The following is a 55,289-nucleotide window of genomic DNA, read 5'->3' on the forward strand; positions in this document are numbered from 1 at the left end:
ACCGGGTGGAAGGCCTCCGGGAAGACCTGGACGGTGGACGGCTGGACCACGGCTCTCGACTCCAGCCCCACGTACACCAAGGGAGCGCCCGACAACACCCAGCCGGAGTGGCGCTTCGTCGATCCGGCTCATCCGATGGCCGCGCACCCGGACCAGGTCTGGGTCGCGGGGGTGCAACTGCGCGAGGTGGGGTCCGCTGCCCAGGTCGTCGCCGGTACCTTCTACGTGGACGACCGCGCCAAGCGGCTCGTGATCGGTACGGATCCGACCGGCAAGACCGTGGAGGCCAGCGTCCTCACGCAGGCCCTCTCGATCCGTTCCGCCGGATCCGAGGTGCGCGGAATCGGCGTCCGCCGGTACGCCACCAGCGTGCCGCAGATGGGCACGGTCGTCGCAGCAGCCAACGACATCACCCTCACGGACGTCACCATCCGCGACAACTCCACGACCGGCTTCTACTCGTGGGCGCCGCGCACGACGCTCACGCGGGTCTCCTTGGTCGGCAACGGCCTCCTCGGCGGTGGCGCCTCCCAGGCCGACGGGCTCACGGTGAAGCAGATGCTGTCCGTCGGCAACAACGCCGAGCACTTCAACCACTCGCCGGTGTCCGGTGCGTTCAAGGTCACCCGGACGCGCGGTGTCACCGTCGCCGACAGCGCCTTCACCGGCAACGCCGGGCGTGGGCCCTGGTTCGACGAGTCGGTCGTCGACATCGCGTTCACCGGCAATGACGTCATCGGGAACGCCGGGCACGGCGTCCTCGTCGAGCTCTCGGAGCGTGCCGTCGTCGCCGACAACATCATCGCCCGCAACGGTGACTTCGGGTTGTTCGTCCTGAACTCCGGCAACGTGAAGATCTGGAACAACACCTTCGTCGGCAACGCGAACCGCAACGTCAGCATCGGTCAGGACGCCCGCCGTGCCTCCGATCCGAACGCGGCAGGCCACGACCCGCGCACCCGCAATGCGCCGCTGGCGCCCTGGATCGTGCGCAACACCGTGATGTCCAACAACGTGATGGCGGAGAGCGCGGGCAACTGCCTCGTCTGCGTGCAGGACTTCTCGACCACGTTCACCGGCGCGCAGATGGTGTCGAGCGTGAACGGCAACCTGTATCACCGCACGGCCCCCGGCACGCCCCGGTGGTTCTCGGCGTGGTCGAAGGGCTCCGTCTCGCGGGACCCGGCCGTTGCCGACACCCTCGCGGCGTTCACCGCCGCGACCGGGCAGGACCGTCGGTCGCAGTTCGTGCAGGGAGCCTCGGTCGTGACCGGCGCGTACGTGCTGTTGCCCGCGCAGGTGCAGCGCCAGGCAGCCATCGCGGTCCCGGTCCCGACGGATGTCGCTTCGGTATCGCGACTCCCCGGTGGCAGCGCGACCCTGGGGGCCCTCCCGCGGTGACGATCTAGGTATGGGTTCTCTTCTCGCTGTCGGCGCCCGCGCGCTGACGATGGTCATCGCGCTGGTGTGCGGCGTTCTCACCACCCGGATGATCATCGGAGACGCGGGCGTCGGCAGCTTCGCCCTCTACACCCTGCTCACCACCATCCCGTCGCTGCTGACGTTCACCGACCTCGGCAGCGGCGCCGTCCTCGTGAACGCGGTGGCCACGAGCGACGATGTCCGGACGGACGAGAAGCTGCGGTACCAGCTCACATCGGTCGGCCGTGTGCTGCTGATCTTCGCGACCTCCGCGATGGCGGTCAACACCGTGCTGCTCGCCACCGGCGCGTGGGAGTTCGTCTTCGGCGACGCCGGGGGAGAGCCGGGGGCGTCGTTGGCGGCGTTCTTCTGTGTCACGATCTTCTGCCTCGGGATTCCGCTGGGCATCTGGGCCCGGATCATGCTCGGCCAGCGCAAGAACCACATCGTCATCCTGTTGCAGGGGCTCATCTCCCCCCTGACCCTGGCCGGTGTCTGGCTGCTGCTCACGTACGGAGGTGACAACCTCCACTCCTATGTCGCGATCGCCTCATTCGCCGCCTCGTTCATCGTGTCGGTGCTCGGCGTGCTCATCACGGCGCGCACCACGTCGCCGCTGATCCCCGCGGCGGCACGCATGGTCCTCCGGCCACGGCGGTTCCCCGGCGTCCGGGTGATGGACGTCGGCTGGCCGATGCTGGCGCAGATGGTGACGTATCCGATCGCCGTCGGGTCGCAGCGTTACGTGATCGCTCAGCTCGGCGGTCCGACGGACGTCGCCGAATACGGTGTGGCCGGGCAGGTCTTCTTCGCGCTCAACGGACTCGTGATGGCCGGCGGGCTCGCCCTCTGGCCCCACTTCGCCCGGTTGCGGCATCAGGGCGATCTGCGTCGGGGACCATTCCTCCTCTCCGCGCTGTTCGCCGTGGCGGTGGCCCTGGCGACGGTCGTCGTGTGGCTCGTCGGCCCCTGGCTGTTCGGCTTCATCACCCAGGGGGAGCTGGAGGTGCGCCCGACGACGATCTTCGCGTTCGGCCTCATGATCATGCTCACCGCCGCCGTCTACCCCCTCGGAATGTTCATCATGGACAAGCCGGGAATCCGCTTCCAGGTGATTCCGACCCTCAGCATGGCGGCCGTGGGGATCACTCTCGCTTTCGTGCTCACGCCGGTCCTCGGCATCGCGGGGCCGCTCCTCGGCGTCGCCTTCGCGCTTCTGGTCTGTCAGTTGATCCCGTTCTCGATCTACATCGTCCGTCACCGAGCTCGGCTCACGGGCGATCGCTCCACCGCAGCCGTCTGACGTCGGCTCGCCGAAGGGGCGCCGGACCGCGGAGGTCCCGAAGCAGAGGGCCGGGTCGGTCAGTCCAGGACGCCGGCGGTGATGTCCGCGCGGTAGACCGCGGGGGCGTGACGGCGCTGGGCCTCCGCCCGGCTCTCGGCGACGTTTCCCACGAGCTCGCCCCACTGATCGCGGACGTTGTCGAGCGCGGCCGCGATGGCAGCGGGATCGTCGGGCGTGACGAGCTGCGCGGTGGCATACCCGCCCGCTGCCTCCCGCAGACCGCTGCTGTCGCTGGCGATGACGGGGCGCAATGCGAGAACGCCCTCGACGGCGGTGTTCCCGAACGGCTCGTCCACCCGCGACGGCACGATCAGCACATCCGCGTCGGCGAGGAACGGCCAGACGTCGGCGTGGAAACCGGCGAAGTGGACGGGTACTCCGGTCTGAGCGGCGCGAGCGCGGAGCTCCTCTTCGAACCACTCGTACCCTTCGAAGACTGCGCCGAGCAGAGTGACCTCGACGGGACGGCCGGCTGCCTGAAGAGCAGCGGCGGCGTCGATGACCAGGTCGGGGCCCTTCCGCGGCGAGAGGCGCCCGACGTAGAGCACGCGCAGGGCACCGTCGATGCGGGTGCGGGGAGGCGCCGGGTGCTCCGGGGACGCGACGCCGTTGAAGACGACGCGCGTGCGAGCGGCCAGGGGCGGCAGAGCGCGCCGGATCGTCTCGAGGCTGAATCGGCTGTTCACCAACGCGCGGGTGGACGCGAGGTGGGGGGCGTAGAGGAGGCGGTTCACCAGCGTGCTCCCGGAGGCCTCCGCTTCGTGCACGTGGCTGATCGCGCGAGTTCCGCGAAGCCGGGCGATGAGCGGCCACTGCGGGATGATGATGGTCGATACGTACACGGCGTCCGGGCGGACGCGCCCGATCAGCCGCCACGCGGCGCCCAGGCCGCGGAACATGTCGCGGAACAGACGCGGCAGTCCGCGTGGCGTGAGCAGGACCTTGCGCAGGACGAGCATCGGCACGATGACGACCTCGGCTCCGGCGGCGCGGAGCGGCGGCACGAGCAGGCCCGTGCTGGGGAGCGCGACGATGACGCGGGCTCCGGCCTCGACGAGCCCGATCGCGCTCTCCAGCAGCATGCGGTCGGAGCCGAACATCTCCGCACCCGGATGCACGAGCAGAACCGTCTTCCGGTGCCCCGTGGCGGTCATCGTGCGGCGTCCGCGGGGGCTGGGGCCCAGTCCGTGCTCCGGCGACGCGCGCGGCGAGCGGAGGCATGGATGCTGGAACCCTCGGCGAGACGGCGGGCGAGGTCTTCGTACTCATCGGCCACGTCGTCCCAGCGGAAGCGGGTGCGTGCGATCTCCTTGACCGCAGTGGCGTGCAGGCCGCGGAGCGCGGGGTCCGCTTCCGCCGCCGTCACGTGCCTGGCGACGTCGTCCGCGCCGGCGAAGAACCAGCCGTTCCCGTCCAGCACCTCGCGGTTGAACGGCACGTCGAAGCCGATGACCGCCGTGCCGGCTCCCATGGCGCGCAGGAGCGACGGGTTGGTGCCGCCGACGGAGTGGCCGTGCAGGTAGGTGGCGGCATGGGCGTAGAGCGCGTCGAGGAGGTCTTGATCGTAGACGCCCCCTACCAAGCGGATACGCGGGTCGGCCTCGGCGGCCTGCTGGATCTCCTGCGTGTATCCGGCGGAGTACGGTGCGGAGCCTACGACGACCAGGGGCAGCCGAGCGGCGCTCGCGCGGTACCCGCGGACGATCTCGAGAACGTGGTTCTCCGGCTCGAAGCGCGCCACCACGAGGTGGTAGCCGCCGGGAGTGAGGTCCATCTCGTTCAGACGGTCCGCCGCCGGGTCATCGAGGATCGGCGCGCCGTAGCGGATGAGCTCCGTCGGCACGTCGAACTGGTGGCGATAGTAGTCGGAGATGCCCGGAGCATCGGCGATGAGCGCATCCGCGGTGCGGACGCCGAACTGCTCGGCCCACCGGTAATAGGCCTTGCCACGGGGGCCCCACTTCGAGCGACGCCACTCCAGACCGTCCATGTGCAGGGCGACGGGCGCTCGCCGTACCCGCAGCAGAGGCAGGAACGGGGAGTTCGCCGCGTTGAAGACGAAGGTCGCGTCGGGCCGACGGTGGAAGAGCAGGTGCAGCGCCGACAGGCCGGTGTGGCTGAGCGTCTCGACCTGCTTCACCGGGACCGCCGGCAGGTGTACCACGCGCATGCCGAGGTACTCCTTGTCCCGGTGTTCGGAGCCGCGCGTGTACACGACGACGTCGTGACCGCGTTCCGCGAGGCGGCGACCCACCTCCTCGATGGCCGTCTCGAACCCGCCGTAGGCGGCGGGCACTCCGCGGGTCCCCACCATCGCGATCGTGAGGGGTGTCGAATTGCTCATCCGCTCAGTATGCCCCGCTGGGCTGCGCCATGACCTTCGCGGTGCGCCACATGATCTGCAGATCGTTCATGACCGACCAGTTCTCCACGTAACGCAGGTCGAGCCGCACGCTCTCGTCCCACGACAGGTCGCTGCGCCCCGAGACCTGCCACAGGCCCGTGATACCGGGCTTGATGTAGAGACGGCGGAACACGGTGCCGTCGTAGGCCGTGACCTCGCTGGGCAGCGGTGGACGCGGACCGACGACGCTCATGTCGCCGATCAGCACGTTCCAGAACTGCGGGAGCTCGTCCAGCGACAGCTTGCGCAGCACCTTCCCGACCCGCGTCACTCGCGGGTCGTCCTTCATCTTGAAGAGGAGGCCGGCGCCCTCGTTGTGCTCCTTGAGCGCCGCGAGCTGCTTCTCCGCGTCGGTCCGCATGGAACGGAACTTGACCATCTTGAAGGTTCGGCCGTCCCGCCCGACGCGCTCCTGGAAGAAGAACACCGGTCCGGGGGAGTCGAGCTTGATGAGCGCGCTGAGCACGGGGGTGAGCACCGCGATCGGGATCAACGCGACGGTGGCGACCACGACATCCAGGGCGCGCTTCAGCAGATGCACGCCGCCCTCATAGGTCGGGATCTTCACCTGGATCAGCGGGAGGCCGTCGACCTGCCGCAGAGAGATGCGCGGACCCGCCACATCGGTCAGGCGGCTGGAGAGCACGAGCTCGGCGGCGGTGCCCTCGAGCTGCCAGCTGAGCTGCTTGACGAAGTCGGGGGACCCCTCGGGGCGGCTCGCCACGATGATGGTGTCCGCCCCGAGCTGTGCCGCCGCCGCGGCGACGGTGTCCACATCGCCCACGACCGGATAGATGCTCTCCCCGATCCTGAGCGCGCCGGACGTGCGATCCAGCAACGTCGTCCCCACGACGTGATAGCCGTTCTCCCCGCCCTTCTGCAGGGAGTCGATCACATATTCGACGTCCTCGGTGGCGCCGACCACCAGTGTCCTCGACGCGAATCGTCCGGAGAGGCGCTGCCGCTGCAGCCAGCGGCGCCAGGTCCAGCGAGCGAAGAGGAGACCGAGCATGCCCACCGGGAGTGCGATGAAGAACAGCGGCTGCAGCCCTTCCCACTCCAGGAGCACGCCCGCGATGGCGGTGAGGCCGAAGGCGAGTCCCGCGGCGTGCGCGACGCGGCGGTACTCGGTGGCCCCGGACCCGAAGATGGCGGCGGCTCGGCTGTTGAGCGCCGACAGCATCAGGTACCAGGCGAGGCTCAGCAATACGGCGTTGCGCACGGCCTCGATCACCGTGACGCCGGTGATCAGTTGGACCGCCGCCGTCAGCGCGACCGCGATCAGGATGACAGCCGCATCCGTGATCCGCAGCCGCATCCGATAGCGACGCTCCCACTGACGGCGTCGTTCGAGCGTCGCCGACACGCGCGGCGTGCTCGCCGCAGGCGTCACCGACGCGGTTGCTCGCGGAGCCGTGATCGGCGTGAAACCCGTACGAGCGATGCTCAGAGCATCCTCGACGGAAGTCATGCCGAGGCCCCTTGAGCCGTGAATGTACGCAGATAACCCCAGTGCGCCATCGTTTCCCCAGTTTTCCCCAGACCGTGAACCCCACGTTCACGGACACGTCTGCGTCCCGACCCCTCGGGTCCTGCTGGTGCTCCGCGATCCCACATCGCGAAGGTCCTCCTCGTCGTCCCAACCGACGAGGGGTGCAGCAGGCACTGCAGACGTCCAACACTGTAGCGGATCCCGGCAGCGGACGGAAGCTCCACCCCGAGATGCGCGAGATCCGAGTTCCGGCATACCGCGCCTCCGCTGCCGCCGGCGCTAGTCTGTCGCGGTGACCGTGCCTCCCGCCTCGAGCCCTCGCCTCCACCTGCGTGCCATGGGCCCGCGTGATCCGGGACAGCCGCATCGTGCGGCGAGTCCGCTGGAGCTCTTCTTCGACCTCGTCTTCGTCGTGGCGGTGAGCATCGCCTCTGCCCAACTGCATCACGCCCTCAGCGAGGGAGACTTCCTCCACGGGATCACGTCCTACGCGATGCTCTTCTTCGCGATCTGGTGGGCGTGGATGAACTTCACCTGGTTCGCGACGTCGTTCGACACCGATGACTGGCCGTACCGCATCGCCACGTTCGTCCAGATGGCGGGTGTCCTCATCCTCGCCGCCGGAATCCCCCGGGCATTCGAACACGGAGACTTCACGCTGCCCGTGATCGGTTACGTCGTGATGCGCGTCGCGATGGTGGCGCAGTGGCTGCGCGCCTCCCGCTCCGGCGGCCCGCTCCGTTCCGTCGCGCGGCGCTACGCCCTCGGCATCGCCGCCGTGCAGGTGCTGTGGATCCTCTTCCTGCTGATCCCGTCCGGCTCCGTGCAACTCGTCGCGTTCGTCGTCTTCGCGCTGATCGAGGTCGGGGTCCCGGTGTTCGCCGAGCGCAAGCACCAGACCCCGTGGCATCCGCGCCACATCACCGAGCGTTACGGGCTGTTCACGCTCATCGTGCTCGGCGAGAGCCTTCTCGCCTCCGCCAACGCCATCATCGACGCCCTCGACGAAGTGGAGGTGCTGGGGCCCCTCCTCGCGATCTCCGCCCTGGCGTTCATCGTCACGGCGGCGTTGTGGTGGATCTACTTCTGGCCGCCCCACCACCGCGCCATCACGACCCTCGGCCATTCCCTGCGCTACGGCTATATCCACTATTTCGTGTTCGCGGCTGCCGCTGCCTTCTCCGCCGGTATCGAGGTCGAGCTGGACGTGATGACGGGGGAGAGCCACCTCGCCCCCGTGGCCGCCACCTTCACCGTGTCCGTACCGATCGCGGTGTTCCTCATCGGCGTCTGGTGGATCGCGATCCGGGACAACGCCGACCGCGTCGTCAACACGGTGATACCGGCAGGCGCACTCCTCGTCCTGCTCGACCCCTTCGTGCCCGTGCCGGTGGCGCTGACGGCGACGGTCATGGTCGCGATCGTGGTGGTGCTGGTGGCCCGTCCCCCGGTTCCCCATGGCGCGACCGTGACGGACGCCTGACCACCGTGGTCAGACGCTGGCGGCGAACAGGTCCAGACATTCGCGGCGCAGGCGGGCGATGGCGTCGTGATCCCCACGCAGATGCCGGATCAGCGTGTGATGGATCATGCCGTCGGTGAGCGCGTACGCGAACAGCGGGGTGAAGCGGCAGGGGCGTCCGCACAGCTCCGCGTAACGCTCGACGACCTGCCAGATCGCGTCCTGCACCTGGGTCTCGACCTCCGCGATCGTGTCGCCGAATCCCGGCTCGAACAGGGATTGGTTGCGAAGGTCGTACCAGAGCCGGTGCAGGCGGGCGTCGTCGCGGACGCTGCGGGCGAGCTCATCAGCGACGCCGGCCGCGAGATCGTCCGCCGTCTCCGCCTCGTCCAGAACCGCCAGGTAGCGGTCGCCGAGTCCGCCCTTCGAGATCCGGACCGCTTCCGCGATGAGGTCGTTCTTGTCGGTGAAGTAGTAGTGCAGGGAACCGTGCGACAGTTCCGAGTGCTGCGCGATCTCGCGGAGCCCGGTCCGCGCGAATCCGCGCTCTGCGATCGCTTCCAGTGCCGCTTCGGCCAGTGCGCGCCGGCGGAGCGCGAACTTGTCCACGCCTGCTCGCTCCGCCCGCTTGATCGCCGTCGTCATGGTGTGCCCCCGGTCTCGTCCCCTTCGGGATCGGTGCGGGCTATGCTATGGCATTCCGACGGATCTGGACAGCCGTCCGAGAAAAACTTGACAGGTGACAAGCTCCGTGTTCCACTGGATGCGCTACGGCCGTCCATGTCCCCTGCATGCCGGCCGTCTTCATGGCTGCGCGAGCGATCCCCCCAATCGCCCCGGCCCAGCGTTGCCCGCCGATCTCTTCGAGCGCCAGCGCCGCAGAGCGGAGTGATGTCCCCCCATCCTGCGCTCTGCTCTCGCTTCCGCGGTGTGTGTCTGCTAGGCTGATCGTGCAACGTGTGCGTATCGCCCCCTCTCGGCCGCCTCGTCGCCACTGATCAGGGCCATCAACGGACCACGCACATCGACGCGCGCGGGATCCGCCCTCGGTCTCTCCATGTGCGGAGCGCGACAGCGCGCCCGCCCCACAGCAATGAGCATCAGCATGAGTACTACCACCACCGTCCCTCCGTCCACCCCTCTCACCTGGAAGCAGGCCGACGTCGACGTGCACGTCGCGACGCGTGACGGCGAGTTCGCCGGGTTCGTCGAGTTCGACGGGTCCGCCCATCGACTGCGCGATGAGCGCGGCACCGACCTCGGGTCCTTCCCTGCGCTCGACGACGCCTTCCGTGCGCTCGCCGACGCCCACGAGCCGAAACGAGCGCCGGCGTCGGCGGCTCTCCCGCGCGCGCCGCGCCGCCGGATGCGGCGGGCGCGAGCCTGAATCGTATGCCGCCTCGCGTATGCGGGCGGGGTTAGTGTGGCCACAGCGATCGGCAACCGCCCTTGGCTTCTTCAGCTCGAGGGCTCCCGATCGACAGGAGAGCATCATCTCTTCCACATCCTCCCCGTCCGCCACCGCCACTCTCGGACCGGTTCGCCAGACCTACGCGGGAAACGCCGACTTCCCCCCGCTCGCCCGGGCCTACCGGGACGTCCAGCAGGTCGTGAAGGAGACCGGGCTCCTGCAGCGCACGCCTGTTTTCTACACGGCCATCGGCGCGGCTCTGGTCGTCGCGTTCGCCGGCTGTGTGGCCGGTTTCCTGCTGCTCGGAGACAGCTGGTTCCAGCTCCTCATCGCCGCCGCGTTGGGCATCATCTTCACGCAGGTCGCCTTCCTCGCCCATGAGGCGGCACACCGCCAGATCCTCTCCACGGGTCCGGCGAACTTCCGGCTGGCTCGCGTGCTCGCCGGCATCATCGGCATGAGCTACCACTGGTGGGACTCGAAGCACACCCGCCACCACGGCAACCCGAACCAGGTCGGCAAGGATCCCGACATCCAGGTCGACACCGTCTCCTTCCTGGAAGCGGATGCCGCACAGTCTCGCGGCATCGTTCGGCTCATCACGCGGAAGCAGGGCTGGCTCTTCTTCCCCCTCCTGACGCTCGAGGGGCTCAACCTGCACTACCTGGGCCTGAAGCACCTCCTCACGCGGAGGAACGTGAAGGGCCGCTGGACAGAGCTCGGGCTCATCGCCCTCCGGTTCGCCGTCCTCCTCGTGCCGCTGTTCCTGCTGCTCCCGGTCGGGATGGCCTTCGCATTCCTGGGCGTACAGCTCGCCGTGTTCGGCGTCTACATGGGCGCGTCCTTCGCGCCCAATCACAAGGGCATGCCGGTCATCGCCCCGGACGCCAAGCTCGACTTCTTCTCGAAGCAGGTGCGGACGTCGCGCAACATCCGCGGCGGATGGTGGGTCACGGGGCTGATGGGCGGCCTCAACCACCAGGTCGAGCACCACCTGTTCCCGAACATGTCGCGGCTGCACCTGTCGAAGGCGCGCGGGATCGTGCGCGACTACTGCGCTGCGAACGGCGTCCCGTACACCGAGACGAGCCTCGGGCGGTCATACGCGATCGTCATCGCCTACCTGAACCGGGTGGGCCTGGCGGCACGCGACCCGTTCGACTGCCCGGCGGCCGCTCAGCTCCGCCGCGCCTGAACCTCCGGATACGACGAAGGGGCGAGTAGATCTCCTGCTCGCCCCTTCGTCGTATCCGCGCGGGATCAGCGCTTCGAAGAGTCGTCCGTCTCGACGACGTCGATCGTGATCTTCTCCAGCGGGCGGTCATCGTCGAGCTCGTCATCGAGGACCTCGTCGCCGCGGAAGGTCTCGACCGGCGCCACGACGACATCGTCCTCGGCCTCGTCGTCATCCTCGATCGTGGCCTCGGTGACGGCGATCTCCGTGGGAAGGCCGTCGTCGCTGAAGATGCCGTCGGGACGGATGAGCTCGCGCACCTCGGCCATGAAGCTGGTGAGCTGCTGCTGCTGCCAGCGCAGCTGACGGGCGCGATCCTCGGCGTCGCGGAGGACGGTGGATGTGTGGCCGGTGACCGCATCGACGATCTTCTGCGACTTCACCCGGGCACGCTCGAGGATCTCCCTGGCACGTACCTGGGCGTCGGCCTCGATCGCCTGCGCCTGCGAGCGCATGAGCTTCTCGTAGCCGTCTGCCTTCGCGGAGATGCGCTGCGCGTGCTCGAGCGAGGCCGTGACCTGCTCGTTCGCGTCGGTCGTGATGCGCTCGGCGTGTGCGACGGCCTGGTTGTGGAGGACGAGGAACTCCTGCTGCGCGTCGTCCTGACGACGGGTGAGGGTCTCCTCGAACTCCAGCACGCGGGCGTTCATCTCACGGACCTCGCGCTCGGCGTCCGCACGCAGCTGGGTGGTCTCGCGCGTGACCAGCGAGCGGAGCGCGGCGGCACCCTTCTCGGCCTCGGTGCGGATGGCGGTGGCCTCCTGGGAGGCCTGACTGACCTTCTCCGCGGCGTGCGCCGCCTCGCGCTCGATGCGCGCCTCGTGGGCCGTGTACTCGGTCTCCATCTTCAGTCGCACCTGGTCGGCGTCGCGCTGAGCCTGGGAGATGATGCGCTCGGCGTCCGCCTCCGCCTCAGCGCGCTGCGCGGCCACCTCCTCGCGGGCAGAGGTCATCAGTCGATCGGCCTGCACCGCCGCGTTCTGGATGAGCACGTTCGCCTGCTCCTCGGCCACGCGCAGGATCGCCTCGAACTGCTGACGCGAGGGAGCCTCCTCGCCATCGGCCTGCGGCATGTCGACGAGCTCGGACGTCAGCGTCGCCACCTGCTGCTCCGCGTCGGACGCCTTGGCGTTCGCGGCGGCGAGCTCGGCTTCGAGGGCCTCGCGCGCCTCGCGCTCCTCGGCCTTGACCGCCTCGATGGACTCGGCCTCCCGGGCCTTCGCCTCGGCCACTTCATCGGCAGCCTGCTGGAGCTGGGCGCGCATCGACGCCAGCGCGGCGTCGACTTCGCCCTTGTCGTAGCCGCGGAAGCCGATGGTGAACGCAGACGTGGACGAGGACGATGCCTCCCGCGGAGTCGTCTCGATCAGCTGATCGAAGAAATCCGGCGACCGGTCGTCGTCGCGGGGAGTGCCCGAGGAATCGCTCATGGGTTCAAGCCTTTCTGGCGTGTCCGCGACACGAAGCGGTGTTCGTTTCCGTGGACGGGTTCGCTCGCGCGGGGGAGGAGGCCCCCGGCGTGCGCCGCGACCGGGTCCTCCTCCGAGTCCCTGCGGGGGCGCGGCGCGCGTCTAGCCTAATTGCGTCGGCTGGGAATCGTGACCCCCATCCGTGGGGCGGCCGGGCGGCGATCAGGGTCGGCGAAACCACCGGGCGTTGCGGTCATCGAGCAGGGAGCCGCGCTCGAAGACCGAGACCGGCCCGTCGCTCACGGTGACCCCGCGGGCAGCGGCGTTCGCCGTCACCAGCCCACGCAGCTCCCGCCACAGCGGTGCGGTCTGCGGGAAGCCGAGGTAGTCGCGGAAGGTCTCGATACGGAGCAGGGTCCCCCCGGGGCCGGGAACGAGCCCTGCGATCGTGTCGTCCGGCTCGACGAAGCGGATGCCCAGGGTGCCGTCCGCCAGTGGAGTGAAGCTCTTCGCCCGGCCGGCGACGGCATCGTGCACGATCTCCGCCGCGGCGATCGGGGATCCATGGATCACGAGTGTGGAGCCGAGGTCGGCGAGGATCTCGTCCATCCGGGCGGCTGTGTATCGTCCGGCGGCGCGTTCGCCGGCGGACGATGCGCTCCGGCGCACCCAACCGCGCAACAGGGCCGCCCCGACGATGAGGCCGATGATGATCGCGACGAGGACCAGGGTGAGGGCTGTGTCCACGGGCAGCGGCCTTCCGAGGCGAACGGGATCAGACACTGCCGACGGTACACCGGTGCGGCGCCGTCGGATCCCCGGCGGGCGGGGATCCGACGGACAGGAGTGGCGTTCGCGGCGCGAAGGGCGCGCGCTTGGTACGGTGACCGCGGAGGACATCACGTCCCTGGGGCCACCGACCAAGAGAGAACTTCGAGATGAAGCGCACGTCCCGCTTGCGTCTTGGCCGCATCGGGATCGTCGCCGTGCTCGCGATCGTGCTGGGCGCGCTGGCTCCTGCCGTCACCACGGCCGGCCCCGCCGTCGCCGCGTCGGACGGGTACATGGTCTATCCCGCGTCGGGCAACATCCAGTCGAAGGTCGGCGATGGCTGCCTCGGCAACTACCGCGCGCACGACGGCATCGATATCTCCCGCAACGGCGGGACGCCGATCCTCGCGGCGTACGACGGGGTCGTCAAGAGCCGCACGGCGAATGGCGGCTACGGCAACTACGTCGACGTCCAGCACCCCGGCGGCTATGTCACGCGCTACGCCCACATGGCGGCGCCCGGGTGGTACGCCCCCGGCACCAAGGTGCTCCGCGGCCAGCAGATCGGTGTCGTCGGCAACACCGGCAATTCCGCGGCCTACCATCTGCACTTCGAGGTGTGGCTGAACGGCAAGGTCTACTCGCAGATCAACCAGGGGTTCACGTGCCTGTCGAACGTCACGCGCGGAGGGACCATCCCGCTGTTCTTCCCGGGACTCGGTAACGGCGACCCTGCTGGCGTGAGCGCGGCCGACTTCACCGGAGACGACAACGCCGACCTTCTCGTCGTCGCAGGGAACGGTGACCTGCGGCTGCGGTCGGGCAACGGCCGCGGGGGTTTCGCCGACCCCACGACCCTCTTCGGAGCCGACTGGGGGAACGCACGGCGGCACATCACGCACAGCGACTTCAACGGCGACGGCAACGCCGACATCCTCGTGGCCCGGTCGGACGGCGTCCTGGAGTTCTACGCCGGGAACGGTGTCGGCGGATTCCGGCCGGCGACCACCCCAGGCGCGGGCTGGTACACCATGCGGCACGTCGCCTCCGGAGCCGACTTCACCGGCGACGGTCGGCAGGATCTCATCGGCGTGTCCGAGACAGGTGTGCTCACGGTCTACCGCGGCAACGGAGCGGGCGGCTTCAGCACACCCCACGTGACCTACGGCGGTGGCTGGGAGGGATTCCACTACCTCGTGGCGGGGGACTTCGACGGGGACGGCCGGGGCGACATCCTGGCGATCACCGGCACGGGCGCGCTGATGCTCTACACCGGAGCGTCCGGATTGCGTACGTCCCGGCAGGTGGGTACCGGATGGCAGGAGTTCACGGAGGTGACCGGCGGCGTGGACTACAACGGTGACGGCCGCGCCGACATCCTCGGGCGGACCGCGGCAGGGCAGCTCTATCTCTACCCCGGCACGGGCAGCGGCGGGTTCGGAGCGAAGGTCCTCGTGGCCTCGGACGCCGCGGACTACCTCGCCATCGAGTAGAGGGCTCGCGTCGGGGCGTCGCGGCGCCGCGTATCGTGGGCGCATGGCCGCTCCGACACTCGACGACATCGCGGTGGCGCTCTATGCCGGGCAGCCCGAGGAGTTCACCGCCACGCGGAACGCGCGCGCCAAGGAGATCGAGGATCGTGCGCTCGCCGCGGAGGTGAAGGCGCTGCGCAAGCCGTCGGTCGCCGCATGGGTCGTCAACGTCTTCGCCCAGGAGCGCGCGGCCCAGCTCGGGGAGGCACTGACCCTCGCCGCAGAGCTGCGCGAGGCTCAGGAAGACCTGGATGCCGCGGCGCTGGCGAAGCTCAGCAGGGAACGACGCGCCCTGACCCGACGTCTCGCCGAGACCGCTGCCGATCTCGCCGGATCCCGGGGCGAACGCGTGACGGCGGCGACGCGGGACGCGGTGGAGCAGACGATCTCCGCGGCGTTCTTCGATCCGGACGCCGCGGCTGCGGTCGCCTCCGGTCGGCTGGTGCGTGCGCTGGAGCCGTCCGGGTCGACGGAGGACATCCGCGACGCCGTCGCCGGGACACTCCCTACGCTGCGGCCCCAGCCCGCGCCGCCGGCGGACGAGCTCCAGGCGAGGCGGAAGCGCCGGGATGCGGAACGTCGAGTCGCCGCCGCGGAGAAGGACGTCGCCGCGGCGGAACGCGCCCTGGCCAAGGAGGACGAGGCCGTGCAGGCGCTGAGCGATCGCGCGGAGGAGCTGGCCGAGGGCATCGCCGCGCTGGAAGCCCAGCTCGAGAAGCTCCGCGAAGAGGCCGCGCGCGTGGAGCGCGACCTCCCCGCGGCGGAGCAGCGGCGTGCGGCGGCGACGGACGAGAAGAACACCGCCGCCGAGGCCCTGGAGGCCGCCAGGGAAGCCCTCGACGACCTCTAGACGGCGTGTTGCACAGGTCCGCCGCCGCGGAGCGCGTTCAGTCGAGGGTCGCGGCTCGTTCCTCGTCGGAGTTGGGCGTCCACCCGAACCAACCGTCCTCGGCCGGAATGACGCTCCAGTTCCCGCAGGCGAAGACGGTGCTCGCCTCGTACGCGGAGGGGGCGTCGTCCAGAGCCCACGACGGGGCGGACGTCCGCTCCGTCTCCACGCAGGCGCCGGGGAGCATCGTCGAGGCGCTCTTCAGCAGCAGCACCGCGTCGTCGGCGTCCTTGGCCGTCGACGTCCGGAGGGTGAGGGCGGTGGCATCCGCCGGGACCCACTCCGCCTCGACGGCGGCGTCCGTTCGGAAGGCGTCGGCGTCATCGAACGTTCGGGTCGACTGTCCGTGGACCAAGTCGTCGACAGCGGCGCACCCGCCGAGCAGCAGGGTGCCGCCGAGGAGAAGGCCGGCAACGGGAAGAAGCATGCGTCGTCGTGTCATGGGTCCACTCTCCCCACCGTCGGGTCCGACGGCGTCCGCACAGGGAGGTATCACTCGTCACTCGCAGGAGTGACTTCGCGGCGCGGGGGAGCGGACCGGATGTGCGATCCTCCTAGAGTGACCGCCATGAGCGAGGACCTCGGCCGAGCGGTGATCGCGGATCTCTGCCGGATCCCCAACCCCGACGCGATCGACCGGACGGCGTTCGTCGAGCTCGGCGGCGTCGCCCAGTTCGTCTCGATCCGTGGTCGCAGCACCGCGAACCCCGTGCTGGTCGTCTGCCACGGCAGCCCGGCCGTGCCGTCGTTGCCCTCGTCGTGGGTCTGGCAACGCGGAGTCGAGGACTACTTCACGGTCGTCAACTACGACCAGCGCGCGAGTGGCAAGTCGGCGGGCACCGTTTCCGCGGACACGGACCTCAGCGTCGACCGCTATGTCGACGACCTCGTGGAGCTGATCGCCTGGCTCCAGGCGGAGCTCGGCGTGCGGAAGGTCGGGGTGCTCGGGCACAGCTGGGGGACGGTCCTCGGCGTGACCCTGGCCCAACGACGCCCCGACCTGTTGTGGGCGTACGTCGGCGTCGGCCAGGTCGTCTCCGGGCCTGAGAACGAGGAGGAGAGCTTCCGCCACGCGCTGCGGAGTGCCGTGGCCGATCAGAACGACCTGGCGATCTCCCAGCTCCGGGCCCTCGGGGAGTACCCGGGTGAGGAGCCGTTGACCGTCGAACGCATCGTGACCTGTCGCCGGTGGGCGCAGTACTACGGAGGCCTCTCGGCGTATCGCTCCGACTTCGCGTACTTCACCGAGTCGCAGGAGCTGTCTCCGTACTACACGGACACGGACCTGAGCCTCATCGGCGTCGGGCAACAGGCGACCATGCCCGAGGTGCTGCCCGCTCTGCTCGGGTTCGACGCCCGCGATCGGACGGCGTTCGACGTGCCGATGCTCCAGTTCCTCGGACGTCACGACTGGACCACGCCCACGGGCCCTGTCACGCGCTGGCTCGAGAACGTGACGGCCCCGGCGAAGCACGTCGTCTGGTTCGAGAACTCCGCCCACCTGTGCATGTTCGAGGAGCCGGGGAAGTTCCTCGTGAGCCTCGTGACTCACGCGCTACCCCATGCGGTCGACGCAGGGGACTGCGGGCAAAGCAAAACCCCCGCGATGTAGAAGCTACGCGAGGGTTTCTGGGCTGATTGTAATGATCAGCCTTGTGGCTCCGACCGGCATCGATCCGGTGACCTTTCGATTTTCAGTTGGGTTGCGCGGGTCAGCCGGTGCTCGTTGGTCGCCGTTCGCCGCGTGATTCCGCGGAAGTCGTCATGGTTGGTCGCGGCTGGTTGAGGATGGTTTCAGCGGAGCTACCGGCACAGAGCCGGCACGCGGTGGCTAGTCGGAAAGGTCCTTCAAGAATGTTCGGAAAGAGTCGAAAGCCGTTGCGTGTGGGTTGATCACTTCGGTCTTCCTGACGGCTACGGGAATCGACTTGACGTGGTCGACCTGGCCAGCGAAGTACGCCTGTACGACTGCTTTGCGAGGTTTCTTAGGCGGAGCAAGGGCTTGGGATACGTTCTCGATGTACGACTCGGCAAGAGCACGTCGAGCGGAGTCGACTCCGTCGAGGAGCAGTTCTTCTAGAGCCCCGTTGTCCTTGCCATTGGGCATGAGAAAGAACCCGGTACGGATGTCACCCTTCGCCACTTGAGCGTGGTTCGCAGGCACCGATAGCCCGACATTTCGCAAGTACCCTCTCGCCTTGTCTGCCGCAGCCGCCGGATTCAGGTCGCTATCGAGAACAATCCCGATCGCGAACCCGGAGTCTTGGAACGGGTCGCTGTTTAGTATGACGCCCAGCATCCCCGTCCAGTCAGTAGTGTTGCCCTCCATGTGGTGCACGTGCCACCGGTCTCCGGAATCGAACGCCTCGATCTGCCGAGCGGCGAACGCGCGATCGTCTGGGCCCTCGACGAGTAGGACGCAAGGCCGGTCGAAAACGATCGGCTTTCCGCTGGCTTGCGGCGTCTCCTTTACCGTCAACGAAGCTCCGCGTTAGCTTCGATAGCACTCGCGAGCGTCGCTCCGGCGTACCGGGTGACCCGGGTCGATGCCTCGGGAGACGTGCTTCTGCGCATGCGGTAGACCGAGAGCCCGTCCTGACGGTCATTGATGACCTGATGGGCGGCGACAAGCGCCTCCTGACTGTGGCTGGTTGCAAAAACCTGCACATTTAGCCGTTTGGCCGCTCGGTATATCGAGCGCCACATCGTCTCAAGCACGGAATAGTGGACGCCGCTTCCTACCTCGTCAATCAGGAGGACGCCGTCGCGCGCCGCCCACATTGACACGAGGTACTGTGCCACCGCATTCGGCCCATCGCCGAGGAGCTCGAAGGGGATAAGCTGACCATTAACTTCGGCGTGGAGCTGCGAGCGGCCGTTCTCGGAGAGAACTTCGATACCAGAGATGCGATCGTCGATCTTTTGGATGGCCTCGAGCAAAGTCGCGCCCGCACTGCGCTTGCGCATCTCGGAGTAAACCGCTGCTAGGTCCGCGCCCAGAACGCCGGGTTTGACGATTGCTGCTTTCCACAGCGCCTCGCCGCGCGGCGGATCCAGTCGGAACTCGAGGGAGACATTAGTGGTGGCTCCCGACGATGACGTATGGAAGATCATGGACTGGCGGAAGTGTTCTGGGAGGAGCGTCTTCTCCGTCTGGACGCTGACGGTGATCGACGTTCGGGGTTGTTGGTTGTCCGTGATGGGCTTGCTGCCGACTGCAACCTGCCCGTCAGTGCCCTTGTCCTGCGTGAGAGTGACTGTCTGAGGGCCTCGGCTTGTGGTGGCGTCGAGCTTGATCTCTCCATCAACGTTGAAGTTATGGAACAGTGGCGCCCAGGGGTCGTCGATTCCGGTCGGCGTAACTGCGATCTCATCCTGTCGTCTGCCAGGTCGAAGTGCTTGGACTGCAAAAGCGCCAGCGAGCGGTCCGCTCGAATGCAGGAAGAGCGCTTCGAGGATGCTCGTCTTCCCGGCGTCATTGAGGCCGGTGAGGATGTTCACGACACCGAAGTCTGCGAACTCGGCCGAATGGTGGCCGCGGAAGCCATCAACGCGGAAAGAGCGGTACACAGCATCAGCTTACGCAAACACGTGAGGCGAGCGCGAGGTGGGGAAGCAGGCGACGCGGATCCTGCGGTGGGGTGCGCAGCTCGACGTGCAACCGCGGATGAATGGGTATCGATCAATCAGGCTGTCGATGGCCCCGGGAGCATCAAAGTTTGCGATCAGTGATCAGTCTTGTCGGTGAGCCGGACACCTATGAAGACGAGTGGGTGCTGCAGTTTCCCATCCTGGACGAGTTCGATGCACTGCCGCTCGGCGCGGCCGAAGCCTACCGCTTCGGTCATCGACTACCCGCACCATGGAGTTGTCGGGACTGAGAGTCCGGGCCAGATGGAGGTTGCTCGGGACTTGTACGCAGTTCTGTTGGGATCGACGGTCGGGGAACGCGCGAACGCGGGGCGTAGAGGACGTGAGAGCTTCGCCTCGGGGCTGGAAGGAATGAAGATGGCTGGAGGGGATGTGACGGCTGTGGGAGACGGCCTGAGCTCGATGTTCGACTTCGACGTCGTCGATTTCATGACCAGCGATCATCACTTCAGCCACGCACGTATCAGCGAACTCGCCGGCCGCCCGTTCACCACGGTAGAAGAGATGAACACCGTCCTGATTGAGCGGTGGAACGCCCTCGCGCGGCCGGAGCATGTCGTGCTGCATCTCGGGGATCTCGCGCTCGGGCCGATCGAGGAGAGCGCCGGCCTCACAACACGACTGAATGGCCAGCGCCTGCTGGCTCCTGGGAACCACGATCGCGTGTCGCCGGCGACGCAGTCGAACCACGCCGTGGAACGGTTTCGGTCGCTGTACGAGGATGCGGGGTGGATGGTCCTCCCTGAGGTGATTGATGGACGCCGTCATGGGGCTCGGCTGAGGGCCTCGCACTATCCTTACTCCGGCGGCACAACCGGGGTTGAACGGCACCGCGCACATCGACCAGCGGAGGATGGGACGCCGCTGCTTCACGGGCACACGCACGTCCGGGATTATGGGCCGCATAGCTCCCACGGGGTTTCATGTTGGCATTGATGCCTTCGACTTCGCGCCGGTTCAGTTTGAGCTGATCGACGCGTGGCTCGAGGACCTGTGTCGAGAGGACGAGCAGATCGTCAAAGTCCCTCGCCAACATACAGTGGCGGCGGAAAGCACGTCACTTGACCCGGGGGCTCGTGCCTTTGGCGCTCAGTGGCGACGACATCGATGGAGCGGGCGGCCAGGAACGCCGCAGTTGATGGTTGGGGCGATCGGGAGTGATCGCCAACTCACCGGCACAAAACCGGCACAAGCTCCACGTATGCGTAGGCGGCCGCGACCCCTCGACAGGCTCAGGGGACCGGGGGAGCGAGGGCAACGGGTTAGCGGCGCTAGCGTAGAGGGCAACCGGGTAGCCGTAGAAACCGCCCCTCACCAGGGCAAAGCAAAACCCCCGCGATGTAGAAGCTACGCGAGGGTTTCTGGGCTGATTGTAATGATCAGCCTTGTGGCTCCGACCGGCATCGATCCGGTGACCTTTCGATTTTCAGTCGAACGCTCTACCAACTGAGCTACAGAGCCGCGCGGCGATGGTGCTGCCGCGTCCTAGACGAAGAGCCCTCTCCGAAGAAAGAGCTCATCGCACGGAGCGACCCTGACGGGACTTGAACCCGCGACCTCCGCCGTGACAGGGCGGCACGCTAACCAACTGCGCTACAGGGCCATACTGGTGTTTTCAATTGTATCGGATGGAGTGACCCCAACGGGATTCGAACCCGTGCTACCGCCGTGAAAGGGCGGCGTCCTAGGCCGCTAAACGATGGGGCCGAGTCAGTCCCGGAGGACTTCCTTGCCGACGCTCAAGCATAAGGGATCATCCGGGCAAATCGCGAATCGAGGCCGATACCCGCTTCCCCCGGGCGTGTTCGCGCGCGACCATGGACGTGCCGGAACCCTTTCCGATGCTGGACGGGGGCGCTGGTGCTGGTGTGAAAGTTGTTGTTACTGTGGCAACTGTGAAACCGGCGGAAGGGGCCGTGTGAACGACAGGACCACGCAGGATGCGGCGCTCGCGGCATCCGCGGATTGCGGGTGTGCGCCCAGCCCGGCGGAGCGCCGTGCCCTCTTCCGGGACGGCATCAGCCGTCGCGGAGCTCTCGGACTCGGCGCGCTGAGCGTCGTGGCGCTCAGCGCCTTCGGCATCTCCTCTGGGGTGTCTGCCGCCTACGCCGCGTCGTACCCGAGCTGGGACGACGTGCAGAAGGCCAAGCAGAACGAAGCGACGAAGGCCGCGGAGGTGCGACGCATCGAGGGGCTGATCCAGTCGCTCACGCAGAAGGTCTCCGAGACGCAGGCCGCGGCCGAGGTGGCCTCCACCGAGTTCTACAACGCCCAGCAGGCGTACTTCGCCGCGATCGCCGAGGCCGATGCGCTGCAGGAGAAGGCAGACGCCCAGGCAGCCGTCGCCGACGAATCCGCGCGCAAGGCCGGACAGGTCGCCGCGCAGCTCTACCGGAACGGCGGCGACGACACCTCGCTCGAACTGTTCTTCGCGGGCTCGGCGAGCAACGCCGACGAGCTCCTCGCCCGCCTCGGCTCGATGGACAAGCTCCTCGAGTACAACCAGACGGTCTACGACGACGCCGTCGCCGCGCGCAACTCCGCGCAGTCCCTCAGCGACCAGGCCGTCGTCGCCCGGGACGAGCGCGACCGCTTGCAGCAGATCGCCGAGGAGAAGATGGTCGCGGCCCAGCAGGCCGCCGATGCCGCGCAGGCGGCCCTCGACGAGCAGTCAGCGAACCTCGCCACGATGCAGGCACAGCTCGCCGCGCTCAAGGACACCACCGCGACCACTGTCGCGGGGTATCAGAAGGGTGTCGAGGAGCGCGAGAAGGAGCGCAAGCGCCGCGAAGCGGCCGAGGCCGCCGCCAACGCCGGCGGCAACAGCGGCGGCGGTGGAACGCCGGGCAACGGCGGCTGGGTGCGCCCACACGGCGGTTACCGCAGCTCCGGCTACGGCCCACGCTCCCAGCAGTGCAACGCCAACGGGTGCTCGTCGAGCTGGCACTACGGAGTGGACCTCGCCAACGGCTGCGGCGCGGCGATCTACGCGGCGCACTCCGGCACCGTGGACGCGGCGTTCTACAACGGCGGGTACGGCAACTACGTCCGGATCCAGCACGGCGGTGGTATCGCCACCGGCTACGCGCACATCAAGCCCGGCGGGTTCGCCGTCCGGAACGGCCAGTGGGTACGCGCCGGGCAGGTCATCGCATACGCGGGTAACACGGGCGGCTCGTTCGGCTGCCACCTGCACTTCGAGGTCTACATCAACGGCCGCTACACGAACCCCATCGAGTTCATGGCGGGCAAGGGCATCTCCGTCTGACGCTTCCTCGGCAGCAGAAGACCCCCGGTCGCCACCGCGACTCCGGGGGTCTTCGCTTCGACGGGCTCAGCGACCCGGGGACGCCGACCGGCCCAGGCGGGTCAGCGTCCCGGGCAGGTCAGTGACCCTGCTCGCCGAAGCGGGTGATCGCCTCGTCGAGGATGCGCTGCGCCTCGGCGGCGTTCCCCCACTCGTCGACCTTGACCCACTTGTTCGGCTCGAGGTCCTTGTAGTGCTCGAAGAAGTGCGCGATCTCCTTCTTGGTGTACTCGGGCACATCGTCGATGTCCTGCACGTGGGCCCAGCGCGGGTCCTTGGAGAGGACGGCCACGAGCTTGTCGTCGCCGCCGGCCTCGTCGCTCATCTTGAGCACGGCGACGGGGCGGACCTCGACGACGACACCGGGGTAGATGGCGTGGTCGAGGAGCACCAGCACGTCCAGCGGGTCGCCGTCCTCGCCGAGCGTGTTGTCGAAGTAGCCGTAGTCGGCCGGGTAGCCGAAGGTCGTGTAGAGCACCCGGTCGAGATGCACTCGCCCGGTCTCGTGGTCGACCTCGTACTTCACGCGGCTGCCGCGCGGGATCTCGATGACGGCGTCGTGTGCGCCCATGCGTGTGCTCCTCAGGAAGATCGGTTGGATGCCGCCGACCAGCCTACTCGGGGGCCGCTGGATGCGACTCCGGCCGTCGTCTCCGCACGACGCGATGGAGGAGACCGGAAAGGGTGCGTTGCGGGAGGGCGATCGGTCACGGCATCGGGGTCGTGCCCCGGTTCCGGCCGGAACGCGGGATCGGGACGGTGCCCTAGCGTGGAGGGATGCCGTCCCTCGCCCCCGCCATCGCCGAGATCCGCCTCGCCGTCCGCACCGCGCTCGCCGACCTCCCGGAAGGGTCGACGGTCGTGGTCGCCGTCTCGGGCGGGGCCGATTCCCTCGCCCTCGCCGCCGCCACCGGGTTCGAAGCCGCGAAGCGCGGGATGAGAGCCGCCGCGCTGACGGTCGACCACGGCCTGCAGGAGGGGTCGGCCGAGATCGCGGCCGAGGCCGCACGCACGGCGGGGCGGCTCGGGCTGGACCCGCTCGTCGTCCGCGTGGAGGTGGGCGGAGACGGTGGTCCGGAGGCGGCCGCGCGGGACGCGCGCTACCGCGTGCTCCGGGACGCCGCGAGCGACGTCGGGGCCGTGGCGGTGCTCCTCGGTCACACCCTCGACGATCAGGCGGAGACTGTGCTGCTCGGCCTCGCCCGTGGATCGGGGGCGACGAGTCTGCAGGGCATGGCGCCGAGCCGGGAGGACGACGACGGGCTCCGCTGGCTTCGACCGCTGCTCGGGGTGCGTCGGGAGACCACCCGTGCCTTCTGCGCCGCTGCCGACCTGCACCCGTGGGACGACCCGCACAACGCGGACGAGCGCTACGCCCGCGTTCGTGTGCGGCAACGGGTCCTCCCCGTCCTCGAGACGGAGCTCGGCCCGGGGATCGCCGAGGCCCTCGCGCGCACGGCCGAGCAGCTCCGGGAGGACGCGGAGGCGTTCGACGAGATGATCCACGAGACGATCGAGGACATCGTCGAGCACGCGGAAGCCGGGATCTCAGTGAGCGTCGCTGCTCTGGCCGCGAACCCGGCCGCGCTGCGCAACCGCATCATCCGCCTGGTCGTCGACAGCGAGTTCGGAGTGAGCCTCACCCGCGCACAGACGGTCGAGGTGGCGCGCCTCGTCACGGACTGGGCGGGGCAGGGGCCGATCGATCTTCCCGCGTGCGCCGCCGCGCGTCAGGGCGGCAGGCTCGTGTTCACCGCCACGACTCGCTGAGCCGGAGGCGGCCGCCGACCGAGGCGCTGTCCTACTTCTTGCCGCCGAACAGTCCGCCGAGGACACCGCCCAGGTCGATCCCGCCGCCTGACCCGCTCGTGCCGCCGCCGAGGATGCCACCCAGCACGTCGCCGATCCCGCCGGAGGATCGGTTCCCGCCACCGAGGATTCCGCCAATCACGTCTCCGATCCCGCCGGAGTTCTCGTCGGCGGAGTCCGCCTTCGGCGTCTTGCTCTTCGTGGCGTTGGCGATCAGGCCCATCACGATCGGCGCGAGGATGGGAAGCAGCGTACCGAAGTCGATACCAGGGGTCGCCTTCGATTCCGTCAGCTCCTTCGTGACCTCCTTCTCCTTCCCGCCGAGGATGTGCGAGACGATCTTGCCGCCGTCGGTCTGATCGATGTCGTCGACCGTGGAGGGACGGGTGGCGCCCTGGTGCTTGCCGAGGGCTTTCTCGATGGCCGCCGACCCCTCCGTCGTCTGCGCATTCTTGGCCAGGCCGCCGAGAAGGACCGCACCGCCCTGCTCGACCGCGACCTTGGCCTCGTCGCGGGACACTCCGAGCTTCCGCGCGAGGTCGTCGAGGGGAACCTGGCTGAGGATGTCGTCGAGGGCCATGGAGCTCCTTCCGTCGGGGGCAATCGCCCGTCTTCCCGCCCACAGTAGTGCGGGGAGGTGGGGATGGGGAGATGTCCCCATCGACCGCGATGCCGGGCCGCTCCTATCGTGGAGGCACCGGGGGGAAGGAGCATCGATGACGGACCTCGATGTGCAGGGCGAGACGCTGGAGGCGGCTCGCGGACGACTGACCGCGGCGGGTGCGCCGGTCGTCACCTCGTGCCTGTCGTTCGGCGGCGTCGGCTCGTCGACCGTGGAGGCGGCGCTCGGCGAGATCGAGTCGCTGGTGTCTCAGGCCCTGTCGGCGCTCGCCCAAACGGCGACGAACTCCGCATCCGACGCGGCGGCGGCGGCGAGCACCTTCACCGCCTCGGACGACACGCTCGCGCAGGCGGCACGATGAGCCTGCCCGGACTGATCGACGACCCTGCCCGCGGCGACGTGGGGGCCGTGACCGCCGCCGCCACTGCCTTCTCGACCCGCGCCACCTCCGCCCGCGCCCGCACGGGTGACGCGGACGCCGCGCTCGCGAGCCTCACGTCGATGACCGCCTCCGCGGCCGACGCCCTCGGCACCCGCGTGCTGCTGCTCGCCCAGCGCTTCGGGGAGGCGGCCGAGGGCCTCGACGGCATCTCCGCCGCGATCACGACCTACGCGACCGACCTCGAGACGCTCAAGGGCGAGGCCGCCCGTCGGCTTCGAGCCGCGCAGAACGCCTACGACCACATCTTCGTCCGCCGTGCGGAGGCGCTCAACGCCGCGAGCGAGTTCGTCACGGGGTGGGCTCTGCCGTGGGACGCGGTGCTGCCTTCCTGGATGTACCTCGACGACCCGGGATATCTGCACCGCTGGCAGGCCGCGATCGACGCGTACCTCGCTGCACGATCCTCCTACAACGCGCTGGCCGGCGAGCGCGAGACGATCGACCAGCGCGCCGTGACCGCGCTCTCGGCGGTTCCGCTCGTCGTCGCCGTGACGCAGGGCGGGAAGGTCGGGCCCGGCGGGTTCTCTGCCGCGGGGCTCATCTGGGCGGGCGACGTGAACGGCATCACGGCGGAGTCGCTGGCCGGCCTCGGCGACCCCGACCTCATCCGCGAGACCTGGAACGCGATGGACGAGGAGACGCGCACGGCGCTCCTCGCCGCCTCCTCGCTGCTCCTCGGCAACCTCAACGGGATCCCGATCCGCGACCGCGTGACCGCGAACCACCGGAACATCCGCGACGAGATCGCCAGGCGGGAGGCGGAGATCGCGCGGCTCCAGGCGCTCGTGGACAGTCTCAAGACCGGTGACCGTGCCGACGCGTGGGAGGCGAAGGGGTACCTCGACGAGATCGCGAAACTGCGCGAGCCGATCGACTACTGGCAGAGCCTGCTCGACCAGGACTACACGTGGTGGGACGAGAGTGAGCGGAAGCACACGGACAAGGGCGCCGGTGCGCGCGTCGTCGTGTTCGACCCCGATGCCGATGCGGTGGCGACTTACCACGGACCGATCGACCCGACCACCGGCGACATCCCCGCCTGGATCCGAAACGTGGCCGTCTCGGTGCCGGGCACGACGACCACCATGACGAACTTCGGTGACGGCACGGGCGCACAGCTGTACCGCTCGGCCGGCCCGGACACGGCCGTGTTCCAGTGGGCGGGGGGCACGTTCCCGCAGCTGGAGCTTCCTGGACCGACGGACTCCTCCTACTCGCGAGACCTCGCCCCGAAGCTCGTCGACTTCGTCGCGGGGATCGGCACGCCGAGCGACGCGACCCTCACCGTGCTGGGCCACAGCTACGGCGGCGCGACCGTGGGTCTCGCGGAGAAGGCAGGACTCGTCGCTGACCGCATCCTCTACGTCTCGGCGGCGGGAATGGGCGCCGGCGTGAGCGGCGTGGAGGACTTCCCGCACACGTCAGGTGTCCCGCATTACTCGATGATGGCGCGGGGTGACCTCGTCGTCGGACTCATCCAGGGCAACGGTGCCGGCCAGATGCACGGGCAGTCGCCGCTGACGGCCGACGGCGTGACGCGTCTCGAGACCGGCTGGATCCAGGACGAGCGCGGCGGACGCGTCGTCGACTTGGAGGACTACAACGTCGAGGGAAACGGGACACCGCGGGGTATCGACAGCCACAGTTCGGTCTACGATCCTCGATCCGTCGCCTTCGACAACATCATCGCCGTCATCACCGGTGGCGATGCGATGCTGTTCGCGGAGGACGACGTCTACAACCCGCGGCCGATCGTGGTGCCGGGGGCGGGCCCGATCGTCCACGCTCCCGTGCGCACCGACGGTATCGACAAGCCGGACTTCGTGCCGGAGTACGCGAGGATCGAGGGATGAACAGGACCGCACGTGCCATCGCGCTGATGGCCGGCGTTCTCGTGGCCCTGACGCTGGGAGGATGCACGACGATGACCACCGACGACAGCCGGATCGACGAGTACCAGACGGAGGCTGAGGCCCTGGCCGACGAGATGGTCGCCCTGATCCCGGCCGACCTGGCCCCGGCGACCGAGCCGGACGTCGAGTCCCGCGGACGCATGGTGCAGAACCCGGTCTCTGCCGACCCGTCGCCCGACGACTCGGTGTGGTGGCAGGTGGACGTGTACGTCGAGCCCGTGCAGCGCGCAGCCGCTTCCGAGGACGCGGCGTCGGCGATCGCGGCCGGCCTGCTCGCCGACGGATGGGAGCACACGGACGCGCGCGAGACCGGAGAGGGCCGGCGGACCGCGGACGCGTACACGAAGGACGACTGGTACGTCGAGGTGACCTGGGTCCGCTCCGAAGAGGGCAAGTTCGAGACCGTCGAACTGTCCGTCCTCAGCCCCCAGACGACCCGCGGCGACCACGACGAGATCCGCTCCTGACGCGTCGGGCGGCCTCGGGGCGGAGCATCGGCCGTCGTCGCCTAAAATCGATCCATGCGCGCCGCGGAGATCCAGGATGACCTTGCACAGATCCTCGTCACCGAGGAGGAGATCCACGCCAAGCTCGACGAGCTCGCGGCGCAGGTGGCGAAGGATTACGAGGGCAAGGACCTCATCCTCGTCGGAGTGCTGAAGGGCGCGGTCATGGTCATGGCCGACTTCGCGCGGGCGCTGCCGTTCCACGCCCCCATGGACTGGATGGCGGTGTCCAGCTACGGAGCCAGCACCAAGTCGAGCGGCGTCGTGCAGATCCGGAAGGACCTCGACACCGACTTGCACGGCAAGCACGTGCTGATCGTCGAGGACATCATCGATTCGGGTCTCACCCTGAGCTGGCTGCTGGAGAACTTCGAGTCCCGGGGTGCGGAATCGATCGAGGTCCTCGCGCTGCTGCGCAAGCCGGAGGCGGCGAAGGTCGAGATCGACTGCAAGTACGTCGGGTTCGACATCCCGGTGGAGTTCGTCGTCGGCTACGGGCTCGACTATGCCGAGCGCTACCGCAACCTCCGAGACGTCGCGGTCCTGGCGCCGCACGTCTACAGCTGACGCCTCGACGGGCTCAGCGACCCACCGTGCTTCCGCGATCCGCCGTTGGCGGGCGTTGCGCCGTGGGTGAACGCACAGCGGCCGCCTAGCGCGGGGCGATACGCTGATCCGACCATGGATGTGAAGAAGCTCACCCGCAATCCGCTGATCTACGTCGCCCTGATCGGCGTGCTGCTCTTCGGCGGATTCCTGCTGATCTCGAACCTCGGTGCGCCGAAGCAGATCACGACGCAGGAGGGCCTCGAGCTGCTCTCGGGCACCACCGTGACCGAGGTCGTGACCACGGACGGTGACCAGCGGGTGGACATGACCCTGTCCAAGCCGTTCCAGGGCTCCGAGAACGTGCAGTTCTACTACGTGGAGGCCCGTGCCGACGAGGTGGTCTCGGCCATCGACGCCGCGGCCCCGAAGGACGGCTTCAACGACGCCGTCCCGCGCGCGACCTGGTTCGACGGGTTCCTCTCGCTCCTGCTCCCGCTGGTGCTGCTCGGCCTGCTGTTCTGGTGGCTGCTGTCCTCCATGCAGGGCGGTGGCGGCAAGGTCATGCAGTTCGGCAAGTCGAAGGCCAAGCTCGTCAACAAGGAGACGCCGACGGTCACCTTCGCCGACGTCGCCGGTGCCGACGAGGCCATCGAAGAGCTTCACGAGATCAAGGAGTTCCTGCAGGACCCCGCGAAGTTCCAGGCGATCGGCGCCCGCATCCCGAAGGGTGTGCTGCTCTACGGCCCTCCCGGAACCGGTAAGACCCTCCTGGCGCGGGCCGTCGCCGGCGAGGCCGGTGCGCCGTTCTACTCCATCTCCGGGTCCGACTTCGTCGAGATGTTCGTCGGCGTCGGCGCGTCCCGAGTGCGGGACCTGTTCAGCCAGGCCAAGGAGAACGCCCCTGCCATCATCTTCATCGACGAGATCGATGCCGTGGGTCGTCACCGCGGGGCCGGGATGGGCGGCGGCAACGACGAGCGCGAGCAGACGCTGAACCAGATGCTCGTGGAGATGGACGGCTTCGATCCGAACGCGAACGTCATCGTGATCGCGGCGACGAACCGTCCCGACATCCTCGACCCCGCCCTCCTGCGCCCCGGTCGCTTCGACCGGCAGATCGGCGTCGACGCTCCCGACCTCAAGGGCCGGCAGAAGATCCTCGAGGTGCACAGCAAGGGCAAGCCGCTGTCGAAGAACGTCGACCTCGAGGTCGTCGCCCGCAAGACCCCCGGATTCACGGGTGCGGACCTGGCGAACGTGCTGAACGAGGCCGCGCTGCTCACCGCCCGCTCGAACGCGCAGCTGATCGACAACCGCGCGCTGGACGAGGCCATCGATCGCGTGATCGCCGGTCCGCAGCGTCGTACCCGTGTGATGAAGGACAAGGAGAAGCTCATCACGGCGTACCACGAGGGCGGCCATGCGCTCGCGGCGGCGGCGATGAACTACACCGACCCCGTCACCAAGATCACGATCCTGCCCCGAGGCAAGGCGCTCGGCTACACGATGGTGCTGCCGCTGGACGACAAGTACTCCGTGACCCGCAACGAGCTGCAGGACCAGCTCACCTACGCGATGGGCGGACGCGTCGCGGAGGAGATCGTCTTCCACGACCCCACGACCGGTGCCTCGAACGACATCGAGAAGGCGACGTCGATCGCCCGCAAGATGGTCATCGAGTACGGCATGACGACGCAGGTCGGCCCCGTCAAGCTCGGGACCGAGGGTGGCGACATGTTCGTGGCCAGGGACATGGGCCGGGGTCGAGAGTACTCCGAGAAGGTCGCGGAGCGCGTCGACGCCGAGGTGCGTGCCTTGATCGAGCAGGCCCACAACGAGGCCTACGCGGTGCTCAGCGAGAACCGTGACATCCTCGACCGCCTGGCCCTGGCGCTCCTCGAGGAGGAGACCCTCGACCACACCCGCATCGCCGAGATCTTCACCGAGGTCAAGAAGCTCCCCGAGCGGCCGCTGTGGCTGTCGAGCGAGGACCGCCCGGTCTCCGAGCGGCCGCCGATCGAGGTCCCGAAGAAGGACGTCTCGCTCGCCGCGTCCGTCGAGGCGCCGACGACCCCGGCGCGCCCGCAGCAGGGCTCCGCCGGAGCAGGCAACCCTCGTCCCGCGACGGCGTGACGTGACCGTCGACAAGGGACGGGTCGAGCGACTCACCAGGGAACTCCTGGAGGCGATCGGCGAAGACCCCGATCGCCCCGGCATCAAGCAGACACCCTCCCGGATGGCCGAGCTCTACGCGGAGTTCTTCGCCGGCGTGGGGGAGGATCCGGCCGAGCCGCTCGCGCACACGATCAGCGTGACTCGCGGGCCGGCGCCGGACACCCTCCCCTCGGGGGCGGTGCTGCTGCGCGACATCCGCTTCCGCTCCGTGTGCGAACACCATCTCCTGCCGTTCGCCGGGCATGCGCACATCGCCTACCTCCCCGGCGAGCAGGTCGTCGGTCTCGGTGCCCTCGTGCGCGTCGTCGAGATCCTGGCCGCGAGGCCGCAGGTACAGGAGCGGCTGGGGGAGCAGATCGCGGACACGATCGCGGAGCACCTCGATGCGCGGGGCGTGCTCGTGGTGCTCGACGCCAGTCACGGCTGCGTGACCATGCGGGGCGGGCGGCAGACCGAGGCGTCGACGCTGACCATCGCGGCGCGCGGCGCCTACACCGACCCGGTGGCGCGTGCGGAGCTGGTGACCCTGATCGGCATGGCGGTACCGGGCGCCGGAGCGGCGCGCGGATGACCGGCATCTGGGGCATCGTCAACGTGACGCCCGACTCCTTCAGCGACGGCGGGCGCTACCTCGAGGCGGACCGCGCGGTCGCCCACGGCCTCCGTCTGCGCGCCGAAGGGGCGTCCGTCCTTGACGTCGGGGGCGAGTCGACCCGGCCGGGCGCGGAGCGCGTCGGCGTCGAGGAGGAGCAGCGCCGCGTCCTTCCGGTCGTCGAGCAGCTCGCGGCGGTCGGCGTCGCCGTGAGCATCGACACCCTGAACGCGTCGACGGCAGCGGCGGCGGTCCGTGCGGGGGCGCGCATCGTCAACGACGTCTCCGGTGGGCTCGCCGACCCGGACATGCGTGCCGCGGTCGCGGAGTCCGGAGCGGACTTCGCGATCGGACACTGGCGGGGCTTCTCGGCGGACATGTACGCGAACGCCGACTATCGGCGCGTCGCCCGGGAGGTCGCCGGGGAGCTGCGCGAGCGGATCGGCGAAGCCGCGGCCGCCGGAATCGCCCCGTCGCGCCTGATCGTCGACCCGGGCATCGGGTTCGCCAAGGCGGGGGCGCAGAACTGGGACGTGCTGCGCGGACTCGACGAGATCGTCGCGCTCGGCCCGCGCGTGCTGATCGGGACGTCGCGCAAGCGGTTCCTCGCCGACGTGCTGGGCGCGGCGGCTCCGGAAGATGACGTGTCGGAGGCCCGCAGAGACCTCGCCACCGCGGTGACGAGCGCTCTGGCGCTGCGCGCCGGCGTCTGGGCGGTGCGCGTGCATGACGTCGCCGCGACGCGCGACGCCCTCGCGATCGCCAGCGCCTGGGAAGGCTGAGTGCAGCGTCAGGGCCTCGCCGTACGCTAGACGCATGGACTTCCTCGACGAGATCGTGCTGACAGGGCTGACCGTGTTCGGCCGCCACGGCGTCTACGCGCACGAGCGAGAGGAGGGGCAGGAGTTCACCGTCGACCTGCGGCTGCGGCTCTCCCTCGAACAGGCATCGACCTCGGACGACGTCGCGGACACCATCCACTACGGGGAACTCGCCGAGCGGGTGGCCGCGGTCGTGGCCGGCGAGCCGGTGAACCTGATCGAGACGCTGGCCGAGCGCATCGCGGTCGTCGCGCTCGATGACCGCCGCGTGCAGCAGGTGACCGTGACGGTGCACAAGCCGCACGCGCCGATCGCCCAGCGCTTCGCCGACGTGGCCGTGACGGTGCACCGCACGCGGGCACCGGAGGCGCTGGAGGACATCACCGCATGAGTCGCAACCTCACTCGTCCCCCGGAGGTGCCGGCCCCCCGGTCCCCTCGTCCGGAGACGGTCGCGGTCGTGGCGCTCGGAGCCAACCTCGGCGAACGGGAGGAGACCGTCCGCGCGGCGGCCGCGCGCATCGGCCGGCTGCCGCTCGTCTCGGACGTGCGGCTGTCCCGACTGTTCGAGACGGTGGCGCTGAGGGTGGACGGGCCCGATCCGGAGGCGCCGGGCTACGTCAACGCCGTGGCCCTCGTGACCACGCGCCTCGCGCCGGAGATCCTCCTCGGGATGCTGCACGCCATCGAGGACGAGAACGGCCGCGTGCGGGGCGAGCGGTGGGGAGACCGGACCCTCGACCTCGACCTCATCGCCTATGGCGACGTGGTCTCGGACCACCCTCAGCTGGAGCTGCCCCATCCGCGTGCCGCGGAACGGCTGTTCGTCCTGGAGCCGTGGCTCGACGTCGATCCCGATGCCGAGCTGGTGGGGTCGGGGCGAGTCGCCGATCTCGTGGCGGCGCTCCGTGCGCGGGGTCAGGGATGAAGCGTACCTCTGCCGGGCTGCTCGCCGTCCTCGCTCTGATCGGAGCCGGCGTCGGTTTCGCCACCGACCAGATGCTCACGGCCGCCGGACGGGCGACTTTCACGCCGTCGTTGTTCCTGCCGGTGCTGCTCGTCCTCATCGCGGGTGCCTCCCTCGGGGTCGCCTGGCCGGTGCGCCGGAGCGTCCGTTCCGGTGTGCGCATCGACCCGTTCCGCGCGCTCCGTGCCGCGACCCTCGCCCGGGCGTCGAGCCTGCTGGGGGCGATCATGGCGGGCTTCGGCGCCGGGCTGCTGACCTTCCTCCTCACGCGGCCCATCGATCCCCCGATAGGGTCGACTGTGGCGATGGTGGCGCTGATCGCGAGTGCGGTCGTGCTCGTCATCGCCGCACTCGTCGCCGAACAGTTCTGCACCCTGCCGAAGGATCCTGATGACTCAGAACCCAGAGACCGCGCCCCTGAACCCGGCGGAGGGCACTGACCTCGGCGCCCTCGACCAGGGCACGTACACGCGGCTGCGCACGGCGCGGAACGAGGCGCGGCTCGAACTCGACGGCACCTGGCACCAGATCTCCCCGCGTTACGTCGTCTCGCAGCTCGTCCAGAACGTCATCTTCCTCGCGATCGTCGCGGCCGCCGCGGTCGTGCTGAACATCGTGCTGGAGCAGGACTGGGTGTGGATCCCGGCCGGCGTCATCATCCTCATCACGATCGTGACGCTGATCATCCTTCCGCGTCAGGCCAGGGCGATCGGCTACATGCTCCGCGCCGACGACATCGTGTTCCGCAAGGGCATCCTGTGGCAGCGCATGATCGCGGTGCCCTACGGCCGCATGCAGCTCGTCGACATCACGCAGGGGCCGCTCGACCGCGCCTTCGGGGTTTCCCAGCTCAAGATGGTCACGGCCGCCGCGACCACCGGCGTCCAGATCCCCGGACTCACCCAGGCGGCGGCCGAGGCGCTGCGCGACACCCTGATCCAGGTCGCCGAGACCCGTCGGACCGGCCTGTGAGCGAGTCGCAGCTTCCCCCCGCGTCCGCAGGACAGACGCCCGCCGGCGCGCCGTCGACGAACCTCGCGGACGGCGAATGGCACCGGATGCATCCGCTGACGCCGCTGTTCAAGGGCGGCCTGGCGCTCATCATCGTCGGCGGCATCGTGATCGCGAACATGCGCGATCGGGTGATCGCCTGGCTGGTCGGACAGTTCGCGCCGGAGGAGGCGCACTACGACGACTACACCGGCGGCGACCCCGTGGACTGGGTTCTCGCCAACAACTTCGCCCTCATCGCTCTGCTCGGTGTGCTGGGCCTCGTCGCGGTGCTCGTGGCGATCTTCTGGTTCGTCTGGCGTTTCCAGCAGTTCCGGATCACCGGAGAGCACGTCGAGGTGCGCAAGGGCATCATCTTCCGCTCGCACCGCCGCGCCCCGCTCGACCGTGTGCAGGGCGTGAACCTCACCCGGCCCTTCCCGGCGCGTATCATCGGGCTCGCGAAGCTGGAGGTCGTCGGCGCCGGCACCGACGCGAACGTGGCACTCGAGTATCTGGCGACGCCGCGCGCCGAGGGCGTACGTGCGGAGATCCTCCGGTTGGCCTCGGGTGCGCGCGCAGCGCGGCACGCGGCCATGAACCCGGGAAGCGCGGCGTCGGCTGCTGTCCCCGGCCCCTCAGCTCCGGCCTCGGCCCGCGCACAGCTCGTCGGCTCGATGAACGAGGGCGTGAACGGGCTGCTCGCGGGCGTGGACCTCCAGGACGTGGTCCCGGAGAGCGTGGTCAAGATCCCGGCCGGGCGGCTCATCGGGTCGCAGCTCATCTCCGGGCTGCTGTGGCTGGTGTTCTTCGGCGTGATCTTCGCGATCGCGCTCGGCAGTACCCTCATCGGAGTCCTCGTCGACGGAGATCCTGACGGAGGCATCGTGCTCCTCGGCATCGGTCTCGGCATGGGTGTGCCGATGGTCATCGCCGTGGTCGGCATCACCTGGGCGCAGATCTCCAAATCGCTGCGGTACTCGATCGCGCCGACCCCGGACGGCGTGCGCATCACGTACGGCCTGCTCACGACCGTCACCGAGACGCTTCCGCCGGGGCGCATCTTCGCGGTCGAGGTGTCCCAATCGTTGCTCTGGCGCCCGTTCGGCTGGTGGACCATCAAGATCAACCGGATGAGCGGCAAGAGCGTCGCGCAGCAGTCGTCGAGCAGCGGCCAGCAGTTCAACGTCGTGCTGCCGGTCGGCAAGCGCGCGGACGTCGAGCGCGTCCTGTCGCTCGTGCTGCCCGATGTCCCTGCGGACAGCATTCCGGCGCTGTGGGACCAGGGCGTCATCGGTCCCGCCGACAGCGATCCGTACCGCACGATGCCGCGCCGGGCCTGGTGGCGACGGCCGGTCTCCTGGAAGCGCCACGGCTACGCGGTGACGACGGACGGCCTGCTGCTGCGTCGCGGCGTCGTGTGGCGCAAGCTCGCGATCTTCCCGCTCGCGCGGCTCCAGGGCGTCTCGCTGAACCAGGGACCGATCGACCGTGCGCAGCGGGTCTCCGGCGCACAGGTGCACACCGTGCCGGGACCGATCACCGGTCTCCTCTCGGGTCTCGAGCGTGCCGATGCGCTCGCATTGCTCGACGAGGTCAGCATCGCCGCGGCGGAAGCGGCCTCCCGGGACCGGACGCACCGATGGAGCGAGCACGCCGCAGCCGCGGCTCCGTCCGTGGCTCCGGCTCCTCCAACTCCGCCCGTGTTCGGCGGTCCCGCGTCGGCGCCGCTCGTCTCACCGCCGCCCGTGTTCGGCGGTCCCGCGTCACCGCCCCTCCCGCCGCCTCCCGCTCCGTCGGCTCCGCCGTCGACGCCGCCTGTCGCCCCCGGGGGCCCGTCTGCGGTTCCGCCGGTGAGGACTCAGGTTGAGCAGCCGCCGGTGCCTCCGGTCACGGCGCCTCCCGTGGCTCCGCCGCGGCTGCCCCCGGTCACAGCGCCGCCGGTGGCTCCGCCGCCCGTGCCTCCCGTGACACCGCCGGCCCCATCGACCGATCCGTCGGCGCCTCCGCCTGCCCCGCCGGCGCGACCGGACGCGCCGCGCGAACAGTGACCGTGGTACGGGACGGGCGTCTCGGCGTCGGCATCGTCGGCGCCGGGCGCGTGGGCCCCGTCCTGGGGGCCGCTTTGGCCGGGGCGGGGCACGCGATCGTCGGGATCACGAGCGGGTCGGACGACGAGCGGGCATCCGCCGTCCTTCCCGGCGTCCCGGTGCTCGAGACGCAGGAGGTGGTCCGTCGTGCCGAGCTGGTGATCCTCGCGGTCCCGTCGGATCAGCTTCCGTCGCTGGTTGCGGGCATCGCCGAGGTGGGCGGGTGGCAGATCGGGCAGCTCGTCCTGCACACCGACCCGGGCCAGGGTATCGAGGTGCTGAGACCGGCGGCAGAGCGTGGGGCCATCCCGCTGGCGGTGCATCCGGCGATCACGTTCACCGGAACCTCGATCGACCTGCGGCAGCTGCAGGCGGGCTTCGCCGCGGTCACCGCACCGGCCGCCGTGCTCCCCATCGCGCAGGCGCTGGCGGTGGAGATGGGATGTGAGCCCGTCGTCATCGCGGAGGCCGACCGCGGCGCCTACGCCGATGCGATCGCGACCGCCACGGAGTTCTCCCGCTCGATCATCGGGCAGTCGACCTCCCGGCTCCGCGAGATCGGCGTCGAGAACCCGGGTGGCTTCCTCTCCGCGCTCGTGCAGTCGACCGTGGAACGCGCGTTGCGCGAGGCTTCAGACCCTCCTCCGCTGGTCTGACCCGGCGCGACGAGACGCGAGGGATCATCGGCCGCCCGAGAACCCTCCTCCTCCGCCGCCGCCGGAGAAGCCTCCGCCGAAGGAACCGCCCGTGCCGGAGGACGTGCCCGTCGACGGGGCCGAGTACGTCGCGGCCGCGGTCGACGAGCTCATGAACGCCATGAGCGATGTCCGCAGGACGAGGGACCCGGGGTCTCCGATCCAGTTCGGCCCGTGGTCCTCACGCGTGTATGCGCGCTCGAGCACGCGACCCCACTCGTCCTCCATGCTGAACAGCATCGCGTACGGCAGGAGGCGCTCGTAGACGTGGATGACGTCGACACCGTCGTCCGTACGGCGTTCGGCCCCGGTGTAGGACTGGAGCACCCGGAGGCGGTCCTCCTCCGCGACCCTGATGAACTCGCGCACGCCTTGCAGGTGCTCGTACGCCCGTGCCCCCTCTGGCGTGAGGACGGTGTGGCGCGAGAAGGTGAACAAGCTCGCCGCAAGGACGAGGAGTGTCCCGATCGAGATCGCCACGAGCCCGGGGCCGGCCGAGAGCCGTCCGGACGCGACGGCGCTCACGCCCACGACGAGTCCGATCGCGGTGACGGCGATCGCGATCGACTGCAGGATCATCGCCGCGCGACTCCGCGCCTTCACGGTCAGTCTGCGTCCCGCGGCCTCCTCCTCGCCCTTCGTCGTGAGAGCGGTCATCCGGGAGGCGAACTCCTCGTTCGCGGACGGCAGCTCGACCACACCGTCTGTGTCGGCTGTCGCGAAGAGCGCTGTGAGGGCGGCCTGGTCGAGCGGGTCCGGCGCCGTGCCGCGCGCGGTGCGTCGCAGCCGGGGCTCCTCCGTCGACGCGCCCTCCTCGATTCGGAGCGCACCGCGGACGGCGAGGTGGACGATCTCCGCGGGGACGACACTCTTCGCCCCGGGGATGAGGGCCGCGGCGAGCAGAGGTGGCTGGTCGTCCGGGACGTCGTACTGCGCCACGATGATGCCGGTGGCTCGGCGTCGGCGTCGACCGGCCGCCACCGCCGCAGCCCACCCGGCCGCAGACAGGCCGACGCCGCCGACGGCAGCGACGACGGGGGCGAAGTCGGCGACGGGGTCGGGCGTCCGCGCGGCGGGCTGGGCGACCGTCCCTGCCTCGAAGCCGACGGCCACCGTCACGCCGTCGCCGGCGGGGAGCGCTGCAGCTTCCACCTGGAACGACGTCCCGTCGCCCTGCGCGGTGGGCCCCTCGAGGTCGCAGGGGGCGGTGGATCCCGAAGGACCGACGTAGCACCGGGTCGCGCCTGTGAGGTGGGAACTCAGGCTCGCATCGAAGCGGATGTCGGCGCGGAACTCCTCGATCGGTTGCGTGCTGTCGAGCGGCAGGAGATCCCAGTAGAACTCGTCGGCGGAGCGTGAGCCGGACGCTTCCCGTGCACTGCCGACGATGACGTCGCGCATCTCGTACTCGATGACGTAGGTGGTGAGACCGCGGACGAAATCGTCGTCACCCGTGAGGACGAAGAGCGTCCCGTCGTCCTCGTCGGTCTCGTACGGGACCGGTGCGCCGTTCCCGTCCATGACGCCGAGCACCTGCGTGTCGATGCCCGCGCCCTTGTACGTCGTCGCCAAGCCCCGCACGATGCCCCGATTCTGGTCGGCGTCGGGGAACCGCGCGACGAGAGTCTCCGTCACGCGCATGTGCGCGCGGCCCTCGTCGTCGAGACCGACGTCATAGACCGCGTCCCACGAGGCATACGAGAAGTCGTTCGCGTCGGCAGCGGACCACGAGGAGTTCTCGGCCGGGACGGCCTCCGCCGCGGCCACGGCGCCTCCCGGCACGAGGATGGCGAGAAGGGCGGGGGCGAGCACGGCGCTCGCGCGGACGATCCGGGTGGGGGCCATGGTTCGAGGCTACCCAGCCGCGCCGCGGCACGAGAACGGCCCCTGGTCGTTCTCTCCCCGCCCCGCCGAAGGCTCCGGCCCCGTCTCGGTAAACTGGGTACGACTTCCAAGGAGCCCCGCACATGACTGACGCGCCTGCCGCGCCCGAAACGGCCTCGGCCGCCCCTTCCGCCGAAGAGGACATCCACGAGCAGAAGGCTGTCCGCCTCGCCAAGCGCGAGCGTCTGATCGAGAAGCGCTCGGACGCGGGCGGCGGCGCCTTCCCCGTCGGCGTGCCTGTGACGCATGGCATCCCGGCCCTGCGCGCGGAGTACGGAAACCTCGAACCCGGTGCGGAGACCGGCGTCATCGTCGGTGTCGCGGGACGTGTGGTGTTCAGCCGCAACACCGGCAAGCTCTGCTTCGCGACCTTGCAGGCCGGCGACGGCACCCGGATCCAGGCGATGATCTCCCTGGCCAACGTCGGCGAGGAGTCGCTCGCGGAGTGGAAGGAATACGTCGACCTGGGTGACCACGTCTTCGTGCATGGCGAGGTCATCTCCAGCCGACGCGGCGAGCTGTCGATCATGGCGGACGACTGGGCCATCGCGTCCAAGGCGATCCTTCCGCTGCCCAACGCCTATGCCGAGCTCAGCGAAGAGGGGCGTGTGCGCAGCCGGTATCTCGACCTCATCGTGCGGGAGCAGGCCCGGACGACCGTGCGCGCGCGAGCCGCGGTGAATGCGAGCCTGCGGGCGACCTTCGCCGCCCACGGGTACCTCGAGGTGGAGACGCCCATGCTGCAGGTGCAGCACGGCGGCGCATCCGCACGCCCCTTCGTCACACACTCCAACGCCTTCGACACCGAGCTTTACCTCCGCATCGCGCCGGAGCTGTATCTCAAGCGTGCGGTCGTCGGCGGCATCGAGCGGGTGTTCGAGATCAACCGGAACTTCCGGAACGAGGGAGCCGACTCGACGCACAGCCCCGAGTTCGCGATGCTCGAGGCCTACCAGGCATACGGCGACTACAACCAGATGGCGGCGCTGACGCAGGAGCTCGTGCAGCAGGCGGCGATCGCGGTCGCCGGGTCGACCACCGTCACCTGGGCGGACGGCACCGAGTACGACCTGGGTGGTGAGTGGGATCGCATCTCGATGTACGAGTCGCTCTCGGCGGCCTCCGGTCGGACCGTCACGCCCGCGGACGCCGTCGATGACCTGATCGCCTTCGCCGAGGAGAACGGTGTCGACGTGCCGGCCCAGGCCACGCACGGGAAGCTCGTCGAGGAGCTCTGGGAGCACTTCGTGAAGGGCGACCTCGTCCGGCCGACGTTCGTCATGGACTTCCCGGTCGACACCTCGCCACTCGTCCGCGAGCACCGATCCGTCGAGGGCGTGGTGGAGAAGTGGGACCTCTACATCCGCGGCTTCGAGCTCGCGACCGGCTACTCCGAGCTGGTGGACCCGGTCATCCAGCGGGAGCGCTTCGAGGAGCAGGCGAAGCTCGCTGCCCGTGGTGACGTCGAGGCCATGCCCATCGACCAGGAGTTCCTGCGCGCCCTCGAGCACGGCATGCCGCCGTCCGGGGGCATGGGGATGGGGATCGACCGTCTGCTCATGGCCATCACCGGACTCGGCATCCGCGAGACCATCCTCTTCCCGCTGGTCAAGTAGGGCCCGAGCCGTCACTCGCTGACCCTCCGGCGGAAGGCCCACTCCGGCAGCACGGCGCCGCTGATCATGCTGTCGAGCAAGAGGGCCAGGGTGTACGACGGATCGATCTCCCTCGCCAGGTCGAGGTAGCGGCCGGCGTGCGTGGCACGGCCGAGCGCCCACGAGAGCCAGGCCGCGACCGTGAACGGTCCGGGTCGTGCCTCTCGCGGCGCCCGTGCGGCAGCGTGCCGGACGGTGCGCAGGGCGGTGCGGAGCCGCTCGCCGTCCGGGGCCGGCCCCTGACCGAGGAAGACCCGTCCGATGTCGTCGGGCACCGGTGCGCCCGCGGCCGCGAACGCGAGCTGCGCTTCCAGGGTTCGAATGCCCTGGCGGTGATCGGTTGCCCACTGCGCGATCGCCGTGTCCCGGATCGGCGGCCGGCCCAGGCACCACACGAGTGCCGCGGCAGCGAAGGGCTGTAGGGGCTCGGGCGCGTCGAGGACCGACTCCAGGAAAGCCGGGATGTCGTCGAGGAGGGCGGACGCCGCGATCACCTCCGGCTCCCCGGGACTGGACGTTTGCCGCCGCCGTGCTCCGAGCACGCCGTCCAGGCCGGACAGCACGCGTGCGACCTCCTCTGCTTCGGCGGCCGGCGCGGGCGGGAGTCCCGTGCCGGAGAACTGGTCGCCGGAGACGTCACCGAGCGCGGAGGCCCCCGGCGGCGGAACGATGTCCGTGAGCGGATGCAGCTCCGGATCGGTGTCGTCGTAGCGGCTCCAGCCGTGCGGCGTCACGCACAGCGCTTCGACCACCCGGAGCCCGGACGCCTCGGCGCAGCCGAGCAGCGTGTCGACCGTCACGGCCTGCGGCAGCACGAGGCCGTCGGGCGTGCGCTGCGGCGACTCGTCCGTGTAGACGACGACGGCCACCGCGTCGGTTCCCGGAACGCGGTTCACCAGCTCGACCGCTGCCACGGCGTAGTGCAGGACGGGGAGGGCGGGATCGGGGAGGTCGAGGCGCATGGCGCCGTCGCTGCGTGTGCCGTGGAAGGGCAGGAGAGCGATGCTCTCGCGGGGCGTGAAGCCGGCGAGAGCGGGCACGATGCCGAGGAACTGGGCGGAGCCGGAGGCGCGGAGCACGGTTGTCATGGGGAGAGGTTCGCGCCTCGACGGCGGCGTCGGGACGCCTCGTGAACGATGTGGACGGAAATCCTGAGAAGCGTCTCCTGTGCACAAGGAGTCGCTCGCGTACGATGGAGGAATGGACAACTTCTGGCTCGCCGCGGCATGGTCGCTCCTGCCGACGGTCGGCGTCAGCATCGTCTTCTTCGTCGTGCTCCGCGGCATCCTCCGATTCGACCGGACGGAGCGCAAGGTCCACGCGCAGATCGAGGCCGAGGAGCGCGCCGCGCGCGGGCTGCCCCCGCGGGCCTGAGTCCGACCCATCCGCTACTGTGAAGCGAGCGCGCCGGGCCGGCGCGCCCCAGGGTGAACATCCTGGCGTGGATGAGGGGGCGTGATGACCGCGGAGTCGTGGGGGTGGTGGGTCGCCGCCTTCATCCTGGTGCTCGACATCGTCATCCGCATCACCGCCATCATCGTCATCCCGCGCAATCGCCGCCCCACGGCGGCGATGGCCTGGCTCCTGGCGGTCTTCTTCATTCCGGTGGTCGGCGTCTTCCTGTTCCTCCTGATCGGCAACCCCCGGCTGCCCCGCGCGCGACGCCGCAAGCAGGAGCAGATCAACGAGTACATCGCAGAGACCAGCGAGCACCTGCACTTCGGGACACTGCGACCGAACGCCCCCGCCTGGTTCGGGCCGATCGTGCAGATGAACCAGCGCCTCGGCGCTCTGCCCCTCTCGGGCGACAACGGCGCGCACCTCATCTCGGATTACCAGGAGTCGCTCGACGAGATGGCGGAAGCCATCCGCACCGCACAGGACTACGTGCACGTCGAGTTCTACATCCTGCAATCCGACGAGTCGACGGACAACTTCTTCCGCGCGCTCGAAGAGGTCGCGGCACGGGGCGTCGCGGTGCGCGTCCTCCTGGACCACTGGGCGAACCGAGGCAAACCGCGTTATCGCCAGACCATCGCCCGCCTGAACAAGATGGGCGCGGAGTGGCACCTGATGCTGCCGGTGCAGCCGCTCAGAGGGAAGATGCAGCGGCCGGATCTCCGAAACCACCGCAAGCTCCTCGTCGTGGACGGCACCGTGGCCTTCCTCGGCTCGCAGAACATCACCGACTCCACCTACAACCTCCGCAAGAACATCCGCCGAGGTCTGCACTGGGTCGACCTGATGGTGCGGTTGGACGGGCCCGTGGTCCTGAGCGTCAACGCGATCTTCCTCAGCGACTGGTACAGCGAGACCGACGAAGTACTCGAGGAGATCGACATCTCCCACGCCAACATCGGCTCCGGCGACCTCGACTGCCAGGTGGTGCCGTCCGGGCCGGGGTTCGAGGTCGAGAACAACCTGCGGCTCTTCCTCGCCCTCCTCTACGCGGCGAAGAAGCAGATCATGATCGTCAGCCCGTACTTCGTGCCCGACGAGGCCCTGCTCCTGGCGGTCACCGCGGCGGTCGACCGCGGCGTCGAGGTGCAGTTGTTCGTCTCGGAAGAGGGCGACCAGGCGATGGTCTACCACGCGCAGCGCAGCTACTATGAGGCGCTTCTCCGGGCGGGGGTCAGGATCTGGATGTATCGGAAGCCCTACATCCTGCACACCAAGAGCCTCACGATCGACGACGAGGTGGCCGTCATCGGCTCCAGCAACATGGACATGCGGTCTTTCGGTCTCAACCTCGAAGTCTCGATGCTCGTCCGCGGTGAGGAGTTCGTCGCCGAGATGCGCGAGGTCGAGGACAAGTACCGGTCGTTGAGCAGGGAGCTGTCGCTCGAGGAGTGGATGCAGCAGCCCCTTCGCTCCACCGTGCTGGACAATCTCGCGCGGCTCACCTCCGCCCTGCAGTGAGCGCCGCATTCCGTCAACCCCCGTTTCGGGCGGAGGAACCCCTGGGTACCCTGAGGGCATGACTCCCCGCAGGATGTTCCTCGCCGTGTCCTCCGCGCTCGCCGCGGCTCTCGTCCTCGCCGGCTGCACGGTGGGACCGGGCGGTGCCGCACCGCACTCGACGTCCGACCCGTCCAGCGGTCCGGGGAACGCGGGGACCGGCGACGACCAGGACGACCTCGACGCGGTCCTCCTCGACGACGGACGCATGTTCGCTGTCGTGAGCTGGGGCTCGTCGACGTGTCTGCCGCAGGTCGGCGAGGCCACCGCGGACGGGCAGCGAGTGTTGGTCACCCTCGTCGATCCGGAGGGGGAAGGGGCCACGGAGCAGGCGTGCACGGCGGATCTCGCGCCCCGAGCGAGTGTCGGCGCACTGCCGGAGGGCGTGGATCCGACCAAGGACGTCACCATCGTGGTGACCTACGGCGACCTTCTCGACGAGATCGACGTCGACGGCGACCCCGACGCCAGCGGCGCGCCGGGCTCCGCGAGCGAGTTCGAGCCTTCGGCCGCATGGTTCGACGACGGCGGGGTCGTGCTCCTGACCTGGGGGTCGTCGAGCTGCGCCCCGGTCGTCGAATCGGCGGAAGCGGACGGCAGCACGGGGACTGTGACGTTCGCCACCGAGGAGGACCAGGTCTGCACCATGGACATGGCGCCTCGCGCGACAGTGGTCGAGTTCGCGGAAGACGACGTCGACGAGGACGCACCGTTCCAGCTGACGCTCGTCGGGGGCGGCCTCGACGGCACGGTCGAGGTTCGCTGAACGCGAGAGTCGTCAGAGGATGTGCACCGGGTGACCGGTGGGCAGCGCGAGCAGGAGCGCACCCGGGTCGGCCCGGCACGTCACGTGCACGGCCTCGCCGAACTCGTCGCCGTCGAGCTCGATGGGGGTAGGACCGGGGGCCGCTGCTTCGGCACGCGCTCCACGGAAGTAGTGGACCGACGCGTCGGTGCCGCGCCGTTCGAGCACGAACCGTCCGGCGCGGAAACGGCGCAACACGGAGTTGTCCCACCAGATCTTCCGCCACACGCCGAGCCAGCCGAGAACGCCCGTCGGCTGGATGACCGCCACGTCGAGGGTGGCATCGGTGATGGAGGCGTCGGGGATGAGGGAGATGCCGGCCGGGAGCGTGCCGCAGTTCGCGAAGAGGATGCTGTGCACCTTCGTGGAATGCAGGCGCCCCGTGCCGATTTGGTACACCGCGCGGAAGGGCTTGGCACGTGGCAGCGACCGTGCGGCGCCGTCGACGTAGGCGATCCAGCCCACCGACTTCTTCAGGTCGGCGCGGGTGTTCGCGATCATGTCCGCGTCCAGCCCGATGCCGGCGAGCACGACGAAAGCGTGTTCCTCCTCGCCGCCGTCCTGCCGGGTCATGCGCGCCCAGCCGATGTCGATCGCATGGCGGAAGTCGCCGAAAGCGGCGCGGATCATCTCGGCAGGATCGGTGAGGGGGAGGCCGAGGTTCCTCGCGAGGAGGTTCCCCGTGCCGCTCGGAAGGATCGCGAGGGGGACTCCGGTGTTGGCGATGGCCTCGGCGACCGCCCGCACCGTGCCGTCACCTCCCGCGACGAGAACGACGTCAACGCCGCGCGCGAGTGCCTCAGCGGTCGCGGCCTGCCCCGCGTCCTCGATCGTCGTCGGATAGAACGCGGGATGCTCCCAACCCGCCTCGCGGGAGAGATCGCGCACCTGGGCCCGCAGCCGCTTGCCGTCCACCTTCACCGGGTTGTACACGAGAGCCGCCTGCTTGAGGGCGGGGGGACTCGTGGCCATGGCGCTACTCTAGACCGGCGTCGTCCGAGGCCGGGACGCTTGGGCAGAGGTCTCTCCCGCCGCCCGGTCTCTCCCCGCACACCTCGTAGACTTGCGGAATGATCGACCTCGCACTCCTCCGCGAAAACCCGGAGATCGTCCGCCGTTCGCAGGCTGCCCGTGGCAACGACCAGAGCACCGTCGACGTCGCACTCGAGGCCGACCGGTCGCGCCGGGCCGCGCTGGCCGCATTCGAGGAGCTGCGCGCAGAGCAGAACGCCTTCGGTAAGCAGGTCGCCAAGGCACCCAAGGAGGAGAAGGCCGCGCTGGTCGCACAGGCGAAAGACCTCGCCGACCGGGTCAAGCGGGCCCAGCATGCCGCGAACGAGGCCGCCGACGCGGCATCGGCCGCCCTTGCACGGATCGAGAACGTCGTCATCGACGGCGTTCCCGCCGGCGGCGAGGCGGACTTCGTCGAGCTGCGCCGCGTCGGCGACGTGCCGGCCTTCGACTTCGAGCCGCGCGACCACCTCGAGCTGGGAGAGATGCTCGGCGCCATCGACATGGAGCGCGGGGCGAAGGTCTCGGGCGCACGCTTCTACTTCCTGCGGGGCATCGGTGCGCGGCTCGAGATCGCGCTCATGAACCTCGCCCTCGACAAAGCGCTGCAGAACGACTTCGTCCCGCTCATCACGCCCACGCTCGTGCGCCCCGAGATCATGCAGGGGACCGGCTTTCTCGGCGAGCACGCCGACGAGGTCTACCACCTCGACAAGGACGACGACCTCTACCTCGTCGGCACCAGCGAGGTCGCTCTCGCGGGCTACCACAAGGACGAGATCGTCGACCTCTCGCGCGGTGCGCTCCGCTACGCCGGATGGTCGACCTGCTACCGGCGCGAGGCGGGGTCCCACGGCAAGGACACCCGTGGCATCATCCGGGTGCATCAGTTCAACAAGCTCGAGATGTTCGTCTACACCACCGCCGAGGACGCCGAGGCGGAGCACCTGCGGCTCGTGGCCCTGCAGGAGGAGATGCTGACCTCACTCGGTCTCGCCTACCGGGTGATCGACGTCGCGGCGGGAGACCTGGGATCGAGCGCGGCGCGCAAGTACGACATCGAGGCCTGGGTTCCCACGCAGGGCGCCTTCCGAGAGCTGACCTCCACCTCGAACTGCACCACGTTCCAGGCGCGGCGGCTGGATGTCCGCTACCGGCCCGCGACGGAGGATGGCGGCACGGCACCGAAGACGCAGCACGTCGCGACGCTCAACGGCACGTTGGCGACCACGCGCTGGATCGTCGCCCTGCTCGAGACGCATCAGCAGGCTGACGGGTCCGTGCGGATCCCCGAGGTGCTGCGCCCCTACCTCGGCGGACTCGAGGTGATCCGCCCGCTCGCCGACGAGGAGAGCGTACGATGACGTCGCCGTGGCTGGTCGGGCTGGACGTCGACGGGACCATCCTCCTCCAGGATGAGACGATGAGCCCGGGTGTGCCGGAAGCCGTCGCGCGTGTGCGGGACGCCGGGCACGTCGTGACCATCGCCACCGGGCGGAGCTGGATGGCGACCCGTCGCTACGTGGAGGAGCTCGGCCTCACCGCCGACTACGTCGTGTGCTCCAACGGCGCGGTGACCATGCGTCGCGACGGCGACGACTGGGAGCGTTGGCACGTCGAGACCTTCGACCCGACTCCGGTACTGGCGCTGTTGCAGGATCGGCTTCCCGACGCGCGTTACATGGTCGAGCTCGGCTCCGGGCAGCGCCTGTTCACCGAGCAACTCGACGACTGGACGCTCGACGGCGGACGCCAGGTCGACTTCGAGGAGCTCGGGGCCCTCCCCGTCTCCCGCATCGTGGTCGTCTCGCCGGGGCACGACGAGGAGGACTTCCACCGCCTCGTCGCCGATGCCGGGCTGAACGAGGTGTCGTACGCGATCGGCTGGACCGCCTGGCTGGACATCGCCCCGCAGGGGGTGGACAAGGGCACGGCGCTGGAGCGCGTCCGGGAAGAGCTCGGTCTCGACGGCGCGCGGGTGCTCGTCGCCGGCGACGGTCGCAACGACATCGGCATGTTCGGATGGGCACGCAGCCACGGCGGCCGAGCCGTGGCGATGGGGCAGGCCCCGGCGGAGGTGAAGGACGCCGCGGGGGAGATCACCGCCGACGTCGAGGAAGGTGGTCTGGCGACGGCACTCGACACGCTTCCAGCGCCCGCCCAGGTCGACGCAGGAGAATAGAACTCGGCTAGACTCACGCCTGGTCGGCAGGTGTTCCTGTCGGGAGGGTTGTCCGAGCGGCCGATGGAGCTGGTCTTGAAAACCAGTGGGCAGAGATGTCTCGTGGGTTCGAATCCCACACCCTCCGCTTCCTGAGCGCGGCACCCCGCCGTCGCTGAATCCGAAAGGGCCCGAGTGAGCGAGAACACCCGCCGCCGTCGCACCGTCGCGCGACATGGTCAGCTGCACTCGCCCGGACCCGTCAGCCAGATCCTGAAGTTCATCGCGATCAGCATGGCGGTGGTGCTCGTCAGCGGCATCGGTGTCGCGGCCTACATCTGGTTCGACTTCTCCAGCACGGTCTCGGCCAACGCCGTCGACCTCGACGGGCAGGAAGATCTGCCGCCGGACATCGGGGAGTACAAGGGCGGTTTCAACCTCGTCCTCACCGGTGTCGACACCTGTGAGGACGACTACAAGCAGTACTTCGGCGATCGGTGCACCGGCGGCGACGCCGAGGGCACGCTGAACGACGTGAACCTGCTCGTGCACGTGTCGGAGGAGCCCCGACGGATCACCGTCGTCAGCTTCCCGCGCGACCTCATGATCCCGATCCCGGCATGCGAGGACGAAGACGGCAACGCGACGGCGGCGATGAGCAAGCAGCCGCTCAACGTCGCCTACACCGACGGCGGACTGAACTGCGTCGTTCGCACGATCTCCGCCCTCACGGATCAGGAGGTGCAGTTCGCGGCCTCCGTGACGTTCGGCGGCGTCATCGAGATCACGAACGCGATCGGCGGCGTCGACGTCTGCCTCGCGAACCCGATCCGCGACCGCTACACCGGGCTGGACATGGAGGCCGGGACGCACACGGTGCAGGGACTGGAAGCCCTGCAGTTCCTCCGCACCCGCCACGGCGTCGGAGACGGCAGCGACCTGGGCCGGATCGGCAACCAGCAGCAGTACATGTCGAGCCTCGCCCGCAAGCTCATCAGCGGCGAGGTGCTCGGCAACGTGCCCGTGATGCTGAAGCTCGCCAACACGGGCATCCAGAACCTCGAGACCAGCACGTCGCTCGCCGACCCGATGATGATCGTGCAGATCGCCCTCGCCGTGAAGTCCGTGCCGTTCGAGGACATCGTGTTCGTGCAGTATCCGACGCTGACCGACTGGGACGACCCGAACAAGGTCGTGCCGAACGACGAGGCGGCCGCTGCCCTGTGGGACGCGATCGAAGCCAACGCTCAACTGCAGATCACGCACGAGAACACCAGCAACGACGGTGTCGTCGTGCAGGAGCCCACGACGCCCACCGAACCTGCCGAGCCCACCACGCCGACGCAGGGGGCGACACCGCCACCGACGACCTCCCCCGACGTCGTGGCGCTGCCGGATTCGATCAAGGGCAACTCCGCCGCCCAGCAGACCTGCTCGAACGGCAACGTGCGCTGATCGGCGCTCAGGCGCTCCGCGGGCGGTAGGCCGTCGCCGGGCTCAGGCGATTCGTCGGATACGGGCCACGAACCGCTCGATCGTCGCGGTGAAGGCCGGCTCGTTCGGGCGGTTGAGGTGGCCGTGAGTGGTGCCCGGTTCGACGACGGTCGTCACCTCCACGCCCGCGGCCTCCAACGATCGGGCGAACGCCTCACCCGAGACCCGCAGCTCGTCGGTCTCGTCGTTGACGATGATCGTCGGCGGGAATCCGGCCAGGACGGCCGGGGCGGCCATCCCGGGGATGGCATAGACGTCGGCGTGCGCGGGGTCGCCGCCGAGGTAGTTCGCGTACATGCCCCGCACGAAGTCCGGCTGGAAGACGTCGGCCGTGGGGTCCGCATCCAGCAGGGCGCGAAGGTCGGCGGACGGGCTGCTCTGCACCGCCTGCAGCGTCGGGTACGCGAGAACGGTCAGGGCGGGTGCCGGGCCGGTCTCCTGAGAAAGGCGGAGCGCGGCGCCGGCGGCGAGGTTCCCTCCGGCGCTGGCACCGCCGATCGCCCAGCCGGACGCTGACCCTGACGACGCGGCCCAGCGGAACGCGGCCACGAGCTCGTCGTGGGGAACCGGGTAGTGAACGCCGTCGCGCTCGGGCACGCCGAGCCGCGGGCTCCACTCCGCCGTCACGGGTGCCAGTGCGTAGTCCACGCTCACGACCAGGACCCCTCGATCTGCGAAGGCTCTGGCCACGGCATCGGCCTCCGGCATGTCCAGATCTCCGCCGGCGAAACCACCCCCGTGCGCCCAGACGAGTCCATGCCCGGTCGGTGCATGTGGTGTGTAGACGCGGACCCGAAGAGGTCCGTGCGGTCCGGTCAGGACATGGTCCACTGCGGGGGGCGTGCTCATCCGACCCACAGTACCGCCGGCGGCATCAGGCCGAAGTCGGCGTGGAGCGCTGTGCGCTCGCGCCGCGCATGATGCGAGCCACCGCGGTGATGAGGAAGAGCTGCCCGGTGATCCCTTCCGCGACGGCCACCGTCTGCACCCCCGGGCCGACCGGGACCAGGTTGCCGTAGCCGGTCGTCGTCAATGCCGTGAAGGAGAAGAAGAGCTGGTTTCCGAGCGAGTCGCTCGCCGCATCCCCGAACAGCGGCGTCGGCAGCAGCAGCGACAGCAGGTTGTAGACGAAGGCGAAGAACATGCCGACGAGGATGTACGCCGTCACCGCGGCCAGGAGGGCTTCGACGTCGAGTCCTCGCCGCGTGACCTGGTGCGCGATGATCGCCCACGGCGCGACGAGCAGGGCGATCATGGAGGCGGCGGACAGGGCGACGGCGAGTGCCGGACTGTCCGTGGCGAAGAACGCCGCGAGGAGGGCCGCCAGTCCGGCGACCGAGAGCACGACCCACGACACCCGCTGCACGAGGGCGTGTGCCCTGGTCACGCGGAACACGATCGCGACCGTGACCAGCATCGCCAGGAACGCCCAGGGGCTCGGGACGGTGCCGGGCTGGGCCGCGCACAGGCCGTACGAGATGAGGAGAAGGACCAGCACCGTGGCGTACCCGAGGGCACCGCGCCTCGGATCGGCGGGGGCGGCGAACCCCGCGCGGACGTGCGCTCCCGGTGGCATGGACATGACGTCTCCTCTCGGGTTCGGGAGCGCCAGCCCCCGGAACGTGCGGCCAGTATCGCAGGGTGATCGGTCCGCACCGAGGAGCGCGCGCGACCGGCGGTTCGTGACCGGGCGCCGGACCCGTTATGATGGTGGGGTGCATCCGTGCTTTCGAGTCGGATGCCTGGAGACGTCGCATAGTCCGGCCTAGTGCACCACCCTGCTAAGGTGGAGTCCCCTTACGGGGACCAGGGGTTCAAATCCCCTCGTCTCCGCACTGAGAAGCCCCGACGAGTCCGCTCGCCGGGGCTTTCGTGTTCGCGCTGCCGGTGGTCTTCAGTTCGTCGGCTCCGGCGCCCAGGTCGGGTCCGGGGAGAGGGCTGCAGCGATCTTCCGGCTGGCCGCGCCGAGGTGACGGGCTTGCGCCGGGGTCAGGGTGTCGAAGACGACGCGGCGGACGAACGCGTGGTGGGCAGGGGTCGCCTCGACGACCGTTCGGTGGCCGGCATCGGTGAGGATGCCGAGCGTGAAGCGCCCGTCCTCCGCATCGACCTCGCGACGGACCCAGCCTTTCGCCTCCAGGCGGGTGACCGCGCGGGAGAGCCGCGACAACGTGCTGTTCGCGTAGCCGGCGAGGACGCTGAGTCGGAGCGTGCGTTCCGGCGCCGCGTCGAGGGCGAAGAGGATGCCGTGCTCGAAATGAGTGAGCCCGCTGTCCCGCTGCAACTGCGCGTCCAGGGCCGCGGGCAGTCGTTCGAGGAGGGTCGCGAGTGCCGACCAGACCTCCAGCTCATCGGCGCTCAGGGGGGCGGCGGGAAGGGTCGGCGACATTCCTCCACCGTAGCGGCTGAGTCGCGCTTCTCGCTTGCCGAGGAAAGTGAGGCGTGACTAGGCTGACTTGCTCAGGCAAGTGATGGCGGGGTTCCGCCAAAGGAGAGGAAGACGGATGGAACTGGGGCTACGCGGCAAGAGGGCGTTCATCAGCGGATCAAGTCAGGGGATCGGCTATGCGGTGGCGTCCGCTCTCGCCGCCGAGGGGGTCGATGTCGTGATCAACGGTCGTGACGAGGGACGCGTCGACGCGGCGGTCAGCGTCTTGGCTCGCACGCATCCGGAGGTGACCGTTTCGGGGATCGTCGCCGACTTCGCCGACCCGTCGCAGGTGGCGCGGCTGACGGAGCGACTCGGCGACGTCGACATCCTCGTCAACAACGTCGGCCTCTTCGGACTCGCCGACTTCGTCGACGTCGCCGACGAGGACTGGTCGCGCTACTTCGAGGTGAACGTGATGAGCGGCGTCCGCCTCTCCCGGGCGCTCCTGCCCGGGATGCGGGAGCGGGGATGGGGGCGCATCGTCTTCGTCAGCAGCGAGTCCGGGGTGAACGTCCCGGCCGACATGGTGCACTACGGCGTGACGAAAGCGGCGATGATCGCCCTGGGTAACGGGCTCGCGAAGCTCACGCGCGGCACCGGCGTGACAGTGAACACCGTCCTGGGCGGCCCCACCTATTCCGAGGGTGTCGCGGAGAGCGTCGCCGCCGTCGCCGCGGCCCAGTCCGTCTCCGTCGACGCGATGAAGCAGGCCATCATCGGGCGGAACACGACCACGCTGCTCGAGCGCTTCCTCGATCCCGCCGAGGTGGCAGACCTCGTCGTCTACCTCTCCAGCACCCGCGCCTCGGCGACGAACGGGGCCGCTCTGCGAGCGGACGGCGGCGTACTGACCGCGATGCTGTGACCGACGCGAGTCGCTCGCCGGGGCCTGCGCGTTCCGGTATCCTCGCGGGCATGCCTAGACCCACCCAGACCCCGCAGCGAGAGGCCTTCGGCTCGCGGAACGTGTTCATCCTCTCGGCGATCGGCTCGGCCGTGGGTCTCGGGAACATCTGGCGCTTCCCGTACGTCGCGTACGAGGGCGGCGGCGGCGCGTTCCTCATCCCGTACCTGTGCGCGCTGCTGACCGCCGGCATCCCGCTGCTGTTCCTCGACTATGCGATCGGTCACCGGTTCCGCGGCTCCGCACCGCTCGCGTTCCGACGCCTGCACCGGGCGGCCGAGCCGCTCGGCTGGTGGCAGGTGCTGATCTGCGTCGTCATCGCCGTCTACTATGCCGTGATCGTCGCGTGGGCCGGCATGTACACCTGGTTCTCGGCGCAGCTCACGTGGGGCGCCGGCAATGAGAACGACTTCTTCTTCGTCGACTTCCTGCAGTCGGCCGACGTCGCGGAAGTCGGCCTGTCCGGCGAGTTCGTGCCGCAGGTGGGCCTGCCGCTGATCGCCGTGTGGCTGATCGTCATCATCATCATGGCTCTTGGCGTCAAGCGCGGCATCGGTCGGGCGAACATGATCCTGATGCCGTTGCTCACCCTCATGTTCGCCGTGCTCGTGGTGCAGGCGCTCTTCCTCCCTGGCGCCTTGGACGGCCTCAACGCGTTCTTCACGCCGAACTGGGAAGCGCTCGCCGCCCCGGCCGTCTGGGCCTCGGCCTACGGGCACATCTTCTTCTCGCTGTCCGTCGCCTTCGGCATCATGGTGACCTACGCCTCGTACCTGAAGCGCAAGACCGACCTCACCGGCTCCGGTCTCGTGGTCGCGTTCGCCAACTCCGGTTTCGAGATCCTCGCCGGCATCGGCGTCTTCGCGGCCCTCGGGTTCATGGCTCAGGCGCAGGGGACCGACGTCTCGGGTGTCGCGACCTCGGGCATCGGTCTCGCCTTCGTGGCCTTCCCCACGATCGTGTCGCAGGCGACCGGCGGATCCATCATCGGGGTGCTGTTCTTCGGCGCCCTGGTGTTTGCCGGGATCACCTCGATGATCTCGATCCTGGAGGTGATCGTCGCAGCGCTGCAGGACAAGCTCGGCTGGGCACGGGTGCGCACCACCCTCGTCGTCTCGATCCCCCTGGCGATCATCTCCGCGGCTCTGTTCTCCACGACCACAGCGCTGTCGGTCCTCGACACCACCGACGCGTTCGTCAACGCATTCGGCATCATGGCGGTGGCGCTCGTCGCGGTGATCGTCGTCGCCTGGGTGCTGCACAAGCTGCCGCAGCTGCAGGAGCACCTGAACCGCCGGTCGAGCTTCCGGGTCGGCATCCTCTGGCGCCTCCTCGTGGGTGTCCTCGCGCCGCTCGTGCTCGGGTACCTGCTCATCACGGAGCTGCTGACGAAGGTCGCGGAGCCGTACGGTGGCTACCCCGGGTGGTTCCTCGGCGTGTTCGGCTGGGGCATGGTGATCGCCCTGGTGATCGGGGGAGTGCTGCTGTCGCTGGTGCCGTGGAGCAGGCGGTCCCGCGCGAAGGACGACGTCGGATACGACGACTTCCTGGACCAGGAGGACTACGCCGCCGACCCCGAGACGACGAGCATCGCCGTCCCGGCCGGGCAGACGAAGGGAGCAGCAGCATGACCGCCACCGCGATCGTCATGATGATCATCGCCATGGTCACGGTGTGGGGCGGTCTGGTCGCCGCCGTCGTGAACCTCGCCCGGCACCCCGAGGCGGAGGACGCCGAGCCGGCGGTCCCGACCGAGCTCTGAGCCCGCGATCCGACCGCATCGGTCCGGAACGATCGGGCGCGCGGAGCCACGGCGGCGACACGATGAAGGGGAAAGGAGGGCCCCCGTGATCGGCATGCTCAACGCCCTGGTCGACCTCATCGACACGAACCGCAGTCAGGAGATCGACCTCCCCTCGTTCGCCCGCACGCACGGCACGACCGAGTACCACCTGCGCCGGATGTTCTCGGCGCTCGCCGGCATGCCGCTGACCGAGTACGTGCGCCGTCGGCGGATGACGCTGGCGGCTGCCGAGCTCGTGTCGGGCGCACCGAGCCTGCTGGATGTGGCCGTGCGATACGGCTACGGCTCGACCGAGGCTTTCGGTCGAGCGTTCCGCGCCGTGCACGGCATCGGGCCGGCGGACGCGCGTCGGGACGGGGGTCCTCTCCGCACACAACCCACGCTCCGGTTCCGCCTGAGCGTCGAAGGGAGTACCCCGATGGACGTCACCATCACCCAGCGTCCTGCGTTCGTCCTCATCGGCCATGCCGCCGAGATCCCGCTCATCCATGTCGGCGTCAACCCGCACATCCAGGCGCACATCGCCGCCATCCCCGCAGAGGAGCACGCCCGCCTCAAGGCACTCGGGGACGAGGAGCCCGCGGGCATCCTCGCCGTGACAGCCGACATCGACCCGGACGCCCCGGAGGGGACGCCGTTGACCTACCTGCACGGCGTGGCCGTGCGCGGCGACACCGCGGTCCCGGACGACCTCGACAGCCTGCCTGTGTCGGGTGGGTCCTGGGCCGTGTTCGCCGCGAGCGGTCCGTTCCCCGAGACCCTCCAGAGCCTGTGGGCGGCGACGGCCACGGAGTGGTTCCCGTCGAACCCGTGGCGGCTGCGACCCGGCCCTTCGATCGTCCGCTACCGGGAGTTCACAGGCGACACGGCCTCGTGCGAGCTCTGGCTGCCCGTCGAGGAAGGCTGACCGCGCATCGGGTCGGGCTCCGACGGCTCGACCCGATGTCGGTCCCCGGTGGCACACTGACGGGGACGGAACGACCGAACCCGGAGGCAGGCCATGGCGGCGACCGATCCCAAGAAGACCCTTGAGGCGTACCGGGCGAAGCGTGGGACCTTCCGGATCGTCGAGGTGCCTCCGCTGACGTACCTCATGATCGACGGCGCGGGCGATCCGAACACCGCGCCGGCGTTCTTCGACGCGGTCGCGGCGCTGTACCCGTTGGCGTACACGCTCAAGTTCGCCGCCCGGGCCGAGCTCGGCATCGACCAGGTCGTGATGCCTCTGGAGGGCCTGTGGCACGCGCCGGACATGGCGTCGTTCACCACCCGACGCGACAAGTCGACCTGGCTCTGGACACTCATGATCATGGTGGGAGACCACGTCACCCCGGCCCTGTTCGACCGCGCGGTCGAGATGGTTGCGACGAAGAGCGCGAAGAAGGGGGAACAGCTCCCGGCGCTGACCGCGGTCCGGCGCGAGGTCCTTCACGAGGGCCTGTGCGTGCAGACGCTGCACGTCGGGCCGTTCGACGACGAAGGGCCCGTGCTGGAAGAGCTGCACGACCGCTTCGTCCCGGAGAACGGGTTGCAGCTGCGCGGACGGCACCACGAGATCTACCTCAGCGACCGCCGACGGACGGCCCCGGAGAAGCTGCGCACCATCCTGCGGCAGCCGGTCGAGCCGGTTGAGCCGGTTGTCTGAGCGCTTCCTCATCGCGCATCCGCAAAGCAACCCCCTGA

At 69.3% G+C, this 55,289-nt stretch carries 54 protein-coding genes and 5 tRNA genes (1 of these 59 cut by a window edge); 39 read left to right on the forward strand and 20 right to left on the reverse strand.

What is annotated here, in order from left to right:
• A protein-coding gene (locus FY549_RS06845) for a right-handed parallel beta-helix repeat-containing protein (RefSeq protein WP_200838609.1) crosses the window boundary here: on the forward strand, positions 1 to 1,401 show its 3' portion. The gene continues 1,239 nt to the left of window position 1, outside the view; the window shows 1,401 of its 2,640 coding nt (coding positions 1,240–2,640); the start codon falls outside the window, past its left edge; the stop codon is at positions 1,399 to 1,401.
• 10 nt (positions 1,402 to 1,411) lie between these two features.
• On the forward strand, positions 1,412 to 2,725 hold the full coding sequence (locus FY549_RS06850; protein WP_149084373.1) for a hypothetical protein: 1,314 nt from the start codon (positions 1,412 to 1,414) through the stop codon (positions 2,723 to 2,725).
• A gap of 59 nt (positions 2,726 to 2,784) precedes the next feature.
• Here FY549_RS06850 and FY549_RS06855 read toward each other — a convergent pair whose 3' ends face one another.
• Genes FY549_RS06855 through FY549_RS06865 form a run of 3 tightly spaced genes read right to left on the reverse strand, consistent with a single transcriptional unit; the run spans position 2,785 to position 6,642 of the window.
• Positions 2,785 to 3,921: a glycosyltransferase gene (locus tag FY549_RS06855; protein WP_149084374.1), complete on the reverse strand. Its 1,137-nt coding sequence runs from the start codon at positions 3,919 to 3,921 to the stop codon at positions 2,785 to 2,787.
• Positions 3,918 to 5,111 (reverse strand): DUF1972 domain-containing protein, encoded by a 1,194-nt coding sequence (locus tag FY549_RS06860; protein WP_149084375.1) that lies wholly within the window; start codon positions 5,109 to 5,111, stop codon positions 3,918 to 3,920. Before FY549_RS06860 ends, FY549_RS06855 begins: the two co-directional genes overlap by 4 nt.
• A gap of 4 nt (positions 5,112 to 5,115) precedes the next feature.
• Positions 5,116 to 6,642, reverse strand: coding sequence for a sugar transferase (locus tag FY549_RS06865; RefSeq protein ID WP_149084376.1), 1,527 nt, complete (start codon positions 6,640 to 6,642; stop codon positions 5,116 to 5,118).
• 358 nt (positions 6,643 to 7,000) lie between these two features.
• On the opposite strand from FY549_RS06865, the gene FY549_RS06870 reads away from it, so the two are divergent.
• Positions 7,001 to 8,146: a low temperature requirement protein A gene (locus FY549_RS06870; RefSeq protein ID WP_149086028.1), complete on the forward strand. Its 1,146-nt coding sequence runs from the start codon at positions 7,001 to 7,003 to the stop codon at positions 8,144 to 8,146.
• A 9-nt stretch (positions 8,147 to 8,155) separates the two neighbouring features.
• On the opposite strand, the gene FY549_RS06875 is transcribed toward FY549_RS06870, so the two are convergent.
• A complete protein-coding gene (locus FY549_RS06875) occupies positions 8,156 to 8,770 on the reverse strand; it encodes a TetR/AcrR family transcriptional regulator (protein ID WP_149084377.1) in 615 nt (204 codons plus the stop codon).
• Between the two features lie 460 nt (positions 8,771 to 9,230).
• On the opposite strand from FY549_RS06875, the gene FY549_RS06880 reads away from it, so the two are divergent.
• Positions 9,231 to 9,512 carry a hypothetical protein gene (locus FY549_RS06880; protein ID WP_149084378.1) on the forward strand — a complete coding sequence of 94 codons (282 nt, stop codon included), beginning with the start codon at positions 9,231 to 9,233 and terminating at the stop codon, positions 9,510 to 9,512.
• Positions 9,513 to 9,618: 106 nt separating this feature from the next.
• A complete protein-coding gene (locus FY549_RS06885) occupies positions 9,619 to 10,731 on the forward strand; it encodes a fatty acid desaturase family protein (protein ID WP_374114496.1) in 1,113 nt (370 codons plus the stop codon).
• Positions 10,732 to 10,796: 65 nt separating this feature from the next.
• On the opposite strand, the gene FY549_RS06890 is transcribed toward FY549_RS06885, so the two are convergent.
• Positions 10,797 to 12,200, reverse strand: coding sequence for a cell division initiation protein (locus tag FY549_RS06890; protein ID WP_149084380.1), 1,404 nt, complete (start codon positions 12,198 to 12,200; stop codon positions 10,797 to 10,799).
• 201 nt (positions 12,201 to 12,401) lie between these two features.
• Positions 12,402 to 12,926 (reverse strand): hypothetical protein, encoded by a 525-nt coding sequence (locus FY549_RS06895; RefSeq protein ID WP_149084381.1) that lies wholly within the window; start codon positions 12,924 to 12,926, stop codon positions 12,402 to 12,404.
• A gap of 191 nt (positions 12,927 to 13,117) precedes the next feature.
• Here FY549_RS06895 and FY549_RS06900 point away from each other — a divergent pair, with 191 nt between their 5' ends.
• Positions 13,118 to 14,443 carry a VCBS repeat domain-containing M23 family metallopeptidase gene (locus tag FY549_RS06900; protein ID WP_149084382.1) on the forward strand — a complete coding sequence of 442 codons (1,326 nt, stop codon included), beginning with the start codon at positions 13,118 to 13,120 and terminating at the stop codon, positions 14,441 to 14,443.
• 43 nt (positions 14,444 to 14,486) lie between these two features.
• On the forward strand, positions 14,487 to 15,332 hold the full coding sequence (locus FY549_RS06905) for a transposase (protein ID WP_149084383.1): 846 nt from the start codon (positions 14,487 to 14,489) through the stop codon (positions 15,330 to 15,332).
• Positions 15,333 to 15,369: 37 nt separating this feature from the next.
• Here the strand turns inward: FY549_RS06905 and FY549_RS06910 are convergent, their stop codons facing one another.
• Positions 15,370 to 15,813: a hypothetical protein gene (locus FY549_RS06910; protein WP_149084384.1), complete on the reverse strand. Its 444-nt coding sequence runs from the start codon at positions 15,811 to 15,813 to the stop codon at positions 15,370 to 15,372.
• 126 nt (positions 15,814 to 15,939) lie between these two features.
• Between FY549_RS06910 and FY549_RS06915 the strand changes: the two genes are divergently transcribed.
• A complete protein-coding gene (locus FY549_RS06915; protein WP_159463143.1) occupies positions 15,940 to 16,983 on the forward strand; it encodes an alpha/beta hydrolase in 1,044 nt (347 codons plus the stop codon).
• 219 nt (positions 16,984 to 17,202) lie between these two features.
• On the opposite strand, the gene FY549_RS06920 is transcribed toward FY549_RS06915, so the two are convergent.
• Positions 17,203 to 17,850: a DUF3226 domain-containing protein gene (locus FY549_RS06920; protein WP_149084386.1), complete on the reverse strand. Its 648-nt coding sequence runs from the start codon at positions 17,848 to 17,850 to the stop codon at positions 17,203 to 17,205.
• Positions 17,847 to 18,872 carry an AAA family ATPase gene (locus tag FY549_RS06925; RefSeq protein ID WP_187614942.1) on the reverse strand — a complete coding sequence of 342 codons (1,026 nt, stop codon included), beginning with the start codon at positions 18,870 to 18,872 and terminating at the stop codon, positions 17,847 to 17,849. Before FY549_RS06925 ends, FY549_RS06920 begins: the two co-directional genes overlap by 4 nt.
• 227 nt (positions 18,873 to 19,099) lie before the next feature.
• Here FY549_RS06925 and FY549_RS16490 point away from each other — a divergent pair, with 227 nt between their 5' ends.
• Together FY549_RS16490 and FY549_RS06930 are read left to right on the forward strand one after the other, a co-directional pair.
• On the forward strand, positions 19,100 to 19,252 hold the full coding sequence (locus FY549_RS16490; protein ID WP_187614943.1) for a hypothetical protein: 153 nt from the start codon (positions 19,100 to 19,102) through the stop codon (positions 19,250 to 19,252).
• A gap of 127 nt (positions 19,253 to 19,379) precedes the next feature.
• A complete protein-coding gene (locus tag FY549_RS06930) occupies positions 19,380 to 19,958 on the forward strand; it encodes a hypothetical protein (protein WP_149084388.1) in 579 nt (192 codons plus the stop codon).
• A gap of 452 nt (positions 19,959 to 20,410) precedes the next feature.
• Here the strand turns inward: FY549_RS06930 and FY549_RS06935 are convergent.
• The 3 genes from FY549_RS06935 to FY549_RS06945 all read right to left on the reverse strand — a co-directional run bounded on the left by FY549_RS06935 (position 20,411) and on the right by FY549_RS06945 (position 20,729).
• Positions 20,411 to 20,483, reverse strand: a tRNA-Phe gene (locus FY549_RS06935).
• A gap of 68 nt (positions 20,484 to 20,551) precedes the next feature.
• A tRNA-Asp gene (locus tag FY549_RS06940) sits at positions 20,552 to 20,625 on the reverse strand.
• A gap of 31 nt (positions 20,626 to 20,656) precedes the next feature.
• Positions 20,657 to 20,729 (reverse strand) — tRNA-Glu (locus FY549_RS06945).
• 211 nt (positions 20,730 to 20,940) lie between these two features.
• Here FY549_RS06945 and FY549_RS06950 point away from each other — a divergent pair.
• Complete coding sequence (locus FY549_RS06950; RefSeq protein WP_149084389.1) at positions 20,941 to 22,290, forward strand: M23 family metallopeptidase; 1,350 nt, start codon at positions 20,941 to 20,943, stop codon at positions 22,288 to 22,290.
• A 118-nt stretch (positions 22,291 to 22,408) separates the two neighbouring features.
• Here the strand turns inward: FY549_RS06950 and ppa are convergent, their stop codons facing one another.
• The gene (ppa, locus tag FY549_RS06955; protein WP_149084390.1) at positions 22,409 to 22,900 is read right to left on the reverse strand and encodes an inorganic diphosphatase; all 492 of its coding nucleotides are present in this window, start codon (positions 22,898 to 22,900) and stop codon (positions 22,409 to 22,411) included.
• Positions 22,901 to 23,106: 206 nt separating this feature from the next.
• On the opposite strand from ppa, the gene tilS reads away from it, so the two are divergent.
• Entirely contained in the window at positions 23,107 to 24,099 is a 993-nt protein-coding gene (gene tilS / locus FY549_RS06960) for a tRNA lysidine(34) synthetase TilS (protein ID WP_149084391.1), read from the forward strand.
• Positions 24,100 to 24,130: 31 nt separating this feature from the next.
• Here tilS and FY549_RS06965 read toward each other — a convergent pair whose 3' ends face one another.
• Positions 24,131 to 24,718, reverse strand: coding sequence for a DUF937 domain-containing protein (locus tag FY549_RS06965; protein ID WP_149084392.1), 588 nt, complete (start codon positions 24,716 to 24,718; stop codon positions 24,131 to 24,133).
• A 136-nt stretch (positions 24,719 to 24,854) separates the two neighbouring features.
• On the opposite strand from FY549_RS06965, the gene FY549_RS06970 reads away from it, so the two are divergent.
• From FY549_RS06970 to FY549_RS07030, 13 genes are all read left to right on the forward strand, one after another.
• Entirely contained in the window at positions 24,855 to 25,121 is a 267-nt protein-coding gene (locus tag FY549_RS06970; protein WP_149084393.1) for a hypothetical protein, read from the forward strand.
• Entirely contained in the window at positions 25,118 to 27,055 is a 1,938-nt protein-coding gene (locus tag FY549_RS06975) for an alpha/beta hydrolase (protein ID WP_149084394.1), read from the forward strand. Before FY549_RS06970 ends, FY549_RS06975 begins: the two co-directional genes overlap by 4 nt.
• Positions 27,052 to 27,582, forward strand: a complete 531-nt coding sequence (locus tag FY549_RS06980) for a hypothetical protein (protein ID WP_149084395.1) — start codon at positions 27,052 to 27,054, stop codon at positions 27,580 to 27,582. Before FY549_RS06975 ends, FY549_RS06980 begins: the two co-directional genes overlap by 4 nt.
• Positions 27,583 to 27,636: 54 nt before the next feature.
• Positions 27,637 to 28,188, forward strand: coding sequence for a hypoxanthine phosphoribosyltransferase (hpt, locus tag FY549_RS06985; protein WP_017204674.1), 552 nt, complete (start codon positions 27,637 to 27,639; stop codon positions 28,186 to 28,188).
• A gap of 114 nt (positions 28,189 to 28,302) precedes the next feature.
• Complete coding sequence (gene ftsH / locus FY549_RS06990; RefSeq protein WP_149084396.1) at positions 28,303 to 30,303, forward strand: ATP-dependent zinc metalloprotease FtsH; 2,001 nt, start codon at positions 28,303 to 28,305, stop codon at positions 30,301 to 30,303.
• A gap of 1 nt (position 30,304) precedes the next feature.
• Entirely contained in the window at positions 30,305 to 30,916 is a 612-nt protein-coding gene (gene folE / locus FY549_RS06995; RefSeq protein ID WP_149084397.1) for a GTP cyclohydrolase I, read from the forward strand.
• Entirely contained in the window at positions 30,913 to 31,719 is an 807-nt protein-coding gene (gene folP, locus FY549_RS07000) for a dihydropteroate synthase (protein ID WP_149084398.1), read from the forward strand. Before folE ends, folP begins: the two co-directional genes overlap by 4 nt.
• A gap of 34 nt (positions 31,720 to 31,753) precedes the next feature.
• A complete protein-coding gene (folB, locus tag FY549_RS07005) occupies positions 31,754 to 32,149 on the forward strand; it encodes a dihydroneopterin aldolase (RefSeq protein WP_149084399.1) in 396 nt (131 codons plus the stop codon).
• Complete coding sequence (gene folK, locus FY549_RS07010) at positions 32,146 to 32,685, forward strand: 2-amino-4-hydroxy-6-hydroxymethyldihydropteridine diphosphokinase (protein WP_149084400.1); 540 nt, start codon at positions 32,146 to 32,148, stop codon at positions 32,683 to 32,685. The genes folB and folK overlap by 4 nt, the downstream gene beginning before the upstream one ends.
• Entirely contained in the window at positions 32,682 to 33,164 is a 483-nt protein-coding gene (locus FY549_RS07015; protein WP_149084401.1) for a DUF3180 domain-containing protein, read from the forward strand. The genes folK and FY549_RS07015 overlap by 4 nt, the downstream gene beginning before the upstream one ends.
• A complete protein-coding gene (locus FY549_RS07020; RefSeq protein ID WP_149084402.1) occupies positions 33,115 to 33,696 on the forward strand; it encodes a PH domain-containing protein in 582 nt (193 codons plus the stop codon). The genes FY549_RS07015 and FY549_RS07020 overlap by 50 nt, the downstream gene beginning before the upstream one ends.
• Positions 33,693 to 35,765 carry a PH domain-containing protein gene (locus tag FY549_RS07025; protein ID WP_149084403.1) on the forward strand — a complete coding sequence of 691 codons (2,073 nt, stop codon included), beginning with the start codon at positions 33,693 to 33,695 and terminating at the stop codon, positions 35,763 to 35,765. Before FY549_RS07020 ends, FY549_RS07025 begins: the two co-directional genes overlap by 4 nt.
• Before the next feature lie 2 nt (positions 35,766 to 35,767).
• Positions 35,768 to 36,460 carry a DUF2520 domain-containing protein gene (locus FY549_RS07030; protein WP_149086029.1) on the forward strand — a complete coding sequence of 231 codons (693 nt, stop codon included), beginning with the start codon at positions 35,768 to 35,770 and terminating at the stop codon, positions 36,458 to 36,460.
• Positions 36,461 to 36,484: 24 nt separating this feature from the next.
• Here FY549_RS07030 and FY549_RS07035 read toward each other — a convergent pair whose 3' ends face one another.
• Positions 36,485 to 38,344: a DUF2207 family protein gene (locus FY549_RS07035; protein WP_149084404.1), complete on the reverse strand. Its 1,860-nt coding sequence runs from the start codon at positions 38,342 to 38,344 to the stop codon at positions 36,485 to 36,487.
• Positions 38,345 to 38,466: 122 nt separating this feature from the next.
• Here FY549_RS07035 and lysS point away from each other — a divergent pair, with 122 nt between their 5' ends.
• The gene (gene lysS, locus FY549_RS07040; protein WP_149084405.1) at positions 38,467 to 39,999 is read left to right on the forward strand and encodes a lysine--tRNA ligase; all 1,533 of its coding nucleotides are present in this window, start codon (positions 38,467 to 38,469) and stop codon (positions 39,997 to 39,999) included.
• An 11-nt stretch (positions 40,000 to 40,010) separates the two neighbouring features.
• Here lysS and FY549_RS07045 read toward each other — a convergent pair whose 3' ends face one another.
• Positions 40,011 to 41,126: a DUF4192 family protein gene (locus FY549_RS07045; protein ID WP_149084406.1), complete on the reverse strand. Its 1,116-nt coding sequence runs from the start codon at positions 41,124 to 41,126 to the stop codon at positions 40,011 to 40,013.
• A gap of 112 nt (positions 41,127 to 41,238) precedes the next feature.
• On the opposite strand from FY549_RS07045, the gene FY549_RS16495 reads away from it, so the two are divergent.
• The 3 genes from FY549_RS16495 to FY549_RS07055 all read left to right on the forward strand — a co-directional run bounded on the left by FY549_RS16495 (position 41,239) and on the right by FY549_RS07055 (position 43,762).
• Positions 41,239 to 41,412, forward strand: a complete 174-nt coding sequence (locus FY549_RS16495) for a hypothetical protein (RefSeq protein WP_167627854.1) — start codon at positions 41,239 to 41,241, stop codon at positions 41,410 to 41,412.
• Positions 41,413 to 41,496: 84 nt separating this feature from the next.
• Positions 41,497 to 42,957 carry a cardiolipin synthase gene (gene cls / locus FY549_RS07050; protein ID WP_149084407.1) on the forward strand — a complete coding sequence of 487 codons (1,461 nt, stop codon included), beginning with the start codon at positions 41,497 to 41,499 and terminating at the stop codon, positions 42,955 to 42,957.
• Positions 42,958 to 43,015: 58 nt separating this feature from the next.
• The gene (locus FY549_RS07055) at positions 43,016 to 43,762 is read left to right on the forward strand and encodes a hypothetical protein (protein WP_149084408.1); all 747 of its coding nucleotides are present in this window, start codon (positions 43,016 to 43,018) and stop codon (positions 43,760 to 43,762) included.
• Between the two features lie 12 nt (positions 43,763 to 43,774).
• Here FY549_RS07055 and FY549_RS07060 read toward each other — a convergent pair whose 3' ends face one another.
• Positions 43,775 to 44,773, reverse strand: coding sequence for a diacylglycerol/lipid kinase family protein (locus tag FY549_RS07060; protein ID WP_149084409.1), 999 nt, complete (start codon positions 44,771 to 44,773; stop codon positions 43,775 to 43,777).
• 98 nt (positions 44,774 to 44,871) lie between these two features.
• On the opposite strand from FY549_RS07060, the gene serS reads away from it, so the two are divergent.
• The 4 genes from serS (at position 44,872) to FY549_RS07080 (ending at position 48,428) form a co-directional block, all read left to right on the forward strand.
• Positions 44,872 to 46,176 (forward strand): serine--tRNA ligase, encoded by a 1,305-nt coding sequence (gene serS, locus FY549_RS07065; RefSeq protein ID WP_149084410.1) that lies wholly within the window; start codon positions 44,872 to 44,874, stop codon positions 46,174 to 46,176.
• On the forward strand, positions 46,173 to 46,994 hold the full coding sequence (locus tag FY549_RS07070) for an HAD family hydrolase (protein ID WP_149084411.1): 822 nt from the start codon (positions 46,173 to 46,175) through the stop codon (positions 46,992 to 46,994). The genes serS and FY549_RS07070 overlap by 4 nt, the downstream gene beginning before the upstream one ends.
• Positions 46,995 to 47,036: 42 nt before the next feature.
• A tRNA-Ser gene (locus FY549_RS07075) sits at positions 47,037 to 47,121 on the forward strand.
• Between the two features lie 47 nt (positions 47,122 to 47,168).
• Positions 47,169 to 48,428: an LCP family protein gene (locus FY549_RS07080; protein WP_149084412.1), complete on the forward strand. Its 1,260-nt coding sequence runs from the start codon at positions 47,169 to 47,171 to the stop codon at positions 48,426 to 48,428.
• A gap of 42 nt (positions 48,429 to 48,470) precedes the next feature.
• Here FY549_RS07080 and FY549_RS07085 read toward each other — a convergent pair whose 3' ends face one another.
• Both FY549_RS07085 and FY549_RS07090 read right to left on the reverse strand, forming a co-directional pair.
• A complete protein-coding gene (locus FY549_RS07085) occupies positions 48,471 to 49,316 on the reverse strand; it encodes an alpha/beta hydrolase fold domain-containing protein (RefSeq protein WP_149084413.1) in 846 nt (281 codons plus the stop codon).
• Positions 49,317 to 49,341: 25 nt separating this feature from the next.
• On the reverse strand, positions 49,342 to 50,049 hold the full coding sequence (locus FY549_RS07090; protein ID WP_149084414.1) for a potassium channel family protein: 708 nt from the start codon (positions 50,047 to 50,049) through the stop codon (positions 49,342 to 49,344).
• Positions 50,050 to 50,211: 162 nt separating this feature from the next.
• On the opposite strand from FY549_RS07090, the gene FY549_RS07095 reads away from it, so the two are divergent.
• Positions 50,212 to 50,300: transfer RNA gene (locus tag FY549_RS07095), tRNA-Ser, on the forward strand.
• Between the two features lie 61 nt (positions 50,301 to 50,361).
• On the opposite strand, the gene FY549_RS07100 is transcribed toward FY549_RS07095, so the two are convergent.
• Entirely contained in the window at positions 50,362 to 50,856 is a 495-nt protein-coding gene (locus FY549_RS07100; protein ID WP_149084415.1) for a MarR family winged helix-turn-helix transcriptional regulator, read from the reverse strand.
• Between the two features lie 115 nt (positions 50,857 to 50,971).
• Between FY549_RS07100 and FY549_RS07105 the strand changes: the two genes are divergently transcribed.
• The 5 genes from FY549_RS07105 to FY549_RS07125 all read left to right on the forward strand — a co-directional run bounded on the left by FY549_RS07105 (position 50,972) and on the right by FY549_RS07125 (position 55,251).
• Positions 50,972 to 51,763 carry an SDR family NAD(P)-dependent oxidoreductase gene (locus tag FY549_RS07105; protein ID WP_149084416.1) on the forward strand — a complete coding sequence of 264 codons (792 nt, stop codon included), beginning with the start codon at positions 50,972 to 50,974 and terminating at the stop codon, positions 51,761 to 51,763.
• 50 nt (positions 51,764 to 51,813) lie between these two features.
• Positions 51,814 to 53,433: a sodium-dependent transporter gene (locus FY549_RS07110; RefSeq protein ID WP_149084417.1), complete on the forward strand. Its 1,620-nt coding sequence runs from the start codon at positions 51,814 to 51,816 to the stop codon at positions 53,431 to 53,433.
• Complete coding sequence (locus FY549_RS07115; RefSeq protein ID WP_149084418.1) at positions 53,430 to 53,564, forward strand: methionine/alanine import family NSS transporter small subunit; 135 nt, start codon at positions 53,430 to 53,432, stop codon at positions 53,562 to 53,564. Before FY549_RS07110 ends, FY549_RS07115 begins: the two co-directional genes overlap by 4 nt.
• A gap of 85 nt (positions 53,565 to 53,649) precedes the next feature.
• Entirely contained in the window at positions 53,650 to 54,513 is an 864-nt protein-coding gene (locus tag FY549_RS07120; RefSeq protein WP_149084419.1) for an AraC family transcriptional regulator, read from the forward strand.
• A 93-nt stretch (positions 54,514 to 54,606) separates the two neighbouring features.
• A complete protein-coding gene (locus FY549_RS07125) occupies positions 54,607 to 55,251 on the forward strand; it encodes a GyrI-like domain-containing protein (RefSeq protein ID WP_149084420.1) in 645 nt (214 codons plus the stop codon).
• Positions 55,252 to 55,289 lie beyond the last annotated feature (38 nt).

Source organism: Microbacterium sp. 1S1, from assembly GCF_008271365.1.
In the GTDB taxonomy this organism is placed as follows: domain Bacteria; phylum Actinomycetota; class Actinomycetes; order Actinomycetales; family Microbacteriaceae; genus Microbacterium.

Coding starts and splice junctions, on each gene's coding strand:
- FY549_RS07035 (WP_149084404.1), bottom strand. CDS start 38,344: ATGGCCCCCACCCGGATCGTCCGCGCGAGCGCCGTGCTCGCCCCCGCC.
- ppa (WP_149084390.1), bottom strand. CDS start 22,900: ATGGGCGCACACGACGCCGTCATCGAGATCCCGCGCGGCAGCCGCGTG.
- FY549_RS06855 (WP_149084374.1), bottom strand. CDS start 3,921: ATGACCGCCACGGGGCACCGGAAGACGGTTCTGCTCGTGCATCCGGGT.
- FY549_RS07105 (WP_149084416.1), top strand. CDS start 50,972: ATGGAACTGGGGCTACGCGGCAAGAGGGCGTTCATCAGCGGATCAAGT.
- FY549_RS06915 (WP_159463143.1), top strand. CDS start 15,940: ATGAGCGAGGACCTCGGCCGAGCGGTGATCGCGGATCTCTGCCGGATC.
- FY549_RS06910 (WP_149084384.1), bottom strand. CDS start 15,813: ATGACACGACGACGCATGCTTCTTCCCGTTGCCGGCCTTCTCCTCGGC.
- FY549_RS07110 (WP_149084417.1), top strand. CDS start 51,814: ATGCCTAGACCCACCCAGACCCCGCAGCGAGAGGCCTTCGGCTCGCGG.
- FY549_RS06980 (WP_149084395.1), top strand. CDS start 27,052: ATGAACAGGACCGCACGTGCCATCGCGCTGATGGCCGGCGTTCTCGTG.
- FY549_RS06865 (WP_149084376.1), bottom strand. CDS start 6,642: ATGACTTCCGTCGAGGATGCTCTGAGCATCGCTCGTACGGGTTTCACG.
- hpt (WP_017204674.1), top strand. CDS start 27,637: ATGCGCGCCGCGGAGATCCAGGATGACCTTGCACAGATCCTCGTCACC.
- FY549_RS16495 (WP_167627854.1), top strand. CDS start 41,239: ATGGACAACTTCTGGCTCGCCGCGGCATGGTCGCTCCTGCCGACGGTC.
- FY549_RS06975 (WP_149084394.1), top strand. CDS start 25,118: ATGAGCCTGCCCGGACTGATCGACGACCCTGCCCGCGGCGACGTGGGG.
- FY549_RS07070 (WP_149084411.1), top strand. CDS start 46,173: ATGACGTCGCCGTGGCTGGTCGGGCTGGACGTCGACGGGACCATCCTC.
- folK (WP_149084400.1), top strand. CDS start 32,146: ATGAGTCGCAACCTCACTCGTCCCCCGGAGGTGCCGGCCCCCCGGTCC.
- FY549_RS07020 (WP_149084402.1), top strand. CDS start 33,115: ATGACTCAGAACCCAGAGACCGCGCCCCTGAACCCGGCGGAGGGCACT.
- folP (WP_149084398.1), top strand. CDS start 30,913: ATGACCGGCATCTGGGGCATCGTCAACGTGACGCCCGACTCCTTCAGC.
- folB (WP_149084399.1), top strand. CDS start 31,754: ATGGACTTCCTCGACGAGATCGTGCTGACAGGGCTGACCGTGTTCGGC.
- FY549_RS07125 (WP_149084420.1), top strand. CDS start 54,607: ATGGCGGCGACCGATCCCAAGAAGACCCTTGAGGCGTACCGGGCGAAG.
- FY549_RS07115 (WP_149084418.1), top strand. CDS start 53,430: ATGACCGCCACCGCGATCGTCATGATGATCATCGCCATGGTCACGGTG.
- FY549_RS06900 (WP_149084382.1), top strand. CDS start 13,118: ATGAAGCGCACGTCCCGCTTGCGTCTTGGCCGCATCGGGATCGTCGCC.
- FY549_RS07090 (WP_149084414.1), bottom strand. CDS start 50,049: ATGTCCATGCCACCGGGAGCGCACGTCCGCGCGGGGTTCGCCGCCCCC.
- FY549_RS06930 (WP_149084388.1), top strand. CDS start 19,380: ATGGCTGGAGGGGATGTGACGGCTGTGGGAGACGGCCTGAGCTCGATG.
- FY549_RS06860 (WP_149084375.1), bottom strand. CDS start 5,111: ATGAGCAATTCGACACCCCTCACGATCGCGATGGTGGGGACCCGCGGA.
- FY549_RS07060 (WP_149084409.1), bottom strand. CDS start 44,773: ATGGCCACGAGTCCCCCCGCCCTCAAGCAGGCGGCTCTCGTGTACAAC.
- tilS (WP_149084391.1), top strand. CDS start 23,107: ATGCCGTCCCTCGCCCCCGCCATCGCCGAGATCCGCCTCGCCGTCCGC.
- FY549_RS07085 (WP_149084413.1), bottom strand. CDS start 49,316: ATGAGCACGCCCCCCGCAGTGGACCATGTCCTGACCGGACCGCACGGA.
- FY549_RS06890 (WP_149084380.1), bottom strand. CDS start 12,200: ATGAGCGATTCCTCGGGCACTCCCCGCGACGACGACCGGTCGCCGGAT.
- FY549_RS06870 (WP_149086028.1), top strand. CDS start 7,001: ATGGGCCCGCGTGATCCGGGACAGCCGCATCGTGCGGCGAGTCCGCTG.
- FY549_RS06965 (WP_149084392.1), bottom strand. CDS start 24,718: ATGGCCCTCGACGACATCCTCAGCCAGGTTCCCCTCGACGACCTCGCG.
- FY549_RS06880 (WP_149084378.1), top strand. CDS start 9,231: ATGAGTACTACCACCACCGTCCCTCCGTCCACCCCTCTCACCTGGAAG.
- FY549_RS06875 (WP_149084377.1), bottom strand. CDS start 8,770: ATGACGACGGCGATCAAGCGGGCGGAGCGAGCAGGCGTGGACAAGTTC.
- ftsH (WP_149084396.1), top strand. CDS start 28,303: ATGGATGTGAAGAAGCTCACCCGCAATCCGCTGATCTACGTCGCCCTG.
- lysS (WP_149084405.1), top strand. CDS start 38,467: ATGACTGACGCGCCTGCCGCGCCCGAAACGGCCTCGGCCGCCCCTTCC.
- FY549_RS07045 (WP_149084406.1), bottom strand. CDS start 41,126: ATGACAACCGTGCTCCGCGCCTCCGGCTCCGCCCAGTTCCTCGGCATC.
- FY549_RS07015 (WP_149084401.1), top strand. CDS start 32,682: ATGAAGCGTACCTCTGCCGGGCTGCTCGCCGTCCTCGCTCTGATCGGA.
- FY549_RS07100 (WP_149084415.1), bottom strand. CDS start 50,856: ATGTCGCCGACCCTTCCCGCCGCCCCCCTGAGCGCCGATGAGCTGGAG.
- cls (WP_149084407.1), top strand. CDS start 41,497: ATGACCGCGGAGTCGTGGGGGTGGTGGGTCGCCGCCTTCATCCTGGTG.
- FY549_RS06905 (WP_149084383.1), top strand. CDS start 14,487: ATGGCCGCTCCGACACTCGACGACATCGCGGTGGCGCTCTATGCCGGG.
- FY549_RS07055 (WP_149084408.1), top strand. CDS start 43,016: ATGACTCCCCGCAGGATGTTCCTCGCCGTGTCCTCCGCGCTCGCCGCG.
- FY549_RS06850 (WP_149084373.1), top strand. CDS start 1,412: ATGGGTTCTCTTCTCGCTGTCGGCGCCCGCGCGCTGACGATGGTCATC.
- FY549_RS06970 (WP_149084393.1), top strand. CDS start 24,855: ATGACGGACCTCGATGTGCAGGGCGAGACGCTGGAGGCGGCTCGCGGA.
- serS (WP_149084410.1), top strand. CDS start 44,872: ATGATCGACCTCGCACTCCTCCGCGAAAACCCGGAGATCGTCCGCCGT.